At 63.2% G+C, this 57,671-nt stretch carries 46 protein-coding genes and 3 pseudogenes (1 of these 49 running past the window's edge); 16 read left to right on the top strand and 33 right to left on the bottom strand.

Annotation, left to right across the window (positions count from 1 at the left end; all coding sequences use genetic code 11):
* Positions 1–655, bottom strand: the 5' portion of a protein-coding gene (locus tag ACX93L_RS13980; protein WP_459405433.1) for a glutathione S-transferase family protein. 29 nt of this gene lie to the left of the window's left edge; only the first 655 of its 684 coding nucleotides appear in the window; the start codon lies at positions 653–655; the stop codon falls past the left edge of the window.
* 164 nt (positions 656–819) lie between these two features.
* On the opposite strand from ACX93L_RS13980, the gene ACX93L_RS13975 reads away from it, so the two are divergent.
* Complete coding sequence (locus ACX93L_RS13975; protein WP_459405822.1) at positions 820–1,329, top strand: DinB family protein; 510 nt, start codon at positions 820–822, stop codon at positions 1,327–1,329.
* Positions 1,330–1,461: 132 nt separating this feature from the next.
* On the opposite strand, the gene ACX93L_RS13970 is transcribed toward ACX93L_RS13975, so the two are convergent.
* The 6 genes from ACX93L_RS13970 to ACX93L_RS13945 form a co-directional block, all read right to left on the bottom strand.
* Positions 1,462–2,718 (bottom strand): putative Na+/H+ antiporter, encoded by a 1,257-nt coding sequence (locus ACX93L_RS13970; protein WP_459405432.1) that lies wholly within the window; start codon positions 2,716–2,718, stop codon positions 1,462–1,464.
* A gap of 165 nt (positions 2,719–2,883) precedes the next feature.
* A complete protein-coding gene (gene dmpG, locus ACX93L_RS13965; RefSeq protein WP_459405431.1) occupies positions 2,884–3,909 on the bottom strand; it encodes a 4-hydroxy-2-oxovalerate aldolase in 1,026 nt (341 codons plus the stop codon).
* A gap of 10 nt (positions 3,910–3,919) precedes the next feature.
* Entirely contained in the window at positions 3,920–4,831 is a 912-nt protein-coding gene (locus ACX93L_RS13960) for an acetaldehyde dehydrogenase (acetylating) (RefSeq protein ID WP_459405430.1), read from the bottom strand.
* 17 nt (positions 4,832–4,848) lie between these two features.
* Positions 4,849–6,132 (bottom strand): TRAP transporter large permease, encoded by a 1,284-nt coding sequence (locus tag ACX93L_RS13955; RefSeq protein WP_459405429.1) that lies wholly within the window; start codon positions 6,130–6,132, stop codon positions 4,849–4,851.
* On the bottom strand, positions 6,129–6,611 hold the full coding sequence (locus tag ACX93L_RS13950) for a TRAP transporter small permease (protein WP_459405428.1): 483 nt from the start codon (positions 6,609–6,611) through the stop codon (positions 6,129–6,131). Before ACX93L_RS13950 ends, ACX93L_RS13955 begins: the two co-directional genes overlap by 4 nt.
* A gap of 126 nt (positions 6,612–6,737) precedes the next feature.
* Positions 6,738–7,745: a TRAP transporter substrate-binding protein gene (locus tag ACX93L_RS13945; protein WP_459405427.1), complete on the bottom strand. Its 1,008-nt coding sequence runs from the start codon at positions 7,743–7,745 to the stop codon at positions 6,738–6,740.
* 213 nt (positions 7,746–7,958) lie between these two features.
* Here ACX93L_RS13945 and ACX93L_RS13940 point away from each other — a divergent pair, with 213 nt between their 5' ends.
* Positions 7,959–9,362, top strand: coding sequence for an FAD-binding oxidoreductase (locus ACX93L_RS13940; RefSeq protein ID WP_459405426.1), 1,404 nt, complete (start codon positions 7,959–7,961; stop codon positions 9,360–9,362).
* Positions 9,363–9,465: 103 nt separating this feature from the next.
* Here ACX93L_RS13940 and ACX93L_RS13935 read toward each other — a convergent pair whose 3' ends face one another.
* A complete protein-coding gene (locus ACX93L_RS13935) occupies positions 9,466–10,254 on the bottom strand; it encodes an IclR family transcriptional regulator (protein ID WP_459405425.1) in 789 nt (262 codons plus the stop codon).
* A gap of 220 nt (positions 10,255–10,474) precedes the next feature.
* On the opposite strand from ACX93L_RS13935, the gene ACX93L_RS13930 reads away from it, so the two are divergent.
* Complete coding sequence (locus ACX93L_RS13930; RefSeq protein WP_459405424.1) at positions 10,475–10,960, top strand: hypothetical protein; 486 nt, start codon at positions 10,475–10,477, stop codon at positions 10,958–10,960.
* A gap of 28 nt (positions 10,961–10,988) precedes the next feature.
* Here the strand turns inward: ACX93L_RS13930 and ACX93L_RS13925 are convergent, their stop codons facing one another.
* From ACX93L_RS13925 to ACX93L_RS13900, 6 genes are read right to left on the bottom strand one after another with little or no spacing between them, the layout of a single operon-like run.
* Entirely contained in the window at positions 10,989–11,789 is an 801-nt protein-coding gene (locus ACX93L_RS13925) for a M55 family metallopeptidase (protein ID WP_459405423.1), read from the bottom strand.
* The gene (locus ACX93L_RS13920) at positions 11,786–12,823 is read right to left on the bottom strand and encodes a DmpA family aminopeptidase (RefSeq protein ID WP_459405422.1); all 1,038 of its coding nucleotides are present in this window, start codon (positions 12,821–12,823) and stop codon (positions 11,786–11,788) included. Before ACX93L_RS13920 ends, ACX93L_RS13925 begins: the two co-directional genes overlap by 4 nt.
* Positions 12,824–12,840: 17 nt before the next feature.
* Positions 12,841–13,584, bottom strand: coding sequence for an amino acid ABC transporter ATP-binding protein (locus ACX93L_RS13915; RefSeq protein ID WP_459405421.1), 744 nt, complete (start codon positions 13,582–13,584; stop codon positions 12,841–12,843).
* Between the two features lie 5 nt (positions 13,585–13,589).
* Positions 13,590–14,705, bottom strand: coding sequence for an amino acid ABC transporter permease (locus tag ACX93L_RS13910; RefSeq protein ID WP_459405420.1), 1,116 nt, complete (start codon positions 14,703–14,705; stop codon positions 13,590–13,592).
* 4 nt (positions 14,706–14,709) lie between these two features.
* The gene (locus tag ACX93L_RS13905) at positions 14,710–15,555 is read right to left on the bottom strand and encodes an ABC transporter substrate-binding protein (protein WP_459405419.1); all 846 of its coding nucleotides are present in this window, start codon (positions 15,553–15,555) and stop codon (positions 14,710–14,712) included.
* Between the two features lie 49 nt (positions 15,556–15,604).
* Positions 15,605–16,468 carry a D-amino-acid transaminase gene (locus ACX93L_RS13900; RefSeq protein ID WP_459405418.1) on the bottom strand — a complete coding sequence of 288 codons (864 nt, stop codon included), beginning with the start codon at positions 16,466–16,468 and terminating at the stop codon, positions 15,605–15,607.
* Between the two features lie 181 nt (positions 16,469–16,649).
* Here ACX93L_RS13900 and ACX93L_RS13895 point away from each other — a divergent pair, with 181 nt between their 5' ends.
* A complete protein-coding gene (locus ACX93L_RS13895) occupies positions 16,650–17,615 on the top strand; it encodes a LysR family transcriptional regulator (protein WP_459405417.1) in 966 nt (321 codons plus the stop codon).
* Between the two features lie 509 nt (positions 17,616–18,124).
* On the opposite strand, the gene ACX93L_RS13890 is transcribed toward ACX93L_RS13895, so the two are convergent.
* From ACX93L_RS13890 to capB, 3 genes are read right to left on the bottom strand one after another with little or no spacing between them, the layout of a single operon-like run.
* Complete coding sequence (locus ACX93L_RS13890) at positions 18,125–19,480, bottom strand: purine-cytosine permease family protein (protein WP_459405416.1); 1,356 nt, start codon at positions 19,478–19,480, stop codon at positions 18,125–18,127.
* A gap of 54 nt (positions 19,481–19,534) precedes the next feature.
* Entirely contained in the window at positions 19,535–21,616 is a 2,082-nt protein-coding gene (capA, locus tag ACX93L_RS13885; protein WP_459405415.1) for a caprolactamase subunit alpha, read from the bottom strand.
* Between the two features lie 12 nt (positions 21,617–21,628).
* Positions 21,629–23,389 carry a caprolactamase subunit beta gene (gene capB / locus ACX93L_RS13880; protein WP_459405414.1) on the bottom strand — a complete coding sequence of 587 codons (1,761 nt, stop codon included), beginning with the start codon at positions 23,387–23,389 and terminating at the stop codon, positions 21,629–21,631.
* Positions 23,390–23,631: 242 nt separating this feature from the next.
* Here capB and ACX93L_RS13875 point away from each other — a divergent pair, with 242 nt between their 5' ends.
* Complete coding sequence (locus ACX93L_RS13875) at positions 23,632–24,600, top strand: AraC family transcriptional regulator (RefSeq protein WP_459405413.1); 969 nt, start codon at positions 23,632–23,634, stop codon at positions 24,598–24,600.
* Positions 24,601–25,366: 766 nt separating this feature from the next.
* Here the strand turns inward: ACX93L_RS13875 and ACX93L_RS13870 are convergent.
* The 10 genes from ACX93L_RS13870 to ACX93L_RS13825 all read right to left on the bottom strand — a co-directional run bounded on the left by ACX93L_RS13870 (position 25,367) and on the right by ACX93L_RS13825 (position 37,768).
* The gene (locus tag ACX93L_RS13870; protein WP_459405412.1) at positions 25,367–26,056 is read right to left on the bottom strand and encodes a response regulator; all 690 of its coding nucleotides are present in this window, start codon (positions 26,054–26,056) and stop codon (positions 25,367–25,369) included.
* Entirely contained in the window at positions 26,053–28,743 is a 2,691-nt protein-coding gene (locus ACX93L_RS13865; RefSeq protein WP_459405411.1) for an ATP-binding protein, read from the bottom strand. Before ACX93L_RS13865 ends, ACX93L_RS13870 begins: the two co-directional genes overlap by 4 nt.
* Positions 28,744–28,751: 8 nt before the next feature.
* Positions 28,752–29,321 (bottom strand): potassium-transporting ATPase subunit KdpC, encoded by a 570-nt coding sequence (kdpC, locus tag ACX93L_RS13860; RefSeq protein WP_459405410.1) that lies wholly within the window; start codon positions 29,319–29,321, stop codon positions 28,752–28,754.
* A 3-nt stretch (positions 29,322–29,324) separates the two neighbouring features.
* Positions 29,325–31,361 carry a potassium-transporting ATPase subunit KdpB gene (gene kdpB, locus ACX93L_RS13855; RefSeq protein ID WP_459405409.1) on the bottom strand — a complete coding sequence of 679 codons (2,037 nt, stop codon included), beginning with the start codon at positions 31,359–31,361 and terminating at the stop codon, positions 29,325–29,327.
* An 11-nt stretch (positions 31,362–31,372) separates the two neighbouring features.
* Positions 31,373–33,082 (bottom strand): potassium-transporting ATPase subunit KdpA, encoded by a 1,710-nt coding sequence (kdpA, locus tag ACX93L_RS13850; protein WP_459405408.1) that lies wholly within the window; start codon positions 33,080–33,082, stop codon positions 31,373–31,375.
* A gap of 18 nt (positions 33,083–33,100) precedes the next feature.
* Positions 33,101–33,187, bottom strand: a complete 87-nt coding sequence (kdpF, locus tag ACX93L_RS13845) for a K(+)-transporting ATPase subunit F (protein WP_112240544.1) — start codon at positions 33,185–33,187, stop codon at positions 33,101–33,103.
* Positions 33,188–33,644: 457 nt separating this feature from the next.
* Positions 33,645–34,706, bottom strand: a complete 1,062-nt coding sequence (locus tag ACX93L_RS13840; protein WP_459405407.1) for an ABC transporter ATP-binding protein — start codon at positions 34,704–34,706, stop codon at positions 33,645–33,647.
* 2 nt (positions 34,707–34,708) lie between these two features.
* The gene (locus ACX93L_RS13835) at positions 34,709–35,557 is read right to left on the bottom strand and encodes a carbohydrate ABC transporter permease (RefSeq protein WP_459405406.1); all 849 of its coding nucleotides are present in this window, start codon (positions 35,555–35,557) and stop codon (positions 34,709–34,711) included.
* Entirely contained in the window at positions 35,550–36,431 is an 882-nt protein-coding gene (locus ACX93L_RS13830; protein ID WP_459405405.1) for a carbohydrate ABC transporter permease, read from the bottom strand. Before ACX93L_RS13830 ends, ACX93L_RS13835 begins: the two co-directional genes overlap by 8 nt.
* A 65-nt stretch (positions 36,432–36,496) precedes the next feature.
* Positions 36,497–37,768 carry an ABC transporter substrate-binding protein gene (locus tag ACX93L_RS13825; protein ID WP_459405404.1) on the bottom strand — a complete coding sequence of 424 codons (1,272 nt, stop codon included), beginning with the start codon at positions 37,766–37,768 and terminating at the stop codon, positions 36,497–36,499.
* Positions 37,769–37,983: 215 nt separating this feature from the next.
* Between ACX93L_RS13825 and ACX93L_RS13820 the strand changes: the two genes are divergently transcribed.
* Genes ACX93L_RS13820 through ACX93L_RS13800 form a run of 5 tightly spaced genes read left to right on the top strand, consistent with a single transcriptional unit; the run spans position 37,984 to position 44,882 of the window.
* Complete coding sequence (locus ACX93L_RS13820; RefSeq protein ID WP_459405403.1) at positions 37,984–38,742, top strand: IclR family transcriptional regulator; 759 nt, start codon at positions 37,984–37,986, stop codon at positions 38,740–38,742.
* Positions 38,723–39,808 (top strand): Gfo/Idh/MocA family protein, encoded by a 1,086-nt coding sequence (locus tag ACX93L_RS13815; RefSeq protein WP_459405402.1) that lies wholly within the window; start codon positions 38,723–38,725, stop codon positions 39,806–39,808. The genes ACX93L_RS13820 and ACX93L_RS13815 overlap by 20 nt, the downstream gene beginning before the upstream one ends.
* Positions 39,805–41,697: a thiamine pyrophosphate-dependent enzyme gene (locus ACX93L_RS13810; protein WP_459405401.1), complete on the top strand. Its 1,893-nt coding sequence runs from the start codon at positions 39,805–39,807 to the stop codon at positions 41,695–41,697. The genes ACX93L_RS13815 and ACX93L_RS13810 overlap by 4 nt, the downstream gene beginning before the upstream one ends.
* Before the next feature lie 10 nt (positions 41,698–41,707).
* Positions 41,708–43,147: an NAD-dependent succinate-semialdehyde dehydrogenase gene (locus ACX93L_RS13805; protein WP_459405400.1), complete on the top strand. Its 1,440-nt coding sequence runs from the start codon at positions 41,708–41,710 to the stop codon at positions 43,145–43,147.
* A 10-nt stretch (positions 43,148–43,157) separates the two neighbouring features.
* Positions 43,158–44,882, top strand: coding sequence for a dihydroxy-acid dehydratase (locus tag ACX93L_RS13800; protein ID WP_459405399.1), 1,725 nt, complete (start codon positions 43,158–43,160; stop codon positions 44,880–44,882).
* A 42-nt stretch (positions 44,883–44,924) separates the two neighbouring features.
* Here ACX93L_RS13800 and ACX93L_RS13795 read toward each other — a convergent pair.
* Positions 44,925–45,322, bottom strand: a pseudogene (locus ACX93L_RS13795) (HipA domain-containing protein); the annotation flags it as partial.
* Between the two features lie 461 nt (positions 45,323–45,783).
* On the opposite strand from ACX93L_RS13795, the gene ACX93L_RS13790 reads away from it, so the two are divergent.
* The 5 genes from ACX93L_RS13790 (at position 45,784) to ACX93L_RS13770 (ending at position 54,888) form a co-directional block, all read left to right on the top strand.
* On the top strand, positions 45,784–47,670 hold the full coding sequence (locus ACX93L_RS13790; protein WP_459405398.1) for a sigma-54-dependent Fis family transcriptional regulator: 1,887 nt from the start codon (positions 45,784–45,786) through the stop codon (positions 47,668–47,670).
* 163 nt (positions 47,671–47,833) lie between these two features.
* The gene (locus ACX93L_RS13785; protein WP_459405397.1) at positions 47,834–48,907 is read left to right on the top strand and encodes a 2,3-butanediol dehydrogenase; all 1,074 of its coding nucleotides are present in this window, start codon (positions 47,834–47,836) and stop codon (positions 48,905–48,907) included.
* Positions 48,908–49,026: 119 nt separating this feature from the next.
* The gene (locus ACX93L_RS13780; RefSeq protein ID WP_459405396.1) at positions 49,027–50,829 is read left to right on the top strand and encodes an NAD(P)/FAD-dependent oxidoreductase; all 1,803 of its coding nucleotides are present in this window, start codon (positions 49,027–49,029) and stop codon (positions 50,827–50,829) included.
* Positions 50,830–51,452: 623 nt separating this feature from the next.
* Entirely contained in the window at positions 51,453–54,578 is a 3,126-nt protein-coding gene (locus tag ACX93L_RS13775; protein ID WP_459405395.1) for an autotransporter outer membrane beta-barrel domain-containing protein, read from the top strand.
* Positions 54,579–54,678: 100 nt separating this feature from the next.
* Entirely contained in the window at positions 54,679–54,888 is a 210-nt protein-coding gene (locus ACX93L_RS13770) for an Rrf2 family transcriptional regulator (protein ID WP_459405394.1), read from the top strand.
* A 219-nt stretch (positions 54,889–55,107) separates the two neighbouring features.
* Here the strand turns inward: ACX93L_RS13770 and ACX93L_RS13765 are convergent, their stop codons facing one another.
* The 4 genes from ACX93L_RS13765 to ACX93L_RS13750 form a co-directional block, all read right to left on the bottom strand.
* Positions 55,108–55,383, bottom strand: a complete 276-nt coding sequence (locus tag ACX93L_RS13765) for a hypothetical protein (RefSeq protein ID WP_459405393.1) — start codon at positions 55,381–55,383, stop codon at positions 55,108–55,110.
* A 167-nt stretch (positions 55,384–55,550) separates the two neighbouring features.
* The gene (locus ACX93L_RS13760) at positions 55,551–55,931 is read right to left on the bottom strand and encodes a DUF6481 family protein (protein WP_459405392.1); all 381 of its coding nucleotides are present in this window, start codon (positions 55,929–55,931) and stop codon (positions 55,551–55,553) included.
* Position 55,932: 1 nt separating this feature from the next.
* Complete coding sequence (locus ACX93L_RS13755) at positions 55,933–56,187, bottom strand: hypothetical protein (protein ID WP_459405391.1); 255 nt, start codon at positions 56,185–56,187, stop codon at positions 55,933–55,935.
* A 130-nt stretch (positions 56,188–56,317) separates the two neighbouring features.
* On the bottom strand, positions 56,318–56,527 hold the full coding sequence (locus ACX93L_RS13750) for a cold-shock protein (protein WP_109459583.1): 210 nt from the start codon (positions 56,525–56,527) through the stop codon (positions 56,318–56,320).
* 698 nt (positions 56,528–57,225) lie between these two features.
* On the opposite strand from ACX93L_RS13750, the pseudogene ACX93L_RS13745 reads away from it, so the two are divergent.
* Positions 57,226–57,455, top strand: a pseudogene (locus tag ACX93L_RS13745) (transposase domain-containing protein); the annotation flags it as partial.
* 36 nt (positions 57,456–57,491) lie between these two features.
* On the opposite strand, the pseudogene ACX93L_RS13740 reads toward ACX93L_RS13745, so the two are convergent.
* A pseudogene (locus ACX93L_RS13740) lies at positions 57,492–57,671 on the bottom strand (IS3 family transposase); the annotation flags it as partial.

Genomic DNA, 57,671 nt, shown 5'->3' with positions numbered 1-57,671 from the left:
AGAGGTCGAGGCAGCGTTCGAACCAGAGGCGCGCCGGATCGTCCTCGGCCAGATGGATCGATCCCGTGGTGATGCGCAGCCATTGCAGGGCACCAAACGGGATGTAGTCGGCAAAAAGCGGGCTGTCGCCACCGATGAAGGGCTGGAATTTCAGCATGTGCCGCAAGGGCTCGAGCTTGGCGGGAAAGGCGGCGATCTCGGCCGCACGATCCGGTGCCACTTCCTCGAGCGGCTTGCCGAACCGTTCTTCGCGGTTCGCACGGAAATAGTCCTGGTCGACCGGCGCCAGCATGCCGTGGATGTCGAGAAGCGCAATGCGGGTGATCGCCGTGTGCAGGACCATCTGCGAGTACCCCTCAATGAAGCGCGACAGGGCCTTGCCGCCCTCGCCGCGGAACAGCGACGGGCGATCCGGGTAGATCTCTTCGAGGTAGAGGGCAATCGCGAAACTGTCGGCGACCCTATGCTCGCCGTCACGCAGCAGCGGCACGAGCCTGGTTGCACCATTTTCGACCTTCGGGATCTCGGTGAAGGGCAGCGGCACTTCGGAGAAATCGAGCCCCTTGTGGTGCAGCGACATGACGGTTTTCCAGCAATGGGGCGAAAACGGGCGTGCGCTGTCCGCACCGCAAAGGCTGTAAAGTGTCATGGCCATCGATCGTTCCTCGTGAAGCGGCGGCCGCCGACGGCGGCCTGAAGCGCGTGCATTCGAGGCGAGAATTTGGCAACAATCAAATCAGGAAATTTCATGGGTGATATCACCCCCACTTGCCATTTTTCCGGCTAGCATGCCGGCAGCCCCCTTTCGGAGACAACATGATGCGTCCGCATTTCCAGATGTTCGCCGCTTATAACCGTTGGGCCAACAGTCTGCTCTACGAAGCGGCCGGCCAACTCGACGAGGACGAACTGCACCGCGACACAGGCGGCTTCTTCGGTTCGCTGTTCGGGACGTTAAGCCACATCCTCGTCGCCGACCGGATCTGGATGCGGCGCTTTACCGGTGAGGGCCCGACCTACTCCGCACTCAACGTCCGGCCCTACGACACCCTGGCGGATCTTGCCACCGCCCGCGCCGCGGAAGACGAGCGGATCGCCGGCTGGATCGACACGCTGACCGACGAGAAGCTGAACGCGACGTTCTCCTATGTTCCGGTGAGTAATCCCGTTCCAATAAGCCACCGGCTTTCGCCGGCGCTCTCCCATTTCTTCAACCACCAGACCCACCATCGTGGTCAGGCGCATATGTGCCTAACGACTTTGGGCAAGCCAAGTATAAGCCTAGACATGATTTATTTCCTTCGCACCGCGGGCATAGCTTGGCTCTAGCACCTCGCCACTGGCGCACTCTTGTAACGCTGACCTTGCCCCCAACTCTTATCCAGTTATGAGTTTGCTCCGGCGGTTTGTTGACGGGCACCCCCGTCTTTCAATGCCAATGCAACGCAGACAGCATCCGTTTCAGAGAAACCAGAAGACGACAATGGCCACCAGCGTTGGCGGTGTTGCGGCTGCCAGCAGGCCGAACGGGTTGACCGTATCGTCCTGGAAGTGACTTTTCAGGATCGAAAGTCCGGCAGGGTTGGGTGCATTCGCGATAACGGTCAAACCTCCGCCAGTTACCGCACCGGCAACAAGCGCGTACTTGAACTCATCCGTCAGCCCCTCCACCAGCGAGCCGAGATAGGTAAGCGCCGCATTGTCGGTGACTGCAGTCAGCGCCGTCGCACCGAAATAGATCGCGTCGGAATTCATGCTCATCAACAGCGGCTGCAGCCACCATTGCTGCTGTCCACCAAGCACCACCAGCCCGGCGAGAAAAAACGCGACGAGCAGTCCCTCGCGCAGCATCAGACGGTCCTGATGGGCACGATAGGCCTGGGCGACACCGAGGAAGAACAGGAAGAGTGCGAGGAAGACCGCCGTATGGTGCGAGAACGCCACGACCAACGCGAGGAAGGCGAGATGGACCGCGATCAACGGCATCGGTACGCGATTGACCACCGTTTCCGACCCCGATGGCAGGGCGGAAAGCTCCTTGCGGAACAGAAAGGCGAGAAGTCCGGCATTGACCGCCGTCGCTAGCGCCGAACGCCAGCCGAAGGTCTCCAGCATGAACGGCATGTCCCAGTTCCATTTGCCGGCGACCATCAGGATCGGCGGAGCGGCAAAGGGCGTCAGCGTGCCGCCGATCGAAACGTTGACGAAAAGGACGGCAAGGGCCGCATATTTCAGCCGAGGCGAGATGCCGCGCGAAAACGTGCCGGCGGAAAGGATCATCGCGCCGACGGTCATCGCGGCCGGTTCGGTGATGAAGGAGCCGAGAAGCGGCACGACGAACAGCACGGTGAAGAAGGAGGCGATCTGCGGACGCACCGGCAGGATAGAGGCGATGGCCTTGACCACCGCCTGGCTGAACTGCAGCACCGGCCGCGTCGCAGCAATCACCATGATTGCGAAGACGAACATGGGTTCGGCGAAGTTTCGCCCGTCGAGATAGTGGGTGGCGGTTTCAGAACCCTCGATGGCGAACATGAAGAGCATCATCACCATCGCCCAGAAGCCAAAGACAACCTCGACCTCTGCCAGGAGGTGCCAGACACCGCCATGGCGGGGATCGCTATGGGCGAGCCGTTCGAACAGTTTGACCGAGAAGGTATGCAGAATGGCGACTGCAAACAACGCTGCGGCGATCAACTGGATCGTGGTTGGGGACAATATCCTGCTCCGTTTCCCTGAGGCCGAAAGCCTCGCGGTGTTCCAAAACCTTCGTGCGCTGCCGGCGATTGCGGCTGGTGGAAGTCATAGTTTTCTGATGCGCACTCCGCAACGGCATCACCGTCACGAAGTGCGATATCCGGTCCTACTCAGGCTGATCGACAATTAGGCCTGGGTGGCGCGTGACATGGTCAGCGCCAGGTCCTCGATCATGTCTTCCTGACCGCCGACCATGCCGCGGCGGCCGAGTTCCAGGAGCAGATCGCGGGCAGGAACACCGTAACGCTTCTCGGCGCGCTCTGCGAACAGCAGGAACGACGAGTAGACGCCGGCATAGCCGAGAACCAGAGAGCCGCGGTCGACACGGATCGGACGGTCCATCATCGGCACGACCAGATCCTCGGCGGCGTCCATGATCTTGAAGAGGTCGACGCCGGTGATGGCGCCCATACGCTCGAACACCGCGACCAGCAGTTCGGTCGCGGCATTGCCGGCACCGGCGCCAAGGCCTGCGATCGCGCCGTCGATACGGTTTGCGCCCGCGGCAACGGCAGCCACGGAGTTGGCAATGCCCATCCCGAGGTTGTGGTGACCGTGAAAGCCGAGTTCCGTCTCCGGCTTGAGCGCTGCGCGGATTGCGGTAATGCGAGCGGTTACGTCATCGGGCAGCATGTGGCCGGCCGAGTCGGTGCAATAGACACAGTTCGCGCCATAGCTCTCCATCAGAAGTGCCTGCTCGACCAGCTTTTCGGGACCGGCGCGGTGCGACATCATCAGGAAGCCGACGGTATCGAGGCCGGTCTTGGCGGCGTAGGTGATGTGCTGTTCGGCGCAATCGGCCTCGGTGCAGTGGGTCGCGACGCGCACGCCGGAGATGCCGCAATCCATGGCGCGCTTCAGGGTGTCCACGGTGCCGATGCCGGGCAGGAGAAGCGCCGAAACCTTGGCCTTCTTCATGTGCGGGATGACGGCCGAGAGGTATTCCTCGTCGGTTGCCGCCGAGAAGCCGTAGTTCACGGAAGCACCGCCCAGCCCGTCGCCATGGGTCACCTCGATCCAGGGCATGCCGGCTTCGTCGGCTGCCTTGGCGATCTCGACCATCTGCTCGATGGAAATCTGGTGGCGCTTGGCATGCATGCCGTCGCGCAGGCTCATCTCGTGAAGGGTGATCTTGCGTCCTTCAATGCTCATTTCAATCTCCTCAGCCGCGTGCCGGCAGGGTGAAGACGCCGTTGACGGCTTCTTCCGCGAAAAGTTCGGCGGTGCGCAGGGCTGCCGCCGTCATGATGTCGAGATTGCCGGCATATTTCGGCAGGAAGTCGCCAAGACCTTCAACCTCGAGGTAGATCGATACGCGGTTTCCGTCGAAGACCGGGCCGTTCACCACCTTGTAGCCGGGCACGTATTTCTGCACCTCGGCGGCCATGGCCTTCACGCTCTCGGTGATTGCGGCCTGATCCGGTTCGCCTTCCGTCAGCACATGCACGGTGTCGCGCATCAAGAGCGGCGGTTCTGCCGGATTGACGATGATGATCGCCTTGCCGCGCTTTGCGCCGCCGACCTTCTCGATGGCATGCGCCGTGGTGCGGGTGAACTCGTCGATGTTCTTGCGGGTGCCCGGGCCGACCGAACGGGAGGAAACGGCGGCGATGATCTCGCCATATTCCACCGGCTGCACGCGGGAGACCGCAGCCACCATCGGAATGGTGGCCTGTCCGCCGCAGGTGACCATGTTGACGTTCATCTCGAGACGCTTGGCATGATCGGCAAGGTTGACCGGCGGGATGCAGAACGGGCCGATGGCGGCAGGTGTCAGATCCACCATGATGACGCCGAGCTCGTTGAGCTTGCGGGAGTTTTCCGCATGGGCATAGGCGGAGGTGGCATCGAAGGCGACGCGGATGTCGTCGGCGATGACGTGATCCAGTACCCCGTCAACGCCGGTCGCGCAGGTTTTGATGCCCATTTCGGCCGCCCGCTTCAGACCTTCCGAAGCAGGGTCGATACCGACCATCCAGGCCGGCTCCACCCATTGCGAGCGCTGCATCTTCATCAGCAGGTCGGTGCCGATATTGCCCGGACCGATGATGACCGCCCTGAGTTTCTTGCTCATATTGCGTATCCTTTACATTACATTCCGAAGAGGGCCGGCAGCGCCAGCGAAAGCGCGGGCACATAGGTGATGACCATCAGCACGGCGATCATCACGACCATCGGGGTGATTGCGCCCTTCACCACCGTCTCGAGCGAGAGGCCGGAGACGCGCGAGGCGACGAACAGGTTCACGCCGACGGGTGGCGTCACCATGCCGATCGCCAGATTGACGATCATGACGATGCCGAAGTGTTCTGCGCTCACCCCGAGAGCCGTCACCAGCGGAAGCAGGATCGGGGTCAGGATGATGATCGCGGCAATGGTCTCCATGAAGGTGCCGACGACCAGCAGGATCACGTTGATAGCGAGCAGCAGCAACCATGCCTGATCCACCGCCGAAGTGATGGCGTTTGCCAGCATTACCGGCACGCCTTCGATGGCGAGCGCGCGGCCGAAGATGGTGGCCGTGCCGACGATCAGCATGATGGTGGCCGAGGTCAGGCCGGAGCCGGCGAAGATCTTGTAGAGATCCTTGAGGCTCAGTTCCTTGTAGACGAAGGTGCCGACCACGAAGCCGTAGATCACGCCGACGGCGGCAGCTTCCGTGGGGGTGAAGATACCACCATAGATGCCGCCGAGAATGATGACCGGCACCATGAGCGCCCACTTGGCATCATTGAGGACGTCCAACATCTCGCGGCCGGAGGGGCGGTAGTCGCCCGGCTTCTGACCATCGCGCCTCGACTGCCACCAGGCATAGGCGATGAGCGCGAAGCCGATCAGCAGGCCCGGCACCACGCCGCCCATGAACATCTTGGAAACCGAGACATTGGCGGAAGTGGCGTAGATGACCATCGGGATCGACGGCGGGATGATGACGCCGAGCGAACCCGAGCAGGAAATGAGGCCGGAGGAGAAACCCGGCTTGTAGCCGTCCTTGGCCATGGCTGGCAGCAGGATGGTGCCCACGGCCGCAACCGTCGCTGGGCCGGAGCCGGAAATTGCGGCGAAGAAGATGCACGTGACGACCGCGATGATCGCCATGCCGCCCGTATAGCGGCCGAAGAACATGCGCCCGACATTGATGAGACGCTGCGACAGGCCGCCCTGCCCCATGAGATCGCCGGCGAGAATGAAGAACGGGACGGCCATCAACGGGAAGCTGTCGATCGAGGTCACGAGGCCCTGAGGAACATAAGAGCCGGAAACCTTGCCCGACACGATAAGCGCCAGCGTCGAGGCGATACCCAGCGAGATGGCAATCGGAACGGAAAACAGCAGCAGGACAGCGAGGAGACCGAAGAGAATGAGCGAGATCATTGGGCTACTCCTTCCCGGTCGCCGCGCAGGTCGAGCACAATGGCCTGCAGCAGGCGAAGGACCACCAGCAGGAAGCCGGTGAAGGGCGCCAGATAGATGATGCCCATCGGAATGCCGAGGGAGGCGGACTTCTGGCCGAAGCGGAAGGTCTTCTCGACCATGAACCAGCCCTGATACATGACGAACAGCGCGAAGGCGCCGAAGACCACATGCGTCAGTACCCGGACGTAGATCTGGCCGGTGCGCGACAGGAGATCGGTGCCCATGGTGACGCGGATATGGGCGTCCTTGCGAACTGCATAGGCGACGCCGACATAGGTCGCCCAGATGAAGAAGTAGCGTGACAGCTCTTCCGACCAGGAAAGCGAAGCGCCCATCACGTAACGCATGAAGATCTGCACTCCGATCAGGATCGACATCAGAGCCATCAGGGCTACGACGATCGCTTCCTCGAAGTGCTCATCGATGAGTTTGAGCATGTGTCTCTCCCGCGCCACGCGGGGACCGGCCCCGGGCGCTGCCTGACGCATTAACGGTCAGTTGGTTTGTTCGAATTGGATTGCCCGGCGATCATTGCTCGCCGGGCGTCTCGATTTCCGGGTGCTTTACTGCGCTGCCGCAGCCAGCAGGCGGTCTACCAGATCGGTGCCGGCCTTCTGCTTCACCAGCTCGACGATCGGGGCGGCCTTATCCGAGAAGGCCTTCAGTTCTTCCGGGGTCAGAGTCGTGAACTTGACCTCGGTCATGGCTGCTTCAGCCTTGTCGTCGGCTTCTTTAGCGAGGCCGCGCTGGTAGGCGGTGGCATCCTTGACGGCCTGGTCGAAGATCGCGCGATCCTCGGCGCTCAGGCTCGCGAGCTTGTCCGGATTGGCGAGCAGCGGCCACGGCGAGTAGATATGGTTGGTCTTCGAGATGTATTTCTGCACCTCGTTGAACTTCATGTCGTAGAACAGATTGATCGGACCTTCCTGCGCATCGAAGGTGCCCTGCTGGAGCGCGGTGAACAACTCGTTGAAGGCGAGCGGAGCCGGGTTTGCGCCTTCGGCGCGCCATGCCGCGATGTGCACCTCGTTTTCCATGGTGCGCATCTTCAGGCCAGCGAGGTCATCCGGGGACCGGATTTCCTTCTTGTTGTTGGTCAGCTGGCGGAAGCCATTCTCCCAATAGGCGAGGCCAACCATGCCCTTGTCGTCGAGCGACTTCAGGATCTCTTGGCCGACTTCGCCGTCCAACACCTTGTAAGCCTGCTCGCGGTCCTTGAACAGGAAGGGAACGTCGAAGGCGAAGAACTGCGGGGCGAACGAGGCGACCGGAGCCGAGGAGACGAAGGTCAGATCGACATTTCCGAACTGGATGTTTTCAGTCAGTTCCCGTTCGCCGCCAAGCTGCGAGTTCGGGAAGATCTCGAGGCCGATGCGGCCGCCGGACTTTTCGCGCAGTTCCTTGTCGAGGAATTCAAAGGCCTTGTGGCCGGTCGAGCTCGGCGCCGAGGCGTGGGCGGCGCGGAAGACGATTTCAGGCTCGGCCTGTGCGGCGGAGCCATACGAAGCGGCCACGGCAAAGGCGGCAACAAAACCTGCGCGCAGAACCTGCACGGAATTCATAAGTGACATGTCTGTCCTCCCAATGGTGCGGAAAACCCGATCGGTTTCCGGTTTTTCAGCCGGGCACTTCAAAAGTGAAGCTGGACGCAAGGCTGATGCCCGCGCTCCTCCCCAGCACCGCGAAATAAACAGACGCAGATTTTTTTGTCAAATAGTAAAATCAGTTTGCAATATGTGCAAATTTTCGTCAGTAGATCGCGAAAAGCAGACTGGGAGGACACGATGCAATCCGAAAACCCGAAAGCAGCACTCATTGCGGCCCTTCAGAAGGCCCTTGGCGCAAGCAACCTGAAAGTCGGCGGAGACGTACCGGAAGCGGCTCTTCGCGACTGGAGCGACGAGCAGGGCGGCGTGCCCTTGGCGCTGGCGACGCCGCGCGATACTGCGGCAGTTGCCGCCGTGCTGAAGCTCTGCCACGAGTTCTCGACGCCTGTCGTACCGCAGGGCGGCCGGTCGGGTCTTGCCGGTGGTGCCGTGCCGAGCGAGGGCGCGGTTCTGCTGTCGCTGGCCGGTCTCGACAGCATCGAGGAAATCGACACGGGCTCCGGCCTGATGGTGGTCGGCGCCGGCTGTGTTCTCCAGCGAATCCAGGAAGCTGCACTTGAGGCAGGCTTCTCCTTTCCTCTCGATCTCGGCGCGCGCGGTTCCTGCCAGATCGGCGGCAACATCGCCACCAATGCCGGTGGCAACCGCGTCATCCGCTACGGCATGACGCGCGATCTCGTCCTCGGCCTCGAGGTCGTGCTGGCGGACGGCACGATCCTTTCCATGATGAACCGCATGCCGAAGAACAATGCGGCGCTTGACCTGAAGCATCTCTTCATCGGTTCGGAAGGCACGCTCGGCGTCATCACCAGGGCGGTACTGAAACTGCATCCGGGCGTGGGCGGGGCGAATGCGGCGCTGGTGGCCGTGCCCGATTTCCAGGCGGCGGCAGGCCTTCTCCGTCATGCCCAGCGCACGCTTTCGGGCCGCACCACGGCATTCGAATTGATGTGGAACGACTACTATCAGGCGGTTCTGGCCGAGACAGGACAACGGGCGCCGGTTGCGCCGGATCATCCCATCTATGCGCTGGTCGAGATGCAGGGTGCCGATCCGGACGGCGAACGCCCGGCCTTCGAAGGCATGCTCGAATCCGCATTCGAGGCCGGGCTGATATCAGATGCTGCGGTTGCCCAGTCGCAGCGCGAGGTGGAGACCTTCTGGTCTTTGCGGGACGGCATCGCCGAGATCCTGTCTCGCCGCGCGCCCACCATCAATTTCGATGTTTCGGTGCCGCTCTCGCGCATAGGAGACTGCGTGGAAGAAATCCGCGCCGCGCTGGCGGCGGCCTTCCCTGCCCTGCAGGTGATCTTCTTCGGCCATGCCGGCGACAGCAATATCCACCTCGTCGCCGGTCCGATTTCGGAGATCGACCCGACCGGCCACCGTATCGAGAAAACCGTCTACGAGATCATCCGTACCTATGGCGGCTCCGTCTCGGCCGAGCACGGTATCGGCCTGCACAAGAAGCCGTGGCTCGCCTACAGTCGCTCGGAAAACGAACTCGCCATGCTGCGACAGCTAAAGGCAAGCCTCGATCCGAAGAACATTCTCAATCCCGGCAAGGTGCTTGAGGGATGACGACCGGCGTTCTGCCGCACCGCCAGCGCGATTAGGGGGCTTGCTCCGTTCGGTGAGCCACGGCCCCGACGAAATGCCGGCCGCCGCGACAGCCGGAACGGCTCTAGCTGGAACGCGCGCCAAGCTCCGACGAAATGGCGCGCGCCACACGCTGCACTTCCGGCACGAGGTCCCGCATGCGGGACGGCGGCATGAATTCGAGTGTGGACGATACGGAAATCGCCGCGACCACTCGCCCGGTCGCGTCATGCAACGGCGCAGCCACGCAGCGTATCGATGGTTGGTCCTCGCCGAGATCGTAGGCATAGCCACCAGCCCGGTAGTTTGACATCTGCACAAGCCAGTCGGCCTCGGTCATGTTGCCCGGCAAGAGCTGATGATCACGCTTGTAAAGCTCGACCAGGACAGCCTCGGGCTGATCCAGCATCAGTGCCTTGCCGACACCGGTCGAGATGACCGGCTTTCGACCGCCAATGCGCGAACTGATCTCGACGGGGCGCGAGCCGCGCAACTTGTCGAGATAGGCCACTTCCCAGCCCTCGCGCTGTGCAAGGTGGACGGTATCGCGCGTGAGCCGCGACAACTCCTCCAGGAACGGTCGCGCCACCTGAACCAGATCGATCCGGGAATAGGCGGAAAAGCCGAGCTCGATAAGGCGCGGCCCGAGCGCGAATTCACGCGCATTATCTGCCTTGAGGAAGCGTCGTTCCAGAAGCACCGAAACGATGCGGTGTACGGTGCTGTAGGTCAGCCCAGTATTGGCAGCAATTTCCTGGATCGTGCGGGGCTTGTCGGCCACCGCATCGAGAATATCGAGCCCGCGCAGCAGAGTTTGGCTACGGGGAGCCTTGTGCTCCTTCTCCTCGTCAAACACATCGATCTTGTCTGCCATTTCAAGCCCCTCGAATCCTTACCCTTCTACCCGGCGGCGAGGAAAGGTTCCAGAGGAACTCGTAAGGTTGGCGATCGCCGGTCAAATCGGACAGGGTCCGCAAAGTCGGTTGGTGCCGAAGACACGTTCGCAAATGACCTCTATGCGATCTGCTGGGCTAGCGTAGAACTCAGGCCGCTCATCCCGAAAGGCCTGGGGATATTGCGAGGCAAGCGGGATCGTGGCCGAGACCATGACCCTGAAGGTCAAATTTGCGGGCGTCAACCAGATCAGCCGCGGCAGAGCCGCTTCAGTGCCTTTCCCTGTGATGACCGGCGCCCGGCAAACGCCGGACCTTCTGCTTGCGCCGCCCTTGCCGTGCCACAGAGGCATCCGCCTGTTCGGCGCCGCGCTTTCGTGGCTTGAACGTTGCCGACACGGAGCAGAACCGCAATCGCGATTGGCGTTCTGGACCGCAAAGCGATCTGTCTTCGTCGCTTTATCATTGAAACAACCCTGCAAAGAGTTGAACGCACGAATGATAGCGGCCAAGCCTATCCTGTGCGCAAGTCAGCGGAGATCGCCCGGCCAAGATCCCGCCTTTCGCCAGATCCTGTTCCGCAAAAGCCGTCCGGGTCGGCCCCCTTTGGGGATTGACGCCGATGCCGGAGGGTCCGACCGGCTGACCAAAAACGCCAACCAGCTGTTTAGCCTTCCCAGGTCATGAGCTCCGCACCAAAGGCGTCTGTCCTTGCTCAGGCGGTGAGAAACCGCAACGCCCGCTGGATCTCGAAAAAATCCGCCGAACGGTAGGCGACGGTTCTCGGGCCGGAAATCTCGGCGCCCGGATACCACGACGCGCGCCAGGCATCGGTCGGATTGGTGAACTCGATCATCACCTCGAAGGGCCCCTGGGGCGGAGCAACGGCCCCCGAGGGCAGTGACGACAATGCGGCAGCGACCCCTTCGCGGATCGCCTCGCAGGCGCGGCTGGGCGCGATCGACAGCGCCGCCCGGCCGAAGCCCTCCAAGGTCTCCACCGTGGCGATGCCCGGGACGAGACGGCGGGCGTCGGCGCAGATCTCCGCGTCACCCGACAGGAATACCGAAGGCACACCATGGCGCCGCGCGCAAAGCGCATTCACGGTGAATTCCGAGGCAACCTCACCATTCAGCAGAAGCCGCGAAATGCGCAGCGTCGTCGTATGCGCCAGGGGATTGGCCTCCGATCCGGCCTTGGCGTGGTAACCGGTATAGAGCGCGGCCGCGAATTCCGGACCGAGGCCGAACATCATCCCGTCCGGGTGACCGGACCAGCCGCGCATGATGCGCACATAGTCGGGCAGGCGTTCGACGATGATGTTGCGGCCGCTGTCATGCGCGTCCTTGATCACGACCTCGGACGCCCCAGCCGACCGTGCGCCCTCGCAGGCGGCCAGAACCTCATTGGTCATCAGGCGGCGGAACTCGGCATAATCGGCGTGGGTGCGCTCGGCCTCGTCCCAATGGGCGATACCAGCCGTTCCCTCGATGTCGGCGGACAGAAATACCTTCACGATGCGTTCTCCTTCGCCCAATCCGCCAGCGACGGATAGCGTTTTCCCGTGCGTCCGGTCTCCGCTGGCGCGGCGCAAAGCGCGTTCAGCACCGCCTCCTGCGTCGCCTCTGCCGCAGCCCTAAAGGGCAGGTCGATCAGATTGTCGTCGATCGCCGTGATCGAGCGCAAGGCCGGCCCATCGTGAGCCACCGGATCGGCGGTGGTGAAGGCGAGAACGATGTCGCCCGACCCGTGCCCCCAGAAGGCGCCAAGCCGGGCCAGACCGGCACCGGCGCGCCGGGCCACGCGCTGCAATTGCCGATCGGACAACGGCAGATCGGTCGCCAGAACGACGATAACCGATCCCTTCTCCGCGCGGCTGACCTCACGCGGATCGGGACGTCGCCCGTCCGGCAGGACCAGATCGCCTGCCCGACCGAAGTTGGCGAGCACCAGCGCCCCGAGGGTGAAGTCCCGCGCGGCCAGATGCATGAGCCGGGACGCGCTGCCAATACCGGCCTTGAACCCGAACGCGGTCATGCCTCGCCCGGCCCCGATAGCGCCCTGCTCGACCGGGCCGTCATGCGCCGCGGAAAGCGCAGCGAGCGCGTCGTCGGGCTGCACCGACAGCGCCTGGATATCGTTGATCTGGCCGTCATTGCACTCGCAGACGACCGGATTGACCGTCGAGGTTTCACGACCGATGGCCGGATTGTCGGCGATCGCCCGGCGGATCAGAGCCTCGCTGCAGGCAGCCACGCCAAAGGTGTTGGTCAGAAGGATCGGCGTTTCGATGGTGCCGAGTTCGGCGACCTGCACCAGGCCTGCCGACTTGCCGAAACCGTTGATCACTTCGGCAGCCGCCCGCACCTTCTCGCGGAAGAGATCGCCGCCATGCGGGATCACTGCCGTCACCCCGGTCGCCAGCCCGTCGCCCGAGAGCGTGCGATGTCCGACGCGCACGCCCGGCACGTCGGTGATCGCATTGTGTTTGCCGGGCTTGAGGCTGTTCTTGCCATCCGCCCATAGTCCCAGCGCGCGCGCTGTCGTCATCCGCCGTACTCCTTCACTTACAACCGCCCGGCCTTTTTGAGGCTGCGCAGGAAAGCCTGCGTGCGCTCGCCTTGCGGATCGCCGAAGATCTGGGCCGGCGGCCCCTGCTCATAGACCTTGCCGGCCTGCAGGAAGCAGACGCGATTGGCCACCTCGCGGGCAAAGCCCATCTCGTGTGTCGCAAGCAGCATGGTCATGCCACCTTGCGCAAGGTCTCTTACGATATCGAGCACCTCCGACACCAGTTCCGGATCGAGCGCCGAGGTGATTTCATCGAGGAGAAGCACCATCGGGTTCATCATCAGCGCCCGCACGATCGCCACCCGCTGCTGCTGCCCGCCGGACAACCGATCCGGATAATCGCCAGCCTTGTGCGCTAGGCCGATCCGCTCGAGGAAAGCCATCGCTTTCTCCTCTGCCTCGCGCCTGGGCATGCCCAGGACCTTGGTCGGTGCCAGCATGGTATTTTCCAGCACCGTCATATGCGGGAAGAGATTATAGCCCTGAAACACGATGCCGATGTCGCGCCGCAGCCGGTCGAGATCGACACCAGGCCCGGTGATGCGGTCGCCGTGAATGCGGATCTCGCCCGATGCGATCTCCTCGAGCCGGTTGATGCAGCGCAGCAGCGTGGACTTGCCGCAACCGGAGGGGCCAATCAGGCAGATTACTTCGTGCTCTTCCACACTCAGCGAAAGGTCCGAGATAACCTCAAGCGTCCCGTAGCGCTTGATGATGTGATCGATTTCCAGAATTGCCATGGATTTCAGCCCCCTGCCCGCATACGGCGGCGGTCGCGGTCGATCAGCTTGTCGACCAGGCGGGCCTGCGGAATGGTGATAACGATGAAGAGGATCGCAACGGTGGTCACGGCCGACAGGTTGAAGTTGTTCGCGGCGATGATCTTCGACTGGTTGAAGGCATCGATCGTGCCGATGATGGCCACCAGCGCCGTGTCCTTCTGCAGGCTGATGCAGTTGTTCATCAGCGGCGGCACGATGTTTCGCACGGCCAGCGGCACGACGACGTAACGCATGGTCTTGGCGTGGCTGAGGCCGAGCGAGCGGGCGGCGGCAATCTGGCTGTGGTGCACGCCTTCAATGCCGGCGCGATAGACCTCGGACGTATAGGCGCCGTAGGTGAGCGTCAGCGCGATGATCGCGTAGGACGTCGAGGACAGATCGGAGATGTAAGGCAGATCGGTCAGCGGCAGGCCGAAGCCGATCAGATAGATGGTGATGATCGCCGGAAGCCCACGGAACAGGTCGCCGTAGGCAATGGCAAGAAAGCGCAAGGGGCGGCCGGCCGGACCCGGCAGGGTCCGCGCGATGGCAACCAGCAGAGACCAGATCAGGATCAGCACCGCCGAGCCGGCAAAGATGGTGACATTGGTGCCGAAGGCTTGAATCACCTTCCAGGCGGAGCTCTGGATAAGCGCCAGATCGAAGAAGGTCCGGCTGACCGCAGCGTTGTTGACGGCCATGAACCAGGCAAGCGCCGTGAGGATCAGCAGCGCGCCTGTCCAGGACAGGGCCCGCCACGAGCCGAGCGAGGCTTCGTCGCCGAGCGTACGTGCGACGTGGAGATCCACACTTTTCGAGGCCCTGAGCGATCGTGAAAAGGCGCGCCCTGCAGTCAGAAGCACGAAAGCGGCAGCGGCCGAGGCGAGCAAACCGGGCATGGCGGCAGCGATCGTCGAGACGCCCTGCGATACCGCGAAGCTTCCCAGGTGCTGTGCCGAAACCGCAACGAGGACGAGGGTCGTAAGGGCGGCCGCGACGGCGAGGCCGGACCGGGTACGATGGGTCCGCGCAGCGCTCCGGGCACGCCGCGTGGCGTGCCCGGTCTCGCTGCCGGTTTCAGACAGGAGAGACTTCGTCATCGGCTCAGTTTTTCCAGACCGGAACGTCGGCCGGGGTTACGCCGCCCCAGGCCGGTGCGAGATACTCGCTCTCCAACGACTTCAACGTGCCGTCGGCGGCCATGTCGGCGATGATCTTGTCAATGACCGGCTTCTGGGCATAGCCCTTGGGATAGATGCCGGCGGTGTCACGCCCGCTCGGATACTGGCCGACCACTTTCAATTTGCCACCGGAGTTGGCCACCTGGCCGAGAATGACGGAGATGTCGGTCATGACGACGTCGACATTGCCGGCTGCTAGCGCGGTAAACATGGCCCCGGTATCGTCAAAGACGGACAGCGAGGTCTCGGGCAGGCTTTCCTGCGCCCACTGGACCATGATCGTGCCGGCCTGGGTACCGAGCTTGGACGTCTTGATGCCAGCTTCGTCGAGGGCGGAATCCGCGCGCGTGGCAAGGCCGAAGGCACCGCTCGCATAGGGCGTGGAGAAATCGACGACCTTCTTGCGCGGCTCGGTGACGGAAATCAGCGCAAGCGCGATATCGAAGTCCTTGTTCTGGCCGGCGACGATGGAATCGAACGAGGCATTCTTCAGGACGACCTTGTCGATGCCGAGCCGGTAGGCGATGTTGACCGCCATGCAGAATTCGCGGCCGGTGGTGATCGTCTCCGGCGTGTCGCCGTTGAACTCGCCGACGGCCGGCAGGTTGACGATGACGGTGAACTGGCCAGGAACGGCCGTCTCGGCCTTCTCGGTGCCCTGCTTGCCGAAGAGCTTGCAATCGCCATAGCCTTCGCTGGCAAGCGCCGGAGCGGAGAATGCCATGACGGTTCCGAGCGCCAGGCCGAGAAGTTTGGATTGATGGATCATTTCGTTCATTCCTCTGTTGATTTTGCTTCTGCTTTTTGTCGTTTGGCTTCTAGTGGGACGTGGCTTCGATCACTCCTGCGGCTTCGAGGTAATAGGACTGCAACGCGCGGGTGAGAAGTCCCGGCTTGCCGTTGCCGATGACGGTATCGCCGATACGAACGACCGGCGTGACAAGACTGGATGCCGATGTCTGGAAGGCTTCGGCGGCAGCTTCGGCCTCCGCGGGGCTGAACGAGCGTTCCTCGATCATGAGTCCATGGCGCTCGCACAGCTTCAGGAGCGCTTGGCGCGTGCAGCCCGGCAGAATCACCGGAGAATTGCCGCGCGTCAGGATCTTGCCGTCGGAGGTGACAATATAGGCGGTGGAGGATGCGCCTTCGGTGATCTGGCCTTCCTGGGTAAGCCAGACATCGGCAAAGCCTGAAGCCTTGGCCTCGCGCTTGGCCAGGACCTGACCAAGAAGCATCACCGTCTTGATGTCGCGGCGCGCCCAGCGCGGGTCGGGAGCGAGGGCAACCGCGATCCCCTCCTTTTGCGCCTTGGTGGCGACGAGCTGGCGCGCCTGGGTAAAGGCGACGAATGTCGGAACCAGCCCTTCCGGATAAAGAAAATCGCGGTCCGCCTCTCCCCGCGTCGCCTGCAGGTAGACCGTGCCCTCGACAAGACCGTTGCGCGCAATCAGCGCCTGCTGCACCTCCTCGATCGCCTCAAGCGAGGCCGGCAGCGGGATCGCCAGTTCCGCCAGCGATCGCTTGAAGCGGGCAAGGTGGAGGTCGTTGTCGATCAGCCGGCCGCCGATCACCGCGGTCACTTCGTAGACGCCGTCACCGAAGAGGAAACCACGATCGAACAGGCTGACATGCGCCTCTTCCTCCGGGACGAACTGGCCCGCGCAATATACAATCCTGCCCATTTCCTTCACTCCGGTCCGGCAAATCTGTTGTTGGCGGCGACTGTGAGGGGCGCGGGCGGACTTGACCAATTCGGTTTAAACAGAAGATCATGCAAAAAATGCATAATTGCGAAAAATCAAAACCTTAGTTGCTAAATCCGGGGCCAAAAATCTCCCGGACAAAACCCGGAGTGTTGAAAAGATGGAATTGAAATGGCTTGAGGATTTCGTGACGCTCGCCGAAACCTCCAGCTTCTCGCGTTCGGCGGAACTCAGGAACGTCACGCAACCGGCCTTCAGCCGGCGAATCAAGCAACTGGAAGTCTGGCTCGGCGCAGCGCTCATCAACCGGGGAACGATGCCGGCGGAGTTGACGCCGGCCGGACGCAGTTTCCTGCCGCTGGCGCAGGACACGATACGCGCCCTTTATGCGGCGCAGGAAGCGCTGCGGCCGACCTCGGAGTCAGGCATGGCGCGTTTTGCCGCCCTTCACACCCTCACCGTCACTTTCGTGCCGGCATGGCTCCAGCGACTGGAACAGCAGATGCCGGATATCCGCATCAGCCTCATTCCCGACCGCGGCGGTATCGAGGCCAATCTGGCGTCGCTGGTCGATGGCGAGGCAGACTTCTTCCTCACCTATGCCCATCCGCGCGTGCCCTTCCATCTCGACCGGGAGCGCTTCGACCACCTTTCGATTGGTCGTGATCGCCTGGTTCCGGTGGCCGCTCCCCAGGTTAAGCTGCAACGCGAGCGCTGGATGCCGGGCAAAGACCTTCTCGACACCGCAGTGCGCGACGGCATCACGCTTCCCTATCTGAGTTACGGGTTCAGCTCATTCTTCGGCGTGGCGCTCGGCCGTCTCTTTGCCGAGCGGCCGCCGTTTCTCCGCCGCCAGGTGCACGAGAACGCCATCAGCGCCGGCTTGAAGACGGTGGCGCTCACCGGCGCGGGCCTCTGCTGGCTGCCGCTCAGCCTGATCCAGGGCGAACTTCAGTCCGGTCTGCTCGTCGAAGCCTCGACCAATCCCGAATGGGCACTCGACCTCGAAATCCGCCTCTACCGGCACCTTGGCAGCCAGAGCAAGCTGGTGGAGAACGTCTGGAAGTGTACCGAGGCCCTGCTTCGGACGGAGACGACCGCGCCCACCGCGATCAGCACCGGATGAGGTGCAATCGCAAGTGCGATCTGGCGCGAGGCTCGTTGCAGTCCATTCCAAAACTGCCCGGCGACCGTCCGCCGTGCAGCCTCAAAAAATCGGAAGACGCAGATGCGCTAAAATGACGACGAGAAGCCGTTTGATCGCCGCGCGAACAGTCTTGCGGGAGGCCAATCAATCTCAATAGACGGGATGGTTCGCATAACAGGGGCAGCACCCCGCGTTACTCTCGATCGTCAGCTTCCAGTTCCCCCTCTTCGATCTCATCGACCTGATGGGCAATCTTGGCATTGGGAATGTCTTGGGGCGCCATACGGAGCGCCATCGCCTGCTCGAGACCGACAATGTCGGCAGGCGGATTGTCGCAAAAACGGACATAGATCAGCCCTCCGATCGACTTGAGCTGACCAACGTCAAGCTCTTGCAGCTGCGGTCAGGCCCTGGCCCATATAGGGCGCGTAGCTGAGGACGAGTCGTGAGATTGGACCGTGCCCCGTCGCGGGGCACGGTCCGCGTGATCAGCCGGCCGCCAGGAACCAGGAGCGACGCGCCTGCGTCAGGCCCACAGCATAGATGCAGAAGGCGATGACAGCGGTTGCCGGGGCCGAGAACTCCGCATAGGCACCACCCCAGACATGGAGCCAGATGCCGATGGCGGCAGCGACGAACCAGGCGGCGATACCGAGGGGGTTGAAGGCCGGCACATGGCTGGAACGGTATTCGATCGTACCGCCGACCAGCGCGCCGTACCGGTCGATCAGGATGTGCGCCATCGCGACCGCCACCCAGGCGACGACGAAGATGCCCTGATAGGCGAGCGCCGACAGCAGATAGGCGAAGACATCCGCGAGCATCAGCACATAAACGATCGCGCCGACCGCGACTGCCCAGCCGATCCGCCCGAAGGGCAGTTTGCCGAAGAGTTGCACGAGCGCTTCCAGATTGACGGCTGCCAGATAGTAGTTGGCCGTGTTGATGCGGGTCTGCGTGACCCAGACGAACAACAGCCCCCAGATCCCCATGAGCTTCAGCAGGGCCAGCAGTACGCTGACCTCCGAAAGGGCACCGAGATCCGGGACAGTGCCGATCATGAACATGCCGAAGAGGCCGCTCACCAGGAAAGCCATGGCATAGAAGGGCATGCCGAAGTTGAACCAGGCGTGATAGCCCGCATCCTCCTGCCGGCCGAAGCGGGCATAGTCGAAGGTGAACATCATCAGCACCCAGACGCCCATGTAATAGACGAAGCACGACCACCAGCCACCGGCAGGAGCGCCGGCCTCCGGCCCGAGGTTCAGCCACTTGCCGCTGTAGCCGTATTCGCCGACAGCGAGGACGACCGCGACGACGAGGCCGAGGATGTAGAACGGCAACAGCACGCCGTTGAATTTGTCGAGCCAGGTCTGAATGCTGCCGAAGATCAGCGGCACGCTGTAGAGGACAACGATCAGCGCCGCGATGGGATAGGAGATCGACGGCAGAATGGTGGTGATACCCACAGCGATCACCGAACCCTCGAAAACGGCATAGTAGATTGCCGTGGCGCAGAAGATGAGGGTCGCCAGTCCGGCGCCGACATTGCCGAACAGCACGCGCGAGAACAGGGCGACGGAAAGCCCGGTGCGAATGGCAAAGCGGCTGAGCACCGCGTTGACGAGGCCGTAGACGACCACCGAGAGCACCATGCCGATGATGGCATTGCGCGTTCCGAAATTGAGCGCCATGGCCGCCCCGACGACGATGTAGAAGACGGCGCTGCACACCGCCCACCACGCCATGGTCAACGCCCCCCGGGGCATGCGGGCCTGTGGCGGTACCGCCACGTTGGAGAAGTCAGAAGTTTCGGCCTCCACGGCCGATAGGTTGCCTGCCATTGTTTTCCCCTCTTCGTTGCAGGTGGCTGCCCCGCCCGTTCGCGGGGCCAGCCGTCAGTCTTCCCGTGTCAGCAGATAGCTGCCGCTTTCATGCAGGATGCTCGTCCAGCCGGGCTCGATGACGATGGTGGTGGTCACCTCCTCGATAATGGCAGGCCCCGTGATTCGGGCGCCCGCGCCGAGCTTCGCGCCCTCGTAGATCGGCGTTGAGACCGGCTTGCCCGACTGATCGAAGATCGCGTCGCGATGGCCCTTCAGCGCCTCGCCAGCATCACCGCCTGTCAGGAGCTTCGGCGGACGGACCTTCTCGATACGGCCGTAGATGGTAGACTCCAGGTTCACCACCTCCACCGCGCTGTGGCGCTCGGAGTAGGTGTAGAGCTCCTCGTGGCGGGCATGGAAGGCATCCTTGACCGCTTCGATCGTGGTTTCGTTAATGGGGAAGGTACCGATGTCCACCGTGCACTCGTGCACCTGGCCGACATAGCGCATATCGATCGAGCGCTTGATGTCGATGGCATCAGGGGCAAAGCCGTCCGCCTCGAGATGCGCAACGCCCTTCGCTTCGATCTCCTTGAACAGGCTATCGATGCGCTCATAGGCCGCCGCATTGTCGAGGCGCACGGGCGCGGGCGCCATATAGTTGTACTTCACGTCGGAGATGATCTGGCCGAAGGCGCAAAGACCCGAAGCGAGCTTGGGCAGGATAATGGTGTCGATGCCCATCTCCCGCGCCAGCGCCGTGATGTGTGCCGCTGTTGCGCCCCCTGCCCCCACCAGCACGAAATCGCGCGGATCGTAGCCGCGCTCGACCGAAACGCGGCGGATGCCGTTGACCATCGAGTTGTTGACGATGGCGAACATGCCGTAGGCCGCCTGCTCCACGGAGATGCCGAGCGGTCCTGCGACCCTCGCCACCGCCGCGCGCGCCTTCTCGATGTCGAGCGGCAGCTTGCCGCCGAGGAGACCCTCGGGGTTGAGGTAACCGAGAACGAGGTTCGCATCCGACGTCGTCGGCTCGGTACCTCCGCGTCCGTAGCAGGCGGGACCCGGCTCGGAACCGGCGGACTGCGGACCGACCTGCAGGAGGCCGAGCGGATCGATCCAGCCGATCGAGCCGCCGCCTGCACCCAGCGTCTCGACCTGGATCATCGGCACACCGATGCGGTAGCGCAGGAAGTCGATGTTCTTGTTGAGGTTGGTCTGTCCGCTTCGGGTGAGCGTGATGTCGAAGGACGTGCCGCCCATGTCGACAGTGATGACGTTCTTGTGGTCAAAGGGCGCGCCGGCATAAAGGCCAGCCTGCGGCGCCGACGCCGGCCCGGAATTAATGGCGTAGACCGAACGGTCGGTCATGACCTGGCCCACGGCAAGCCCGCCGTTCGACTGGAAGTAGCGCACCGGCTGCTTTGCGCCGAGCTTGCGGAAATAGGCGTCGACCGCCATGACGTAGCGGCGCATGACGGGGGCGAGATAGGCATTCGTCACCGCGGTGGAGGTACGGGTATATTCGCGCACCTGCGGGTAGAGCTCGGCGCCGACGGTCAGGATCGCCTCCGGCATCATCTCGCGCACGATCTCGGCCGCGCGCCGCTCGTGGCTCTGATCGAGCACCGACCAGACGAAGGAGATGGCGACGGTCTCAACGCCCTCCTTCAGGAAGAGCCTGCAGGCCTCGCGCACATCCTCCTCATGGAGCGGCGTGCGCACCGAGCCGTCCGACAGAACGCGCTCGCGCACGCCGCGTCTGAGGTAGCGCGGCACCAGCATGGTCGCCGCCGGATATTCTGGATCGTAGCGAAAGCCGTCCTCCTTGTGACCGTTGCGGATCTCGATAGAATCCTCGTGGCCAGCCGTGCAGATCAGGCCCGTCTTGCCGCCCCGATGCGTGATGAGGGCGTTGAGGCCGACCGTGGTGCCGTTGATGCAGAGGTCGCAGTTCGCGATGATGTCCTCGATCGGCTTGCCGAGGTCGGCGGCGATCAGCCCGAGGCCATTCTCGATGGCCCTCGTGGGATCAGAGGGCGTGGAGAGCGCCTTGAAGAGCTTGACTTCCCCGGTCGCGCGGTCGGCGATGACGAAGTCGGTGAAGGTGCCGCCGGCATCGATGCCGAGGCGGTAGGAATGCATGGTCATGTCTGGTTTTCCTTACGCGGTGGCTCTGAGCCGTTCGGTTGCGGCCGTGTCGACCTCGAGGGTCTGCGGGTTCGCGATCACGACGCCATAGTCGAGACGGGCACCTTCGATGGAGACGAGGCCGTTGCGCACGTCCCAGAGCACCTTGTCGACCGGCCGTTCGAACGGATTGCCGTAGCCGCCGCCGCCCGGATTGAGGTTGGTGATCGTCTGGCCCGGCCTGATGGTCTCTATGATGTTCTTGCGCTCGACCTCGACCTTGCCGTTGCGGCGCAGCTCCACCCGGCCGACCTTGGTGTCAACCATCGCAGACTTGGCTCCCGCCGCGCCCATGGCCGGGATGCGTCGGCCCTCGCCGAAACCGATGCACAGGATGTCACCGTTGAGCGGCTCGACCTCCCAGGCCGTGCCCGAGCCACCGCGGAACTTGCCGGCGCCGCCCGAGTCGGTCATTAGCGCATAACGGTGGATGACGATGGGATAGGAATATTCGAGCAGTTCGACATCGCCCGAAGTGAGCGCCCCGAAGCAGCATTCCGGGCCAACCGCGTGCCAACCATCCTGCTTGGGCGTCGCCCCGCCACCGGAGATGATGGTGGCGAGCACCATGGTTACGAACTCCTCGTTGTTGCGGGCGTCACGGCCGGCGATATTGAGTCCGTTGGCATGGCCCCAGGAGGCCGAGACCTTGGAGGGCATCGCCTTCTCGAAGGCCAGGCGCACGGCGTCCGTCAGGGTTTCCATCGGCGTCGTCGTGCAGTTCATGTGCGGGGCCGGCTCCTGCGCGTTGCAGAGCGTGCCCTTCGGCCCGAAGTCGAGGCTGACGCAGCGATAGAGCCCTTCGTTATAGGGTGGCGGCAGGGCCGCGAACATCATCAGGCCGAGATAGACGCCGGAATGGGAATTGCCCTCGTAGGAGTTGATGAAATAGGGCACCTGCGGCGGGCTATCGATCGCGATATGGCAGCTGTCGCCGGTGATCGTCACCGTCGCCTTGATCTCGAAGTCGCCGAAGCCGTGCCCGGCATCCTCCAGGATGGCGGAGCCTTCATAGGTGCCGTCCGGCACCGTGGCGATCAGCGCGCGCATGTGGCGGTCGGCCATGTCGAGCAGCGTGTCGACGCAGGCATCCACCTCGGCCTTGCCGTACTTGTCGAGCATGGCGATGAGGTTGCGCTCGCCCACCTGGCAGGCGCCGATGAGCGCACGAAAGTCGCCCTCCTGGTCGCGCCTGGCACGCATGTTGGTGAGGATCATGTTGAGTACGTCATGGCGCGGCTTGCCGCGGTCCCAGATCTTGACCGGCGGGATGCGCAGGCACTCGGCATAGATTTCCGTGGCGTTCGGGTTGTACCCGGCCGGCACCGGCCCGCCGATATCGGTCAGATGTCCCTTGCAGACGGTCCAGTAGACCAGTTCGCCCTTGTAGAAGACCGGCTTGTACATGCAGGTGTCGATGGCATGGCTGCCGCCGAAGGCGGGGTCGTTGTGAAGGAAGAGGTCGCCTTCGTGAATGTCGTCGCCGAAGAAGGCTGCGACCGCTTTCATGGCGGGGATGAGCGAGCCGAGATGGATCGGGATGTCCTGGCCCTGCAGGATCATCTCGGGCCGGGCGTTGAAGAGCGCCGTCGAATAGTCGTGTGCCAGGTTGAAGACCGACGAGCGCGCCGTCTTTTCAAGCGCAAGCGTCATTTCGCGCTGGGTCGTCTCGAGCATGCCCCGCACGACCGAGAGCGTGATCGGGTCTACTTTTGAAGTCTGTGTATGAAGCATCGTGTTCACGCTGGTTGAGGGCGAGAACCGACGGCCTGGAAACCGGTCGTCTAGCTGAAATGTCTGTTCCCTGGCAGCCGGTATCTGTCGCACCGTTGAAGCCGGCTTCAATCTAGGCAGAGTTTTCCGCCTCCGTCTTTGCAGGCAGGGAACAACGATTTGCGCGCCGACGCATAAGCTGCCATTTTCATTGCTTGGCAGAAATCCTGTGCGTACCTTCGATCCCAAGAGGACGAGCCCGCATGAAGACGAGCATCACCACGAGCGCGACGCGCCCGCCCGACCGCAGCCGCCACTGGCACGAGGCCATTGCCTCGGCCTATTTTCCGCTCGACCTTCGCTTCCGCGAGGCCGACCGGTTTTCCGGCGACCTGACCACCTGGCGGTTCGGCGACGTATCGATCTCCCGCCTCACCTGCGATGCACTCCAATATCTGCGCCTGCCGCACCATTTCCGCGGGGCGCGGGAGGAGGAGTTTCTCGTGACGGTGCCGGCAAGGGCGGAGGTGTTCTTTTCCCAGTGCGGTCGGGAGGTCAAATGCAGACCCGGCGGCTTCATTCTGGAGCGCAGCAGCGAGCCTTACCAGTTCAGCCACGCCGAACCGGCCGACATGTGGGTGCTGAAGGTCGACGCGGACGCGTTGACCGGCCGGTTGCGGGCGCCGGACCGCTTCTGCACGTTGCAGTTCGAGGCAAACAATGGTGCAGGCGGCCTCTTCAACGACATGCTGCAACTTCTGCCCGCCCGTTTCGACGGGATGACGCAGGAGGCAAGGTCGACGGTCGGCCGCCAATTGGTCGATCTGCTCGTGCTGGCGGTCAAAGCCGACGAGCGCGTGCTCACTTCAGGCAACTCGACCGTTCGCGCCGCCCATCTCGCTCGTATTGAGGCTTATATCCGCACCAACCTTCACGAGTTCGGTCTTCGGCCGGAGCGCATCGCACAAGCCTGCGGCATCTCCACCCGTTATCTGCATGAGTTGTTCAGAGACACCGATCAGACGGTAAGAGACTGGATTCGCGACCAGCGGCTGACCGCCTGCCGCGAAGCGCTCGCCGACCCGAACAACAACCAAACCGCAGCGGAGATCGCCTACCGCTGGGGTTTCGGCGACCAGACACAGTTCTCCCGGGTTTTCAAAGCCCATTTCGGCGTTCCGCCAGGGGAGTTCCGGGAGAAGGCTCGCGGATCTGCAGGCGGGACGAGATGAACAGCTCCAAACGCGCTGAGGTGCTTCAACCATCAGCGGCAGGCCAAACGGCCCAGCGATAAGGTGCGATATGAAGAGCTTCGGCGGAAACCCGCTTTGGCCACTTCCCTCCCCCCAAAGAATAAGCCCGCTTGATTTGGCCGCTATTGGTCGATGCCACCGTGGTGATGCTTCATCTGACGTCAAGAACGTGATGGGGCCAAGTGGTTTCACTGGCCTGGATCTGCGCGTATCGTCTCGCCTTGAAGGGAATTGAACCGGCGATCGTCTCGATTCTTCGCGTAACCGCGAGCAAACGAGTTTCTTGGAGCAACCAGTTAGCCCAGCGCGAATGGCCGGCATGGGGCCGACAGGGGACAGCCCGCTCGTACCGAGTGGACGTTCGAAGCGGAGATTTCTATGCAAGTAGCAATAACAGTGCCCGACACCGCCGGCCATACTGCGTTAAATCTCAGTGCGCGCCGCAAGCTCTGACGCGTCTTCCATGTCGAAACCAAGGTATCCTACCGGTGTTTTCGATCTTGGTATGCCAAGCAGAAACTGGATCGCACGTCAGTCGTGATCTCGAACTGAAGACCTCCGTGGGTCACCATTGGCCAATGGAGGAAGGCATACTGCGGACGTAACCGGTGCCTCGCTCACCGGCTTCGACAAATCGAAAACGGGTCTTTTGCTTTGAGACCAAGGATGAAGAGAGTCATCGCCAATCGGGGATATCGGTATTGTCTTCGGAGTGCCAACCGACACAGGCCGTTGAAATTCGGTCTTACTCCTGATCTGCCATCCGATATCCGACTCCCGGTTCCGTTCGCACAATGCGCGGCTGCGTTGGATCACGTTCGATCTTCTGGCGGAGCTGGCCGATGAAGACACGAAGGTAGTGCAGGTCGTCGCCGTGGGCCGGTCCCCAGACGGATCCCAGCAAGGCCCGATGGGTCACGACCCGGCCGGCATGGCGGGCGAGATGCAGCAGCAGGTCGTATTCCTTCGGTGTCAGGTGCACCGTCTCGTCGCCGCGCGTCACCAGCCGCCTGATCGGGTCGATGGTAAGGCCGTCGACCTCGATGACGGAGGGAATGGCCTCGCTCCGCCCGCGATGGCGAAGTGCCGTGCGGATGCGGGCCGTCAGTTCGCCGATGCCGAAGGGCTTTTCGACATAGTCGTCGGCGCCGAGGTCGAGCGCAGCGATCTTTTCGCTTTCACGGTCGCGGGCGGACAGGATGACGATCGGGACCTCGCTCCAGCCGCGCAGGCCGGCGATGACCTCCTTGCCGTCCATGTCGGGCAGACCGAGATCGAGGATGACGAGATCCGGTGCCCGGGTCGCAACAGACTTCAGCGCCTCAGCTCCGGTCAGGGCCTCGATCACCTCGTATCCGGCTGCTGTCAGCGACGGCTTCAGGAAGCGCTGGATCTGGGGTTCGTCATCCACGACGAGGATGCGGGGCAAAGTCATCTGGGTTCCGTCCTCGATCTGTCGGCTGCCGGGAAGCGCATCACGATGCGGGTGCCTCTCTTTTTCACAGCCGGGCTTTCGGCATGGATCCTGCCGCCCATCGCCTCGACGAAACCCCGGGCGATAGAGAGGCCGAGACCCGTCCCGGGCGAGCGCCCGTCGGGCTTGCCCCTGCGATAGAATTTTTCGAAGACGCGGTCCAGATCCTCCGTCGGAATGCCCTTGCCGAGGTCGGTGACCGAAATCAGCACATCCTGTCCGTCACGGCGGGCGTAGACGCTGATCGCATCCTCGCCGCCATATTTCACCGCATTGTCGAGCAGGTTGAACAGCACCTGGCCCAGCAGCACGCCGTCCCCCTCGATCAGCGGCAGATCGGTGGCGATGCCGGTTTCGATGATGCGACCGGGCGCATATTTGCGGGTCCGGTCGACGGCGGACTGTACGACGTCGGTCACGTCGATCCAGTCGCGCTTCGGCTTCAGGGTGCCGGCCTCGATGCGGGTCATGTCGAGCAGATTGGCGACAAAGCGGCTCATCCGACCGCTTTCCTCCTCGATCGACTGCAGGAGGTCGTCGCGGTTTTCTGGAGTCATGCGGGGGCCGAGCTGGCGAAGGCTGGTCACGGCGCCGGTTATGGTGGCGAGCGGCGTGCGAAGATCGTGGGAGATCGACGAGAGCAATGCCTCGCGGTAGCGCTCGCCCTCGAGCCGGGCGGCCTGGGCCACCGTCTCCTCTGCAAGGCGGGCGCGGTCCAGCGCGATCGCGGTCTGGTCGAGGACTGCCGCGAGCGAGCGCTCTTCATTGAGGTCCAGTCTCTCCGTCGAATGCTCGATGCCGCAGACGCCGACAATGCCGTGCGGCCCGAGCAGGGGGCGAAACTCGAAGCGACTGTTGGGGAGCGTCCCGGTGCCGCGGCCAGCCGCTTCGCGTTTCTCGTGGGTCCAGCGCGCGGCCGCAAGGTCGGTGACGTCGAGATCGGTATCCGGCGGCCAGGCTGCGGCCACTCCCAGTTCGCCATTGCGGGCAAGGAGCAAGACGATCTTGCGCCTGAGGCTCGTCTGCAACTGCGAGACGGCAAGCCAGATGGCATCTTCGGTTCGCGCGGTGCCTGCGAGCTTGCGGGAGAAATCGTAGAGCGACTGCAGCGCGGTCGCACGGACCCGTGCGACGCCTGCTTGCTCGCGGATCCGCGAGGCGAAACCGCCGGCGACGACGGCGACGGCGAGAAAGACGAACAGCGCAAAGACCTCATGCGGGGCGGCGATGGTGAAGGTGTGCAGCGGTTCGATGAAGAAGAAGTTGTAGGCGAGCGTGGACAGGGCAGCGGCCAGAAAAGCCGACAGGTAACCGCCGGCGACCGATGCGCCGAGCACGGCGAGCAGGAAGAGGATCGAGATGTTCGGCAGATCGATGAACATGTCGATCGCCTTGCCGACCGCGGTGATGACGGCCACGAAGCCGATGGCGATGATCGCCGACCGCTGCACCATCGCCAGGCTCAAGGTGGGCGCTTTCGGGGCCGTCACCGCGACTGCACCCTTTTCCGGGGTCACCAGGTGGACACCGATGCCGGCGGCCTTGCGCGACAGCACCTGCGGTAGCGAGCGGGTCGAAAAGCGTTCGATGCCACGGCGCCGAGGTGCGCCGATGACGATCTGCGTCGCGTGTTCGCGGCGGGCGAGCTTCAGGATCTCGTCGACGAAGTCGTTGCCGATGACATGACGCGTCTCCGCGCCGAGCTGTTCGGCGAGGCGGAACAGGCCCTCCACCTTGCGCAGGTGCTCGGTCGAGGCGACCTCCCGGTCAGAGCGCTCGACGGAAACGACGATCCAGGGCGCGTTCAGCCCGGAAGCAAGGCGGCTTGCGACGCGCAGGACCTTCTCGGACAAGGCATCGGAGCCGATGCAGACGATCAGCCGTTCGCCGGTCGCCCACGGCCCGTCGATGGCGTTCTGCTTCAGGTAGTCGACCATCTGGTCGTCGACTCGGTCGGCAGTGCGGCGCAAAGCAAGTTCACGAAGAGCGGTCAGGTTGCCGACGCGGAAGAAGCGGTCGACCGCGCGGCTGGCGCTTTCGGGAAGATAGACCTTGCCCTCCTTCAGCCGCTCGATCAGTTCCGATGGCGGCAGGTCGACCAGCAGCACTTCGTCGGCGCGTTTCAGGACGAGATCCGGAACACGTTCGCGAACCGTCACGCCGGTGATCTGCGCCACGAGATCGGCCAGGCTTTCCAGGTGCTGAATATTGAGCGCCGTCCAGACGTCGATGCCGGCGGCGATCAGTTCTTCGATGTCCTGGTATCGCTTGGGGTGGCGGCTTCCGTCGGGATTGGAATGGGCAAGTTCGTCAACGATGACAATCTTCGGCTTGCGGGCGAGCGCTGCGTCGATGTCGAACTCCTCCAGCATGCGCCCACGATGGGCGACACGCAGACGGGGGAGCACTTCGAGGCCGCTGAGCAGTGAGGCGGTCTCGCCGCGCCCGTGCGTTTCCACCAGCCCGACGACGACATCCAGGCCATCGGCCTTGAGGCGCTGGGCACGGGACAGCATGGAATAGGTTTTCCCGACGCCGGGGGCGGCGCCGAGAAAAACGGTCAACTTGCCCCGACGGTCCTTGTCCGCCAGGGCAAGCAGTGCATCCGGATCCGGCCGGCGGCTGTGATCGCGGTTGTCGTCCGACATTCAGTCTCTCATGTCTTCAGGGCATCGAGTGCCCGGTTGAGCAGCAATACGTTGACGCGCGGTTCGCCGATGATGCCGAGAAATCGCGTCTCGACATGTTGGGTGACCAGGTCCGCCAGCGTCTGCTCCGCAATGGAACGCGCTTTTGCCACGCGGGCAAGCTGTGTGAGCGCAAATTCCGGAGAGATATGCGGATCGATGCCCGACCCGGAGGTTGTCGCCGCATCGCCGGGAAGCGGCGCAGCGATCCCCGTGGCGGCAAGGCGTTCGACATCCCCGGCCACGCGGTCGCGCAGCTTGACGGACGTCGTGCCGAGGTTCGAGCCGGACGAGGCGGCGGCGTTGTAGGGATCGGGACCCGTCGCGGACGGCCGCGGCCAGAAATAGCGGTCGGAGGCGAAGTTCTGGCCGATCAGGGCGGATCCGACGACGATGCCGTCGTTCTCTATCAGGCTGCCATTGGCCTCCGTCGGCAGGACTGATTGGGCGATGCCGGTCACTGCGAACGGATAGGCAAGGCCCGTGAGCGCAGTCATCGCGACGACCAGGGTGATTGCGGGGCGAAGATGGTTGAGCATGGATCACACCAGATGAAGGGCGCTGACGGCAAGGTCGATGACCTTGATGCCGGCGAAGGGGAGAAGAATGCCGCCGAGGCCGTAGACCAGGAGATTGCGGCGCAGGAGCGAGGCCGCGCCGGCCGGACGGTAGGCGACGCCTCTGAGCGCGAGCGGGATCAGCGCGACGATGATCAGCGCGTTGAAGATGACCGCCGAGAGGATGGCGGATTGCGGCGAGGAAAGCCCCATCACGTTCAATGCACCGAGCGCCGGATAGGTGGCGACGAACAAGGCCGGGATGATGGCGAAGTATTTCGCTACGTCGTTGGCAATCGAGAAGGTGGTCAGCGATCCGCGGGTCATCAGGAGCTGCTTGCCGATCTCGACGATCTCGATCAGCTTGGTCGGGCTCGAATCGAGGTCGACCATGTTGGCGGCCTCGCGGGCGGCCTGAGTTCCGGTCTGCATGGCGACGCCGACATCGGCCTGGGCAAGCGCCGGTGCGTCATTGGTGCCGTCGCCGCACATGGCGATCAGACGGCCGCCCTGCTGTTCGCGGCGGATATAGGCGAGTTTGTCTTCCGGAGTCGCCTGGGCGAGATAGTCGTCCACGCCAGCTTCCGAGGCGATGGCCGCCGCCGTGACCGGGTTGTCGCCCGTCACCATGACGGTGCGGATGCCCATGGCACGGAGTGCCGCGAACCGTTCCTTGATGCCGGGTTTCACCACGTCCTTCAGATGGATCACGCCGAGCAGCCGGTCGCCGTCGGTAACGGCAAGCGGGGTGCCGCCGCTACGGGCCACCATGTCGACGGCACGGCGGAATTCAGCCGGGGCGTCCTCGTCGGTGAGGCCGGCGAACTTCAGCACGGCGTCGACTGCGCCCTTGCGAAGACGGCGGGTGCCGAGATCGACCCCGGAGAGACGGGTTTCGGCGGTGAATGCGACGAAAGCGTCGGCGCGGGCTTCAGGCGTGGCAACACCGTGTTCACCGGTGGCAAGGGCCACGATCGAGCGGCCTTCCGGGGTCTCGTCGGAAAGGCTGGCGAGAAGGGCAGCCTCCGCCAGTTCTGCGGCACTGACACCGGGGACGGGCAGGAAATCGCTTGCCATGCGGTTGCCGTAGGTGATCGTGCCGGTCTTGTCGAGCAGCAGCGTGTCGACGTCGCCGGCGGCTTCGACGGCACGGCCCGACGTCGCGATCACATTGAAGCGAACCAGGCGGTCCATGCCGGCAATGCCGATCGCCGAGAGAAGGCCGCCGATCGTCGTCGGAATGAGGGTGACGAGCAGCGCGGCAAGGACGGTGACCGAGATGACGGTGCCGGAATAGCCCGCAAGCCCCCAGATCGCCACGCAGACGAAGAGGAAGATCAGCGTCAGGCCGGAAAGCAGGATAGACAACGCGATCTCGTTCGGCGTCTTCTGACGCTGGGCGCCTTCGATGAGCGCGATCATGCGATCGACGAAGGAGGAGCCCGGGGCCACCGTGATCTTGATCTTGATCTCGTCGGAGAGAACCTGGGTGCCGCCGGTGACAGCCGAGCGGTCGCCGCCGGACTCGCGGATCACGGGGGCGGACTCGCCGGTGATCGCGCTCTCGTTGACCGAGGCGACGCCTTCGATCACCTCGCCGTCACCGGGAATGAGCTCGCCGGCGGCGACAAGCACGACGTCGCCGACCTTGAGCCGGGAGGCGGGCATGGTCTCGGTCGAACCGCCGGCCGTCAGGCGACGGGCGACGAGTTCGGACTTGGTCTTCTTCAGGCTGTCGGCCTGGGCGCGACCACGGCCCTCCGCCACGGCTTCGGCGAAGGTGGCAAAGAGCACCGTGAACCAGAGCCAGGCGGCGATCTGGCCGGAGAAGCCGGCGCCGGCTCCTCCGCTCGTCAGGTCGCGCAGGAAGATCAGCGTCACGACGGCAGCGACGACTTCCGTCACGAAGATCACCGGATTGCGCAGCAATTGCCGGGGATCGAGCTTCAGCACGGCATCACGCATCGCCGGGAAGAGGATGCCGGGATCGAGAAGACCAGGGGTCTTGCGGTCTTTTGACATGGAGGTTTCCTTCAGAAGGTCTGGCCGGCGAGCATCGCGAAATGTTCGACGATGGGGCCGAGGGCGAGCGCCGGGAAGAATTGCAGCCCGCCGAGAATGAGGATGATGCCGATCAGCAGCCCGACGAACAGCGGCCCGTCGGTCGGGAAGGTACCGGCGGAGGCCGGTGCCTTGACCTTGGCGGCGAGCGATCCGGCAATCGCCATGACCGGCACGACATAGGCGAAGCGGCCGAGCAACATCGCGAGGCCGAGCGTCGTGTTGTACCAAGGCGTGTTGCCGGTCAGCCCGCCGAAGGCGGAGCCGTTGTTGCCGGCGGACGAGGTGTAGGCATAGAGGATTTCCGACAGGCCATGCGGACCGGCGGTGCCGACGCTTGCCACGGCGAAGGGCAGGATTGCCGAGACGGCGGTGAAGCCGAGGATGACCAGCGGCAGGATGAGGACCGCCAGCATGGCGAACTTCATCTCGCGCCCCTCGATCTTCTTGCCGAGGAATTCCGGCGTGCGGCCGACCATCAGGCCGGCGACGAAGACGGAGAGCAGGGCGAAGACGAGCATGCCGTAAAGACCGGAGCCGACCCCGCCCGGCAACACTTCGCCGAGCTGCATCAGGAACATCGGCACCAGGCCGCCGAGCCCGGTGAACGAGCCATGCATGCCGTTGACGCCGCCATCCGACAGGCCGGTGGTCACGGCCGCATAGAGGGCGGTCATGGCCTGGCCGAAGCGGACTTCCTTGCCTTCCATGTTGCCGAGCGCCGGATCGACGCCGAGCGCGGTCAGGATCGGATTGCCCTGGGCTTCCGCCCAGTAGGTGACCGCGACGCCGGCGATCAGCAGGAAGGCCATCGCGGAGATCAGTGCCCAGCCCTGGCGGCGGTTGCCGACCATCTGGCCGAAGGAATAGACCAGCGCTGCAGAGATCGACAGCATGGCGAAGATGTTGAGATAGTTGGACCAGGCCGTCGGATTTTCGAAGGGATGGGCGGCGTTGACGTTGAAGAAACCACCACCGTTGGTGCCGAGCTGCTTGATCGCTTCCTGGGAGGCGACTGGCCCGAACGAAATCACCTGGTTGCCGCCCTCGAGCGTCGTTGCCGTCACCGATGCGTCGAGCGTCTGGGGAAGCCCCATGGCGACGAAGGCAAGGGCCACGATAAAGGCGATCGGCAGGAGCACGTAGAGCGTGGCGCGGCTCATGTCGACCCAGAAGTTGCCGAGCGTCGAGACCCTGGAGCGGGCGAGCGCCCGGGTAAAGGCGATGGCGAGCGCCATGCCGGTTGCCGCGGAGAGGAAGTTCTGCACCGTGAGCCCCGCCATCTGGGCGAAATGGCCAAGCGTGGTTTCGCCGCCGTAGTTCTGCCAGTTGGTATTGGTGACGAAGGAGACCGCCGTGTTGAAGGCGAGATCCGGCGCCATGCCTGCAAAGCCCTGCGGGTTGAGCGGCAGGTAGGCCTGAAGCCTCAGGATCGCGTAAAGGGCAAGGAAGCCGGCGATTGAAAAGGCGAGCATGGCGAGCGTGTAGGCGAGCCAGCCCTGCTCCTTGTCCTCGCGGATGCCGGAGAGGCGATAGAGCCCCTTCTCGACGGGTAAGAGGATGGGCGAAAGAAATGTGCGCTCACCAGAAAAGACCCGTGCCATGTAAAGCCCGAGGGGCTTGATGGCGACGAGCACGGCGAGGAAGAGGAGGCTGATCTGCAGCCACCCGACAATGGTCATGGGAATACTCCTCGAAAATCAGAAGCGTTCGGGCCGCAGAAGCGTGACCACGAGATAAACGCCGAGCGCGATCGCGACGACGAGGCCGAAAAGAGGTTCAAGCATCCTTGCCTCCGTCACAGCCGGTCGAGCGCGCGGGCATAGAGCGCGAGCACGAAAAGCGTGCCGGCGCCGAGCGCGAGGAAGATGAGGTCGGACATGTCCGTTTCTCCTGTTGATACACACACAGGATAAAGACGCTTCGGGTCAGGCTTCGATGGGGAAGAGCGAAGGCGGACATAAGGAAAAGATAAGGACCACGGCCCAGCGGGCGGCTCTCAGCTCCAGGATGAAAGCTGGTTGCCGGTCACCGTCGGCCATTTCAACAACCATCTGTGCGTTGGAGCCAAGTGTCCGCTATTTGGGACTTGGCCTAGTGGCTGAAACGGCTGAAATGAGGGCGCAAGGCAGTCGTTCGAGACGTCGCTCGCGATTTCGAACGGGGATTGGCGGGAAGTGAGCAACAGGTCTTGACAGGAATAGGACCTCTAGACCCGTCCCCTATGAAGAGCGAGTTGGGTTTTTACGCTGGAATGGCTACCCCTTCCTTGTCGAAAACGTGCACCTTCTCATGCATTGGCTGCATCCCGATGATATCGCCGGCCGCAAGACGGCTTTCGTTGGGGACCGCGACGGTGATCGGATCATTCAAACCCGCCGTTTCCACATAGGCGTAGGTCTGAGCGCCAAGTCGCTCGATGAGTTCAACCCGGCCATGGATACCTCCGTTCTCGGGCGAATGGATCGTCAGATGTTCCGGCCGGACGCCTGCGGTGACGGCGCCTGCGGCATTCCAGGTGCGCGAGCTCCCGATGGACAGGCCGTTGATGGTGAGCGCGCCACCTTCCACCGATGCCGGCAGAAAGTTCATCGACGGGGCGCCGATGAAACCGGCGACAAACATGTTCGCCGGACGCTCGTAGAGTTCCATCGGCGCACCGACCTGCTCGATCCGGCCCTTGTTGAAGACAACGATGCGGTCGGCGAGCGTCATGGCCTCCGTCTGGTCATGCGTCACGTAGATCATCGTAGCGCCGAGGCGAACGTGAAGGCGGGCGATCTCAAGCCGCATCTGCACCCTGAGGGCCGCATCGAGATTGGACAGCGGCTCGTCGAACAGGAAGATCTTCGGCTGGCGGATGATGGCCCGGCCGATCGCGACGCGCTGGCGCTGCCCGCCGGACAGTTCGCGCGGAACCCGCTCCAGCAGATGGCCGATCTGCAGTGTCTTCGCGATGTCATCCACCCGACGGGAGATCTCCTCCTTTGGCAGTCCTGCGAGCTTGAGGCCGAAACCGATGTTTTCCGCGACCGTCATGTGCGGGAAGAGCGCATAGGACTGGAAGACCATGGCGATCTCGCGCTTGGCCGGCGCCGTCGTGGTCACGTCCCGCCCGGCAATCTCGATTGCGCCGTCGGTGACGTCCTCAAGGCCCGCGATCATGCGCAGCATCGTCGACTTGCCGCAGCCGGACGGGCCGACGAAGACGACGAACTCCCCCGCCTGGACATCGAGATCAACCCCGCGGATGACCTCCAGCGCGCCAAAGGTTTTGCGGATCTCGCGAAGTGAAAGCTGTATCATGATCAACCCTTTACCGCGCCCATGGTCATACCCTTGATGAAGTAGCGCTGGAAAAACAGAAAGACGAGAAGCGTGGGCAGGCTGGCCACGAGCGAGAGCGCGCCCTGGACGCCCCAGGCGACGGAATACTGGCCCTTGAGATTGACGATGCCGATCATGATCGTCCGCTTTTCGTCGGACTGGGTGAAGATCAGCGGCCAGAGGAAATCGTTCCAGATCCAGGTGAACTGCAGGGTCGCCAGCACCGCGAGCGCCGGCAGGCTCAGCGGCAGCACGACCCGGGTCAGCACCTGCCATTCGCTGGCGCCCTCCAGGATCGCCGCCTCGCGCAGCGCCGTCGGAACGGTCGCGAAGAAGTTGCGCATAAGAAGCGTGCAGATCGGGATGCCGAGAGCTGTATGGACGATGAAGACCGGCCAGAGCGTATCGATCAGGCCCATGCCGTTGAACAGCCGGAAGAGCGGCACGAGAATGACCTGCGGCGGAAAGAACATGCCGGCCACGAGCGCGAGGAACAGCATGTTGGAGCCGCGAAAGGGCAGTTTGGCGAATACATAGCCGGCCAGGACGCCGAGCGCGGTCGATGCCAGCGTGCCCGGCACCGTGACCAGCAGCGTATTCAGGAAATAGCGATGCACGGCCGGATTGGACAGCACCTCGACGAAGTTGCCGAGATAGAAGGCCGTCGGCAAAGACCACAGGCTGCCGAGCGCGATCTCGCGCGTCGTCTTGATCGAGGCGAGCAGCACGCCGAGCGTCGGCAGGAGGAAGAGGATCGCCAATGCCAGGAGCATCGCGAAGATCGCCCCGCGCCAGGGATTGAAACGGTGGACGGCGGAGAGATTAGCCATAGATCCGGTCCACCTTCTTCAACTGGCGGAAATAGATGCCGATGATGGTGAGCGCGATCAGGAACAGCACGACGGAAATGGCGCTTCCGTAGCCCATCAGGTATTTGCGGAAGGACTCGTTGTACATGTGCATGGCAAGCGTATCGGAACTGTTGAACGGCCCGCCGCCGGTCATGATGTAGAGAATGTCGAACCCTTTGAGCGAGTTGATCACCGAAAGCGCGATGACGACGACGGTGGACGGGGTGAGCAATGGCAGGACGACGAAGATGATGCGCTGCCACTGTTTTGCGCCCTCGATCTCGCAGACCTCCAGGAGGTCGTCGGGGATCGCCGTCAGGCCGGCAAGGTAGATTACCATGGAAAGGCCGGTCTGCTGCCAGGACCAGGCGAGGATGACCGATCCGAGCGCCGTGTCGGGCTTGGCGAGCCAGGCATAGCGTATCTTTTCACCGCTGATATTGGAGACGACGGTGTTGAGCAGGCCCCAATCGGGCTGGTAGATCCAGATCCAGATCTGTCCGACGATCACGGCCGAGAGGCAGATCGGCAGGTAGAAGACCGTCTTGAAGGCACGCCCGCCAGGCACTTTGCCGTCGAGCAGAAGCGCCAGCGCAAGCCCGCACAGCGTCGGCACGACGATCGCCGCGATCATCCAGATCGTCGTGTTGATCGCCGCATTCATGAACAGCTTGTCGGTGAAGATCCTGGCAAAGTTGTCGAGGCCGACGAAGTCGTAGTCGGAGCCGAAGCCATTCCAGTTGGTCACGCTGTAGAAGAACGAACTCAACAGCGGCCAGATGACGAAGACGGCGAAGACCGTCAATGGCGGTGCCAGCAGCGCCACGCGCCAGAAGGTATTATGCCGCTCCATCGGTATTCCTTTCCAAAGGATCGCGGCCCGGTTGGGGCCGCGATCCTCGTTCTGTTTGCCCGGGTCTATTGCTTGAATGCAGCCTTGGCATCCGTTGCCACGGCCTTCAAGACCTCGTCCAGCTTGGACGGATCGTCGATGAAGCGCGTGAACATGGAGAGGCCGACTTCGGCAACCGGTGGCGTGGTGGCCAGGTCATAGTTGAAGGCGAAGGCCTCGGCGTCCGCGACCGTCTTGGCAGCGCTCTGCATCACGCTGTTGTAGGTCTTCGGATCGACATTGACGTTAGCCGACAACGCGCCCTGCGCTTCCGCCCATTTCGCCTGGACATCCGTGTTGGACATCATGAAGGCAAGAAACTTCTCCGCGCCCTCGGGATTGGCGGCATTGGCGGAGATCACCAGACCGTCGACCGGTCCGACCGCGGCATTCGGAATGCCGTCCTTGATCTTCGGGAACTGGAAGAAGTCGTAATCTTCGCCGGGCTTGAGGCCAACGCCGTTCCAGTAACCGGTGATCCAGGTGCCCATCAGCGTCATGGCCGCATCGCCGCGGGCCACCTTGTCGGCGGCGTCCGTCCAGTCGTCGGCATTGGCGTTTTCGACGAAGAAGCCCTGATCGAGCAGCTCCTTCCACATGGTCATGGCTGCAACGACCTCCGGATCGTCATAGGAGGCTTCGCCCGCCATCAGCTTGGCGCGGTAGGCGGGACCGGCGGTGCGCAGCAGCAGGTAGTCGAACCAGAACTGCGCCGGCCAACGATTCTTCGAGCCAAGCGCGAGCGGAGCCACGCCCTTTTCCTTCAGCGTCTTGCAGAGCGCAATGAATTCGTCCCAAGTCGCCGGTGGCGCGGTCATACCGGCGTCGGCAAGTACCTTCTTGTTATAGAACACGCCGGCATAGTGATAATTGAAGGGCACAAGAAAGCGCTTTCCGTCATAAAGCGTAGCGCTGTCGGCGATCGGCTTGGCGACTACGCTGTCGAGCTTTTCACTCCCCCACATACCGTCGATCGCGCGCAGGCTGTTGGACTTGACGATGAAGTCGACACGCGCACCGGCCCAGTAGCTGAAGACGTCCGGAAGGCTGTTGCCCGCCGCACGTACCAGGATGTCCGTCTTGAAGTCCTCGTGACCGACTGGGCTTTCCTTGACCTTGATGCCGGACGCCTGTTCGAACTTCGCGACCTGCTCGTTGAAGGCCTTCAGACCGAGCTCGCCCGTGAAATAGTGGCTGATGGTAATCTCGTTGGACTGCGCGAAGGCGGGACCGGCCAGCCCTGCCGCAGACGTCATGAGCGCTGCAAGCATGAGCGAGCGCCGCGTAGTGGAAAACATGAAAACCTCCCGTAGAGTTTGCGATTGTTAAACTTATCTCCTCGCAAATCCAGAATTTGGCAAATTTGTTGCCGCTGTCAACACAAAAGTATTGCATTTCGCAACAAAACCGGCAATTCATCCAAATACAGGCGAAATTCACGCAATTTGTTGTCATATGCTGTACTTTTGTTTAGCATGACGCAAATAAAGGATATCCCTGAAGGAGTTTACCGATGCGCCTCTTGCAATCACTCACGCGCGGCCTCGAAGCGCTCGACTTTCTCGCGGCAAGCCGCGAGCCCGTCCGGCTGACCGACGTTGCCGAGGCGCTGGAGGTCGACAAGTCCAACGCCTCGCATCTGATGAAGACCCTCGTGGCTGCCGGCTATGCGAGCCAGGATGGGGCCCGGCGTTACCAGCCGACGGACAAGATCGCCCGCCCCGCGGCAAGCAGCCATTCACTGATCGACATCATCTCCGTGAAGGAGGCCTGGCGCCCGGCGCTTGAGCAACTCGTCGCCGAGACCGGCGAATGCGCTCACATGGCCGTGCTGGTCGGCAACCGCGTCTGGTACATCGACAAGATCGATTCCTCCCTGCCGCTGAAGGTGGATCATCCGATCGGCGCGCTCGCACCGCTTTATTGCACAGCACTTGGCAAGGCCTTTCTTGCTTTCGGCCAGGCCCAGGCCGAAGGTCCCTTCCCGTCATTCACGCCCCGCACCCTGACCACGCGCCGCGCGCTCGATGACGAAATCGCGAGGACCCGCGCGCGCGGCTATTCCATCGACAACGAGGAATTCGCGCCCGGCATCCGCTGCGTCGCCCGCCCCATCTATGACCAGCACGGCCGGATGATCGCCGCCATCGGCGTTTCCGGTCCCTCGGTCCGCGTTACCGACGAGCGGCTCGTGGAGCTCGGCCATATCGTCACTTCCATATCCATACCTGCATCACAGAAAGGCCCATTGCATGAGCACCAACCCGATTAGGGTCGCCGTCATCGGCACCGGTCGCATCTCCGATCTTCATGCGATCGAGTATCTCCAGAACCCGTCGAGCCGGATCGTCGCGCTGTGCGATCGGGATGCGGCCCTGGCCGGGGAGAAGGCACGGCAGTGGGGGCTAAAGGACGTGGCGATCGAGACCGATCTCGATGCCGTGCTGGCAAGACCCGACGTCGACCTGGTGGAAATCCTCCTGCCGCATCATCTGCATCTTGGCGCCGCGCTGAAGGCGATGGACGCCGGAAAGATCATTTCCCTGCAGAAACCAATGTGCGTATCGCTGGAAGAGGCGGACCAGCTCGTCGCCGCCGCCGAGGCCTATGACCGGCCGGTCAAGATCTTCGAGAACTTCATCTTCTATCCGCCCGTGCTCAAGGCGCGTGACCTGATCGACCAGGGCGCCATCGGCACGCCGCTGTCCATCCGCATCAAGTCCAATCCGGCGCGCAGCGCCACGGCCTGGGACGTGCCGGCCGCGGCGAACGCCTGGCGCCAGAAACAGGATCAGGCCGGCGGCGGCCCTCTGGTGTTTGACGATGGCCACCACAAGTTCGCACTCGCCTGGCATTTCATGGGTGAGCCGGACGAGGTACACGCCTTCATCGGCGACACCGAAGGTCCAGGCGGCATCCGTTTCGATGCCCAGTCGCAAATCTCCTTCCGCTTCCCCGGCAACCGCATCGGCAATCTCGAGATCGTCTATTCGCCCGAAATGGAGCTGGCGACCCGGCACTATGCGCAGGATGACCGCGTCGAGATCACCGGCACAAAGGGCGTCATCTGGATCAATGGCGGCCACGGCCGGCTCGCCGACAGCCCGCCGGTCGTGCTCTACAGCGACGGCAGGCTCACGGAATTCCGCGACATTCCGACCGGATGGGAACAGAGCTTCGTCCTGTCGACGCGGCACTATCTCGACGCGATCCGGACGGGCGGCGCGCCCGTGCTAACACCGCGCCAGGCCCGGCAAGTCCTCCGCTTTGCGCTCGCCGCCGAGGAATCGGCTCGCATCGGCCGTCCGGTGGATCTCCGGATCGGGAGGTCCGAATGACCCTTCCGTCCTTTCCCGACGGGCCGGCGCATACGGCCGCCGATCGCGCCGCATGGCTGAATGCTGCCGGTGGCCTCAAAACCGCGATCGATGCCGGCCGCCTTGCCATGCCCGTCACCATGCCGCTTGTCGAAGCGCTGGTCATCGGCCTGATGCGCCAGGGCGTCACCAAATATCTGGCAATCTTTGGCCATGGCAGCACGGCGCTCGCCGATGTCCTTGATGCCTATGAGGCCGAAGGCCTGGTGCGCTGCTGGCAGTTCCGCAACGAGGTGGAAATGGCACATGCCGGCACGGCCCTCTCCTGGGTCTACGGCGAGGTCGGCGCGGTCGTCACCTCGATCGGACCTGGCGCCTTCCAGGCCATGGCCGCCTCGCTTGCCGCCGCCTCCAACGGGGTCGGTCTCTATCATCTTTACGGTGACGAGACGACGCAGGGCGAAGGCTACAACATGCAGCAGGTGCCGAAGCCGGCACAGGGCATCTTTGCCCAGATCACCTCCCTCATGGGAAGCGCCTACACGCTGCATACGCCGGGCGCGCTGCGGGATGGATTGCGCAAGGGCGCGACATGCGTCTTCCACCCGTGGCGGCCCGGTCCCTTCTACATGAACCTGCCGCTCAACACCCAGCCGGCTCCGGTCACCCTGCGCCTCGACGCTTTGCCCGAGCGCCCGGTATTCCCGGCGCTCGCGCCCGCTCATGACCACCCGCTACGCACAGCCGCGAACAGAATCGAAAACTGCGCTAAGGTGGCGATCAAGCTCGGGGGCGGCAGCCGCATGGCCGCGCAATCCGTGCGGCAACTGGCCGAGGCGTCCGGTGCGCTCGTCGTCACCAGCCCTGGCGCCAGCGGGGTCATGCCGGCCGACCATCCGCAAGCCATGTGTGTCGGAGGCTCCAAGGGCTCGATCAGCGGCAACTGGGTGATGGACGAAGCCGAACTCCTTATCGTCATCGGCAGCCGCGCCGTCTGCCAGGCCGATTGCTCCGGCATCGGCTGGCCCAAGGTCCGCCAGGTCATCAACATCAACGCCGATCCGATCGATGTGCAGCACTACAACAATACGATTGCGCTGACGGGCGACGCATCGATCGTTGCGGGACGGCTGGCCGCCATGCTCTGCGGAGGCGGGATCGACCCCGGCAAGGCAGAATGGCTGGAAGCCGGCCGTGCCAAGCGTGCGGAATGGGACGCGTTTCTCGCTCGGCAGACCTCCTCGCCGCCGCTCTACGACACCGTCTGGCAAAGGCCGGTGATGACCCAGCCGCGGGTCATCCACCATGCCGCCGAATTCTGCCGCCGGCACGGCGCGCTGAAGTTCTTCGATGCCGGCGACGTGCAGGCCAACGGCTTCCAGATCGTCGAGGACCAAGCACCGTTCGAGACGTTCACCGAGACCGGCGCGTCTTACATGGGTTTTGCCGTCAGTGCGCTTCTGGCTGCCGGGATTGCCGACAAGGGACGCTACGGCGTCGCCTTCACCGGCGACGGCTCCTTCATGATGAACCCGCAAGTGCTGATCGACGGTGTCGAGCACGGCGTCCATGGCACGATCCTGCTCCTCGACAATCGGCGCATGGCCGCCATCAGCCACCTGCAGCACGCGCAATACGGCCGCGACTTCCGCACCAATGACGGTGTCGCGGTCGACTATGTGCGGCTTGCAAGTGCGGTAAGCGGCGTACGCGCCCTGTCCGGCGGCGATGACGGGTCGAGCCTGATGGCTGCACTCGAGGAAGCGCATTCCTGGCCGGGCCTGAGCCTCGTCCACGTGCCAGTCTATTTCGGCGCTGACCCGGCCGTGGGCCTCGGGGCCTATGGCCAGTGGAATGTCGGCAACTGGGTCGATGACGTCCAGCGGCAGTATGCCCGCACCCTGATCTGAGAGAACGACCATGTATGAAGAATTCGGACTGCTGATCGACGGTCACTGGCGTGCATCGCACAGCGGACGGACCCGGCCCGTGATCGACCCCGTCGATGAGGAAATCATTGGCCACCTGCCTTCGGCCGATGCTGCGGACCTCGACGAGGTGCTCGCGGTGTTGGCCCGCGAAGCCCCGCGCTGGGGCAAGGTTCCCGGCTGGGAACGCAGCGCCCTCCTCCGCCGCATCGCCACCGAGATGCGCGCCGTCTCCGACCGTGCCGCGCGCGACATGAGCTCGGAAACCGGAAAGCCGATTGCGGAGGCAGCCGGCGAATGGAATGCCGCCATCGATCAGTTCGACTGGTATGCCGACGAGGCGCGCCGCATCTTCGGCCATGTGCTGGATGGCCGGGACCCCGGCGTGCGCCTCAATGTCCGCTTCGATCCGGTCGGCCCGGTGGCGGCGTTTACCGCCTGGAACTTTCCGGCCCTGTTGCCTGCCCGCAAGATCGCGGCCTCGCTGGCGGCCGGCTGCCCCGTCGTGGTCAAGCCATCGGAGGAAGCGCCCTCCAGTACCCTCCACATCGCAGCAGCCGCCATCAGGGCCGGTCTTCCGGCCGGCGTGCTCAATGTCGTCAGCGGCAAGTCCTCCGATATTTCCGCCCACCTGATCGCCTCCCCCGTCATTCGCAAGGTGTCGCTGACCGGCTCCGTGCCGGTCGGCAAACTCATCCTCAGGCAATGCGCCGACACGGTGAAGAAGGTATCGATGGAGCTTGGCGGCCACGCGCCTGTACTGGTTCTGGAAGATGCCGACCCGGTTGCGGCCGCAACCGCCTGCGCCCGCGCCAAATTCCGCAATGCCGGCCAGGTCTGTATTTCACCGAGCCGTTTCTACGTCCACCAGTCTATCTACGAACCCTTTGCCCGCACGATGGCCGATTTCGCAAGCGCCCTGAAAATTGGCCGCGGCAGCGACGACAGCGTCGAGATGGGGCCGATGGCCAATGCCCGTGGCCGCGAGCGCATCGTTGAAATGGTATCCGACGCCATCGGCAAAGGCGCGACGCTGCTGGCCGGCGGAGAGATCCCGGCCGATCGCAATCGCGGTTTCTTCTATCGGCCGACCGTCCTTGGCGACGTGCCGGACGATGCCACCGTGATGAGCGAGGAGCCGTTCGGGCCGATCGCCCCGATCGCCCGCTTCTCCGATCTCGACGATGCGGTAAGGCGTGCCAATGCCGTGCCCTTCGGGCTTGCCGGCTATGTGTTCTCGCGTTCGCTCGAGGGTGCGAACAAGGCGGCGGAGGCGCTCGAAGTCGGCATGGTGGGGGTCAACGACATGCTGCTGGCCGCCGCCGAAATTCCCTTCGGCGGCATCAAGGAGAGCGGCATGGGGCGCGAGGGCGGCCAACTCGGCATCTTCGACTATCTCGAAGCCAAGTACATCAAAATGCGGTTCGCGTGAGGAGCAGGCCATGAGCGAGGACGACAAGACCACCAACAAGGCAAAGGGCTTTGCGCGCGGCCTGACGAACTACGGCGACCGCGACTTCAGCATCTATCTGCGCCGCTCCTTTGCCAGTTCGATGGGCTACAGCCGGCAGATGCTCGATCGGCCGATCGTCGGCATCGCCCATTCCGCAAGCGGCTTCAACAACTGCCACCGCCACTTTCCCGAGATGATCGAGGCGGTGAAGCGGGGCGTGCTGGCCGCAGGCGCCCTGCCGGTCGAGTTTCCGACGATCTCGCTCGGCGAGGTGTTCCTCAGCCCGACCAGCCTCAAGTTCCGCAATCTGATGTCCATGGATGTCGAGGAAATGATCCGCGCCCAGCCGATGGATTCGGTGGTCCTGCTCGGCGGTTGCGACAAGACGGTTCCCGCCCAACTGATGGGAGCGGTCTCAGCGGGCCTGCCGTCGATCCAGCTCGTCGCCGGGCCCATGTCGACCAGCCGCCATCGCGGCGAACGCCTCGGCGCCTGCACGGACTGCCGCCGCTTCTGGCAGCGCTACCGCGCCGGAGACGTGGACGACCAGGGGATCGACGCAGTAGAGAAGCGTCTCGCCTCGACCAGCGGCACCTGTGCGGTGATGGGAACCGCCAGCACCATGGCTTCGCTCGCCGAGGCGATCGGCATGATGCCGGCAGGTTCGGCCGCCATCCCAGCGGTCGATGCCGATCGCCTGCGTATGGCCGAGGAAACCGGCCGCATCGCCGTCTCACTGATCGGCACGAACAAGACTCCGAAGACAATCATCACGGAAAAGGCGCTGGAAAACGGCCTGCGCATCCTGATGGCGATCGGCGGCTCGACCAATGCCATCATCCACCTGGCAGCCATTGCCGGCCGCCTCGGACTGACGATCGATCTCAGGCGCATGAACGAGATCAGCGACACGACGCCCGTGCTTGTCGATCTCAAGCCGACGGGCAGTGCCTATATGGAAGACCTGCATGCCGCCGGCGGCATTCCCGCTGTCATGCGCGAGTTGCGGCATCTGCTGCATCTCGACTGCAGGACGATCACCGGCGAGACGATCGGAGACCGGATCGAAGCCGCAGATCCCTGGGTGGATCGAAACGTCATCAGGCCGATCGACGCACCCGTGCGCGACAATGGCGGACTGCTCGCCGTATTCGGCAACATGGCTCCGCGCGGCGCCATCATCAAGCGCTCGGCTGCAGATCCGGACCTCTTCGAAAAGACCGGCCGCGCCGTGGTCTTCACCTCGCTCGAGGATCTGGCCGCACGCATCGATGATCCCGATCTCGACGTGACGGCGGACGACTTTCTTGTCCTCCAGAATGCCGGCCCGCTCAGCGATGCCGCCATGCCGGAGGCCGGCTATATTCCGATCCCGGCCAAGCTTGCCCGCACGGGCGTCAAGGACATGGTGCGCATCTCCGATGCGCGCATGAGCGGCACCGCCTATGGCACGATCGTGCTTCACGTCGCGCCGGACGCCGCCTCGGGCGGGCCGATCGGCCTTATCCGCAGCGGCGACAGGATCGCGCTCAGCGTCAAACGACATTCGATCCGCCTTCTCGTCTCCGATGAGGAACTGGAAGCGCGGCGCGCAGAGCAGAAGACTAAGAAGCGCCCTGCGCCGCGCGGTTATGACATGCTGTATCGCGATCATGTCTTGCAAGCGGACGAAGGCTGCGATTTCGACTTCCTGCAAAGCGTGCCGGAACCGTGAGCCGAGCGGCGCGCCGCTGTGCAGGAGAGACACGCCAAGCCAATTTGCGCAGGTGCAAAGGATGGGCGTCATTAGCCGAACATGGGTACCGATCCTGTCGAGAACCTTTGCCGGAACGGCTTCTCGCTCCGGCAGTGACCACCAGAGCTCGTTGACGCGCTCGAACGTCTCGACAACCGCCTTAAGCACGGTCGCCTCCGGCAGGCGGGCGCGATTGGCAAAGGCTATCCATCGCTGCGCGCCATGGCCTTGAATGGTCGTTCGCCGGCAAGCGAGTGTGCCATGGCATCCGCAGGTATTTAGGGGACCGTCGAGAGCACATCGTAGACAGACGCGAGTTGCGGTTTGTCGCCAGCACCTCGACAGATCAATGACCAGTTCTTCAGATGCATGTCACCGTTGCCGGTGATGGTAGCCAGAGCCAAGCGGCGGACCCAAAATTGCGCGCAACCTCGGGAGACCGCACCCTTCACCGCGCGAGGGGCGACGGCCCCTAGCATCTGACCGGATCAAAACCGCACCAGTGCGAGATCCGGGGTAGGCAATCAAGAGCATCGGAGCTTTCAGCATAGCGCCGACCGCCGGGCGGGAAAGCGGCAATTCTCGACACGCCAAGGACCGGTAAAAGGTAGCCGCAGGAGCCGCAGCAAAGCGACCTATAGGGAGAGGCTGGACCGACTGCCTCCGGCCGGGCGTTCCAAGTGACCGGCCGGCGGAATTTGGAGGCATCTCTCGGGATAAGCAATTGAATTGCCCCCACGGTGTTCGCTCCCCCGGCTTTGCGCTCGGCTCGTGTTCCCGGATGAAGGTCGAATTACCCCGAAGGATTAGGCAGCCCGCGCGATTGCGGCTATGATCTCCTGCAATATCACGGGAGGCGGCCACTAGAGCCGGTGATTTGATGGGTTTTGCGGATCACGTAAAAGAGATCGAGCGGGTCGGCCAAGGAAGCAACACCGGTCGCGACGCCATCGTCGTGGAATCCTGGCGGCGTTGCCTCGACACCTACCAGCTCGATCCGGCAAAGGCGCGCGAGGCGGTCATCGTCTCGCAGGCGCGGCTGCGCGAACATCGCCAGCAGGCGGAAGACCTCGTGCACATCGCCCGCTCCGGTCTGGAGCGTCTCTATCGTCAGGTAGCCGAGCAGAACTATGTGCTGCTGCTCTCCGACCGTCAGGGCGTCACCGTCGAATTCCTCGGCGATCCCTCCTTCAACAACAATCTGCGCAAGGCAGGCCTCTATCTCGGCTCCGATTGGGCCGAGCCACTCGCCGGCACCTGCGCCGTCGGCGCCTGCATCGCCACCGGCGAGGCGCTGACCATCCACCAGACCGACCATTTCGACATCACCCATACGCCGCTTTCCTGCACTGCCGCGCCGATCTACGACACGCAAGGCGCCCTGGCGGCCGTGCTGGACATTTCGCTCCTCAGCTCGCCGATCCTGAAGGCGAGCCAGAACATGGCGCGCCATCTCGTCTCTTCGACAGTGCGACGCATCGAGCTCGCCAACCTTATGGCCAGCAGCCGCCACGATCTGGTGCTACGCTTTGCCGGCGCCCCCGAGTTCCTCGACGTCGATCCGGAAGCGGCGATTTCCGTCGATGGCACGGGCCGCATCACCGGTATGACCCATGGCGGCGCGCGGCTTCTTGCGGCCTCTCGCGGGCTCGACTGGCGCAGGTCCGAGCTTCTGATCGCACAACCGGTCACCGACTTCTTCGAAGCGGGGCTGGACGAACTCGCATCGCTTACCCGCGCCAGCCTGCCGCAGGACCGGCGGATCGCCGTGCGCGACGGTTCCACGCTCTTTGCCCATGCCATCGAGCCGCAGCAGCGCACGGTGAGCGTGCCCGTTGCGCGTCCATCCCGCCAACCGCCGGCGATGAGCAGCCTGGGCGGCAACGTTCCGGCCGTCGACGAACTGAGGCGCAAGGTAACGAAACTCGCACCGAGCCGGCTGCCGATCCTCATCCAGGGCGAGACCGGAACCGGCAAGGAATATCTGGCCCGCATAGTCCACACGGTGAGCGGGCTCTCCGGCCGCTTCGTTGCGGTCAATTGCGCGGCCATCCCCGAACAGCTGATCGAGAGCGAATTGTTCGGCCATGCGCCGGGGGCCTTTACCGGCGCGCTCGCCAAGGGGCGCAAGGGGCTGGTCGAGGAGGCGCAGGGCGGAACCCTGTTCCTCGACGAGATCGGCGACATGCCCTATGCCGCGCAAAGCCGGCTGCTCCGGGTTCTGGCCGAAGGCGAAGTCCTGCCCGTGGGCGGTTCAGTTCCGCGCGGGGTCGATTTCCGCGTACTTTCGGCGTCGCATCGGTCGCTGGCCGACATGGTCGCGGCCGGCACGTTCCGCGAAGACCTGTATTATCGGCTGAACGCCGCGGTGCTTTCCCTGCCGCCGCTTTGCGAGCGCGAGGACCTGCCCTGGCTGCTCGAACGGCTGCTCGAAAAGCACGGCACGGACGGCCGGCCGCTCAGGCTTTCCAGCGCCGCCAGACTGCTGGTCCTCAATTATCCCTGGCCGGGCAATATCCGCGAGCTGGACAATGCGATCGCCTTTGCCGCAGCACTGTGTGACGACGGTCTGGTCGATGTGGCGGACCTGCCGGACCAATTGTCCGGCATGACGTCGATCCTTGGCGACGACAGCCATCAGGCCGACCTCAGGGCGGTGCTTCTCGCCTGCAAGGGCAACGTATCCGAAGCCGCCCGCCGGCTCGGCATCGATCGAACGACCTTGCATCGCCGCATGAGACGGCTCGGCATAGACCGTCCGCATTAAGCACCACACTGTGGCACCCGCCACAGCTGACGCGCCACAGCTGTGGCATGTAACGCCGCCGCCGGCGCGAAAAGCCGAAGCATTTCAGTCCTCAGCCCCGGCGCGCGCCGCTGGCACGGGCATTGCTCCTCTCCTGTTGTCAAAAGCAGCCAATGGAGGAAACATGCGCGCACTCAGATTTCACGCAGCCAAGGACTTGCGGCTCGACGATATCCCCGAGCCGAAGCAGCCGGGGCCCGGACAGGTTCTCGTGCGCAACCGCTTCGTCGGCATCTGCGGAACGGATCTTCACGAATACAGCTACGGTCCGATCTTCATTCCCAAGGAGCCGCATCCCTTCACCGGAGCCTGTGGTCCGCAGGTCCTCGGCCATGAATTCGGCGGCGTCGTCGAGGCCGTTGGCGAAGGCGTGACGTCCGTCGCCGTCGGCGACCGCGTCTCGATCCAGCCGCTCGTCATGCCGCGCTCCGGCGACTACTTCGCCGATCGCGGTCTTTTCCATCTGAGCACGCAGCTGGCGCTGGTGGGACTGAGCTGGGATGGCGGCGGCATGGCGGAAGCCGCCATGGTCAACGAGTACAATGTACAGAAGATCCCGGACGAAATGACCGACGAGGAGGCCGCACTCGTCGAACCGACGGCGGTTGCCGTCTATGCCTGCGACCGCGGCGGCGTCACCGCCGGCAACAGCGTTCTCGTCACCGGCGCCGGGCCGATCGGCATGCTGACCTTGCTTGCCGCCCGCGCGGCCGGTGCCGCCCAGCTCTTCGTCTCCGATCTCAATGATGCCCGGCTGGAACTGGCCAAGAGCGTGCTGCCCGACGTCATCACGATCAACCCGAAGCGCGACAATGTCGGCGATGTCGTCCGCGCGCAGACGGAGGGACAGGTCGGTTGCGACGTGGCGATCGAATGCGTGGGCAACGAACATGCGCTCAAGGCCTGCGTCGATGCGGTACGCAAACAGGGCGTGGTCGTCCAGACCGGATTGCACCCGCACGAAAACCCGATCGACTGGTTCCAGGTCACGTTCCGCGACCTAGAGGTCAAGGGCTCCTGGGCCTATCCGACGCATTACTGGCCGCGCGTGATCCGCCTGATCGCCTCGGGCCTGCTGCCGGCGACCAAAATCGTCACCAAGCGCATCACGCTCGATACGGCGGTGAAGGAGGGCTTCGACGTCCTGCTCGATCCGGCCGGCACCCATCTGAAGATCCTGATCGATCTTTCGAAATAAGCATCTCTGCCGACGCCTGTCCCGGGAGAGGAGCCCGGCCGGCGGAGGCTTTGACGCTTTCCGGAACGCCCCATGCGGGCGTTCCATGACCACCCCCAAGCATCCATGGAGGAGAAAAAATGCTTGATATCAGCCCCGGAACCAAGATCGACACGATGCTTTCAAAGCTCGGGCAGGCGCTGGAAAGCGGCGACATCGACGCCGCCGTCAACCTGTTCCAGGCCGATTGCTACTGGCGCGACCTGGTGACATTCACCTGGAACCTGAAGACGCTGGAAGGCCATGAGCAGATCCGCGACATGCTCACCAGCCAGCTATCCGCCGCAAAACCCTCGAACTTCGTGCAGGACACCAAGGAGGCCGCCTCGGAGGCCGGCGGCGTCACCGACGGCTGGTTCGAATTCGAAACCGGCGTCGCCCGCGGCTATGGCCATATCCGCCTGAAGGACGGCCTGATCTGGACGCTGCTCACCACCATGACGGAGCTGAAGGGCCATGAGGAACCCAAGGGCTTTCGCCGTCCGATGGGGGCCGAACACGGCCATGACCGGGATCGCAAGACGTGGAAGGAAAAGCGCGAGAATGAGGCCGCCGAACTCGGCTATTCGGTCCAGCCCGAGGTCGTCATCATCGGCGGCGGTCAGGGCGGCATCGCACTCGGCGCGCGGCTGCGCCAGCTCGGCGTGCCGACGATCATCATCGAGAAGAACGAGCGCCCCGGCGACAGCTGGCGCAAGCGCTACAAGTCGCTCTGCCTGCACGATCCCGTCTGGTACGATCACCTGCCCTACATCCCCTTCCCGGAAAACTGGCCGGTCTTCACGCCCAAGGACAAGGTCGGCGACTGGCTGGAAATGTACACCAAGGTCATGGAGCTGAACTACTGGGGCTCCACCACGGCGAAGTCCGCACAATATGACGAGACGACCGGCGAATGGACCGTCGTCGTCGAGCGCGACGGCAAGGAAGTGGTGCTGCGGCCGAAGCAACTGGTGCTTGCAACCGGCATGTCCGGCAAGGCCAATGTGCCGAAATTCGACGGCCAGGAGATCTTCAAGGGCGAGCAGCAGCATTCCTCGCAGCATCCCGGCCCGGACGCCTATGCCGGCAAAAAAGTCGTCGTCATCGGCTCCAACAACTCCGCCCACGATATCTGCGCGGCGCTCTGGGAGGCGGGTGCGGATGTCACCATGCTGCAGCGCTCGTCCACCCATATCGTCAAGTCGGACTCGCTGATGGAGATCGGCCTCGGCGATCTCTATTCCGAGCGGGCGGTCCAGGGCGGCATGACGACGCGCAAGGCCGATCTGATCTTCGCCTCCCTGCCCTACCGGATCATGCATGAGTTCCAGATCCCGATCTACAACAAGATCCGCGAACAGGATGCCGAGTTCTACAAGGCCCTCGAAAAGGCCGGATTCATGCTGGACTTCGGCGACGACGATTCCGGTCTCTTCATGAAATATCTGCGCCGTGGATCGGGCTACTACATCGATGTCGGGGCCTGCGATCTGGTCATCGACGGCTCGATCAAGCTGAAGTCAGGTGTCGACGTGTCCCACTTGACGGAAAACGCCGTGGTGCTCAAGGACGGCACGGAACTGCCCGCCGATCTCGTGGTCTACGCCACCGGCTACGGCTCGATGAACGGCTGGGCGGCCGATCTCATCTCACGCGAGGTGGCCGACAAGGTCGGCAAGTGCTGGGGCCTCGGCTCCAACACGACCAAGGACCCAGGTCCCTGGGAAGGCGAGCAGCGCAACATGTGGAAACCGACGCAGCAGGAAGCGCTGTGGTTCCACGGCGGAAACCTGCACCAGTCGCGCCACTATTCGCAATATCTGTCGCTTCAGTTGAAGGCCCGCCAGGTCGGCATCGACACGCCGGTTTACGGCCTGACCAAGTCGCACCACCTGTCTTAACGCTCATCAAGGGCGCCGGCCAAGACGGCGCCCTTTTGCTTGATCGGTGGCCTATTGTGAAGCGATCTTCAACGGCATCGCCGTGCCAAAACCGCTTGGGATACCAGCCATTTACTGTTTGAAATGGGCACAACGGAGCCGCGAACTATCCTGTTCACCTTGATACCATTACACAAAATGCACAACCAAATTCCGAAAGATGCGCTGTTTTGCGCCTTCGTGTCCGGCGCTACGCGCGCACGCGACGGGCAGGAAGTGTCGGACCTTCAAGATCAGATGATTGAACGGAATGCCGTCCCCTCGTTCCAGATCCGGTCGATTCTCAGGAGGAGCTGCCGCCTCCAAACAAGCGAAGGCAACATAGCGCGCACTCCGGACCCGTCCCCGAACACCTGACGCCCCGCCAGCTCCCGTCCTGCTCGAACCGCCAGCCTTGTCGTGTTCCACAGGGCTATCTGCGTCGAGCGAAGCCCGTGTACGGACGACGATTCCGCGACCTGAGGCGAAAGGCCCAAAATTGGTCCCACACAGGCGCTCGTCGACGCCTTCGACATGCTACAGGGCTGTTTTGATTAAAAAAGTCTTTATCCGCCGATTCGCCGGCGAAATATGGAATTGCAGACATGCCCCTTAAAAACGTCTTCCTGGCCTCAACCGCCCTTTGCATTCCTTTTGTCGCCACAAGCCCGGCTTTCGCGGCCGATACGGTCTACAACACCGGTTCCTCGGTCATCGACAACGCAGACACAGCGGACACGGGCGAAAATTACATCATCGGCGACACCGGCACCGCGACCCTCACCGTCACGGACAGCGGCTCGCTGACCACCAATGTCGATATCACCGTCGGAAACCAGCTCGGCAGCGACGGCACGCTGATCGTCAACGGCGGCAGTCTCACGGCCAACCGCTATTACATCGGCCTTGGGGGCACCGGCGCGGTCTCGCTGACCGATGGGGCATCGCTGACCGCCACCGGCGTCAGCAGAAAGGTCTATGTCGGCTATTTCGGCAATTCCACCGGTACGCTCGACCTCTCGGATGCCGGCACGAGGCTGACGGCTTACGACCTCAATATCGGCTGGACCGGCAATGGTACGGCGACCTTTTCCAACGGTGCCACCGCGACCATCGAGCAGGACGTCACGCTCGGAAAGAACGGCTACACGACGGGCACCCTGACGATCACGGGGGCAGGCTCCTCGGTCAGGTCCGATCGTCTCTATATGGGCGAAAACGGCACCGGCATCCTGAACATCCTAGACGGCGGGTCCTATACCGTGACCGGCACCAGCAAGGCCTATCTGGGCTGGACCGCCGGCAGCGCCGGTACGCTCAACATCAGCGGGACCGGATCCTCTCTCACCGCGGATTTTCTGGTCAACGGCTGGAACGGCAATGGAACCATGACCATTGCCGATGGCGGCACGGCCACCATCGCAACGGATGTCTTCATCGCCAATGGCGGTCCCAGCACGAGCACGCTGACCGTAACCGGGGACGGCTCGCGCCTGACCTCGGACCGGCTGTATGTCGGTCTGAGCGGTGACGCATCCCTCTATGTGCGCGACGGCGGTTCGGTTTCCACGACCGGCACCAACAAGACCTATCTCGGCAATTTCAGCGGCAGTACGGGTTATGCCGAAATCCGTGGCGATGGTTCATCGCTGTCGACCGGCGAGCTGAACATCGGCTGGAATGGCGACGGCACCATGCTGGTGACGGACGACGGATCTGTTTCCTCTGCTGGAACCGTTTCCGTCGGTTACGCGAGCGGCAGCACCGGCACGCTGACCGTTGCCGACGGCGGCACCATGAGGGTGGGCAACGGGTCCGGAATCCTGCAGATCGGGCAATTGTCGGGATCGACGGGCACGGTCAACATCGGCGCCGCAGCGGGACAAACCGCCGTTGCCGCCGGCACGCTCGACGTCGGGTCCGTCTCCTTCGGCGCCGGCGACGGTGCTCTCGTCTTCAACCATACCGACACGGACTATGATTTTGACGCCGCCCTGTCCGGCGCCGGCGACGTCGATTTCTATTCCGGTACCACGACGCTTTCGGCCGACAGCTCCGGCTTCGGCGGAGCGACCACCATCCGCGGCGGCACCGTGCTGGTCACCGGCGCGCTCGGCGGCACGCTTGCCGTCAATGATGACAGCACGCTCGGCGGCACCGGCACTGTCGGGACGACGACAGTCGCCTCCGGCGGCACCATCACGCCCGGCCTTTCGGGGCAGCTCGGCGCGCTCAGCGTCGATGGCGACCTGACGCTTTCCGCAGGATCGACCTATGCCGTCAATCTCGCCGGCGGATCGTCCGATCTGATCGACGTGACAGGGACCGCGACCCTCAACGGCGCCACCCTCTCCGTGTCGTCTCTCGATTCGGCCACGAGCTACAGGATGGGTCAGACCTATACGATCCTGTCGGCCGCCACGGATCTGACGGGGACCTTCGCCAACGCGATCAGCGGCAGTCTGGCCAGCTCCGCTTTCCTTGAACTGTCGACGACCTATCATGACGACAATGCCTATCTGACCGTGGCGGCGAACTCGTCGGGTGGCGGTGTATTCACGAGCGCCGCCAGCAGCGCGAACCAGCATGCGGTCGCCGGCGCACTCGACACGCTCGATCAGACGGGGGATTCGCTTTCGCTCTACAACACCCTGCTGGTGATGACCGCCGAAGAGGCGCGTGAGGCCTATGACCAGATGTCCGGCGCCAGCTATGCAGGCCAGCAGGCAGCGATGTCTCAGGGATCGGCCGCGTTCAATACCGCCATCAACAACCGCATACGCTCGGCGTTCGAAAGCGCCGGCCCGGGCCGCGCCTCCGGAGTGACGGCCCTCGGCTATGCCGAGGAGAAACCAGCCGACCCGAACGGCCCCTTCGCCGCCTACGAAACGAAGAAGACCGCGCGCGTCGCCGATCCCGATCGCTTTGCCGTGTGGGGTTCGGGTTTCGGCTCCCGCGCGACCGAGGATGGTATCGACGGCGCCTCCGGCACCGACAGCTCGATCGGCGGTTTCCTTCTCGGTGCGGACGGCAAGGTTTCCGAACGCTGGCGGGTCGGCCTGTCCGCCGGGCACAGCGACAGCGACTTCAACACCGACGAGAGCAGCGGCGACAGCAGCAACTATCACCTGGGCGTCTATGCCGGCACCGAGATCGGCAAGCTCTCCTTCCGCTCGGGCCTGAGCTACACCTGGTATGATGTCGATACCAGCCGTTCCGTCGCCGCGCTCGGCGAGACGCTTCAGGGCGCTTACGATGCGACGGGCTTCAACGCCTTCGGTGAATTGGGCTACCGGGTGGATCTCGGTGAAAGCGCGCTCGAGCCCTTTGCGGCGCTCGCCTATAGCCACCTGAAGACCGACAGCTTTACCGAAACCGGAGGCCTTTCGGCGCTCACCGTCGACGGCTCGACGATGGACACGGCCTATACGACGCTCGGCATGCGCGCCTCGCACGATTTCGATCTGGGCGGCGTCATCGCGGTCGCCCGCGGCACGCTCGGCTGGCGCTATGCTTTCGGCGATGTCAGCCCGACTTCGACCGCAGGCTTTGCGACCGGCGATGCCTTTACGGTCTCCAGCACGCCGCTCGACCGCAACGCAGCCCTCGTCGAAGCCGGCCTCGACCTCAAGCTCGATGACAGCGCCACGATCGGCATCGGCTATGCCGGCCAGTTCGGCAAGAACGCCAGCGAAAATGGCCTCAATGCCCAGTTTCGCGTGAAGTTCTAAGGACAAGAAAAATCCCGGCCGGCAATCGCCTGCTGGCCGGGACCGAAAGCGAAGACGAACCGACACGGCGGATCGTGATCCGTCCGTCGAAGCCTCGCTTGTGTGCCTGACCACACGCACCAACATTGCCATTCGAACTTTGATGTTCTGCGCCGTCAATGACGATGTCGCGGTGTGCAAATCCGACATCGCGGCGGCCTGCAACGCGTCGGAAAGTCACCTGGGGCAGGTGATCCGCATCTTGGGCCAGCACAGGTTCATCGACGCGACCCGCGGTCGCAACGGCGGGCCTGCCAAACGAACTACATAGAGCAGCCAGTCTAGCACAGCGCGAATGAGCGGCCTGGGGCCGCTTCCTAGCCGTCTGATCCCGGAGTTTGGAAGAAAAAGTCGCCATAAGCGCGGGCGACCTTCATGATCGATTCCGACCTCATCGCCGGCGCCCAAGGTGCTTTGCTTACTGCGCGAAACGTGCCGCTCGTTCCGATCACTAAATGAGGCAGAGCCGATCGGCAGTCTCCCCCCTTAGTCAAGAGCGATCGTATGTAAACGACGTCAGCAATGACGTGACGAAATTGCTCGCCTTGTCCTTCACGAGCACCTCGGTCCATTCATTTGTGCCGCGTAGCCGCAGGTCGGAATAAATGCTGTCCACCGCAGCCTCTTCGATGCGCTTGATGTTCGCCCGGAAGGCTTCCTCTCCACCTGCGTGATACATGTCACGGATTACCATCCGCAGGATTTCCTGAATTGCGATCTGCCAGGCTGTGTTGATTGCCTGGAGTTCGCCGGGGTTTTCTGCCATCGATGGGGTTTCCTTCCGATGTAACGGATCTTTGACAGCGGTTTACACCGCGATTGTGGGCGGGGTTGCAACCGCACGAGAAGAGACGGCTGGAGGGATCCGTTTTCGCCTGGCGCCGCAGGGCCCCGCGGCCCCGCAGTTTCGATCGAATGTCCGAAACCCGAATGCTAGGCGCGTCGGGCCTTGCGGTTGGCATAGCGCCGATCACGCTCAGCCTTGCGAGCGGCCTCGTCCTCGAGCACCCGTGCAATGCGGTTTTTTTCCACGGTTTCTCGCGCTTCTGTTTCAGCGCGTGCCGCCGCATCTGCGGCAGCCTGCCGCTCAATTGCCTCGGCCATCCGGCGCTCGGCCTCGTCGCGTTTCATCCGTTCGCGTTCTAGACGCCGCTCTTCCTTGGCAGCCGCGACGGCCATGCGTTCCGCTTGTCTCGCCGATCTGGCGGGTTCATCGACAGCCCTTGCCGCATGATAGGCGTTCAGGAGAGCGACCTTCGCTTCCTCCGCCGCGGTACGACGGTCGGAAAGGTCATTGGTTCTGGCGTTCTTCAAATCATCGTCCTGTAAATGGCGTTGCAGTGAGGTGAGGTCGTTCTGCCCGTTTGGCGAGAAGAGAGGCGGTCGCCGTCTCGCGGTCCTTCAATTCTTTCGCAAGCCGGGCTTCACGAAGTCGCCGCGTCTTTTCTTCGCGGGCCAGAACGAGGGAATCGAGCTCCTCTACGGCACTGTTGCGGGCGAAGAATTGCGATTGGGCATCGGCAAACGCGATCTCCGCCTTCTGGCGGGATTTGCTGGGTGTTTGTGACATGGACTTTTCCGGATGGGGGGCCGCAGAGCGGCAACAAAAAAGGCCAGGCAAACTGCCTGACCTTGCTGGTATCATACTCTCGACAGTGCCAGTACATCCGTGGTCAAGGGAGAGCGGATACCGGGATGATTCAGGCGGCCTGCAGGTTGCAGGCCGACATCTTGCCCGACTTGTTGTCGCGCTCCAGCTCGTAACCGATCTTCTGGCCTTCCACGAGTTCGCGCATTCCGGCGCGCTCGACGGCAGAGATGTGGACGAACGCATCGGCGCCGCCATTGTCAGGCTGAATGAAGCCGAAGCCTTTGGTGGAATTGAACCATTTAACTGTGCCAGTGGTCATGATGAACCCTTTCATAGCAATAAGAGACCGCAACGCTCGCTGCGCTGCAGATGTGATAGCGATTTTTGAAAGAAAAGGTTCGTTCAGGGCGCGATGCTAAATGCGCAAAAACCAAAGCTAAGCAAGCAAATATCGATAATGAACATATACGTTCTTCCGGAGAGGTTGTCAACTTTTAGTTTTCGACTTCCGATATATTCGGCAACTGGTTGCAATCCCAGAGTTCTTTTCACCACCGCGACTGCCTGCCCCCCGGTGCGCTGGCTGAACCACACCGGCTCCCCTGCAGGCCTGCAGCGATGTTCTGCTCCGAGTTTGTCTTGCCTGCGGTGATCTGTGATCCACGTTCCATGTATGACCCAAAGGGAGTTGTTCCATGGGGACTGCATTGGAGGTTCTCACGACACGGCGGGACCGACGTCAGGCGCATCGCGACTGACCTGACGAGGTCAAGGCGCGGTTCGTGCCGGTGAATGAAGTGGCCGAGCGAGACGGCCTGAAGGCCAACGACCTTTCGTCCTCGCGAACACCGGTCCGGCAGGGCAAGCTCGTGTTGCCTGAGCCGGACGACGCAATCGAATTCGCGGCCATGGTTGTGGAGATGTCAGCGCCGGACACGCCGACCTGTCAAGGCAGTACGATGACTCGCACGGCAGATTCCAAAGGCAAAACGGGTCCGGATGCTGTAGTTTCTTGCCATGCTTGATACCGCCAATCTTCCCCATGATGTTGCTGCCCTGAAAGCGATGCCGATCGCGGCAACAGCGCGTGAGGCTCGTAGGAGCGAGCGGCTGGAGAGGCTGGTCGCAGCCTTCAAGCAGGTAGCCTTTGGGCGCAAGTCCGAGAAGACCGATCCCGACCAATTCGACTTGCACTGAAAGACCTGGAAACGGCCGTGGCCGTGATCCATGCCGACGACGAGACAGACGGTTGAATAGCCCCGAGTTTCGTAGACAGCCTCGGGTTAGGTTTTCTGCTGCTTCTCGAAGTCTAAGGGCGACAGCATCCCGTTCCTGACGTGCTTGCGTTTCGGGTTTTAGAACATTTCGATGTAGTCGAACACGTGCTTGCGAGCTTCATCGCGTGAGCGGTAGACCCTGCGGCGTATTCGCTCTCGCTTCAGAAGATTGAAGAAGCTCTCGGC

This window comes from Rhizobium sp. CAU 1783 (assembly GCF_054551725.1).
This window is presented reverse-complemented; position numbering and strand designations above follow the sequence as displayed.

Bases quoted from the DNA above. Each gene is read 5' to 3' on its own strand.
- ACX93L_RS13975 (WP_459405822.1), top strand. From the start codon at position 820: ATGCGTCCGCATTTCCAGATGTTCGCCGCTTATAACCGTTGGGCCAAC.
- dmpG (WP_459405431.1), bottom strand. From the start codon at position 3,909: ATGAGCATTGAAGGACGCAAGATCACCCTTCACGAGATGAGCCTGCGC.
- ACX93L_RS13960 (WP_459405430.1), bottom strand. From the start codon at position 4,831: ATGAGCAAGAAACTCAGGGCGGTCATCATCGGTCCGGGCAATATCGGC.
- ACX93L_RS13955 (WP_459405429.1), bottom strand. From the start codon at position 6,132: ATGATCTCGCTCATTCTCTTCGGTCTCCTCGCTGTCCTGCTGCTGTTT.
- ACX93L_RS13950 (WP_459405428.1), bottom strand. From the start codon at position 6,611: ATGCTCAAACTCATCGATGAGCACTTCGAGGAAGCGATCGTCGTAGCC.
- ACX93L_RS13945 (WP_459405427.1), bottom strand. From the start codon at position 7,745: ATGTCACTTATGAATTCCGTGCAGGTTCTGCGCGCAGGTTTTGTTGCC.
- ACX93L_RS13940 (WP_459405426.1), top strand. From the start codon at position 7,959: ATGCAATCCGAAAACCCGAAAGCAGCACTCATTGCGGCCCTTCAGAAG.
- ACX93L_RS13935 (WP_459405425.1), bottom strand. From the start codon at position 10,254: ATGGCAGACAAGATCGATGTGTTTGACGAGGAGAAGGAGCACAAGGCT.
- ACX93L_RS13920 (WP_459405422.1), bottom strand. From the start codon at position 12,823: ATGACGACAGCGCGCGCGCTGGGACTATGGGCGGATGGCAAGAACAGC.
- ACX93L_RS13915 (WP_459405421.1), bottom strand. From the start codon at position 13,584: ATGGCAATTCTGGAAATCGATCACATCATCAAGCGCTACGGGACGCTT.
- ACX93L_RS13910 (WP_459405420.1), bottom strand. From the start codon at position 14,705: ATGACGAAGTCTCTCCTGTCTGAAACCGGCAGCGAGACCGGGCACGCC.
- ACX93L_RS13905 (WP_459405419.1), bottom strand. From the start codon at position 15,555: ATGATCCATCAATCCAAACTTCTCGGCCTGGCGCTCGGAACCGTCATG.
- ACX93L_RS13900 (WP_459405418.1), bottom strand. From the start codon at position 16,468: ATGGGCAGGATTGTATATTGCGCGGGCCAGTTCGTCCCGGAGGAAGAG.
- ACX93L_RS13895 (WP_459405417.1), top strand. From the start codon at position 16,650: ATGGAATTGAAATGGCTTGAGGATTTCGTGACGCTCGCCGAAACCTCC.
- ACX93L_RS13890 (WP_459405416.1), bottom strand. From the start codon at position 19,480: ATGGCAGGCAACCTATCGGCCGTGGAGGCCGAAACTTCTGACTTCTCC.
- capA (WP_459405415.1), bottom strand. From the start codon at position 21,616: ATGACCATGCATTCCTACCGCCTCGGCATCGATGCCGGCGGCACCTTC.
- capB (WP_459405414.1), bottom strand. From the start codon at position 23,389: ATGCTTCATACACAGACTTCAAAAGTAGACCCGATCACGCTCTCGGTC.
- ACX93L_RS13875 (WP_459405413.1), top strand. From the start codon at position 23,632: ATGAAGACGAGCATCACCACGAGCGCGACGCGCCCGCCCGACCGCAGC.
- ACX93L_RS13870 (WP_459405412.1), bottom strand. From the start codon at position 26,056: ATGACTTTGCCCCGCATCCTCGTCGTGGATGACGAACCCCAGATCCAG.
- ACX93L_RS13865 (WP_459405411.1), bottom strand. From the start codon at position 28,743: ATGTCGGACGACAACCGCGATCACAGCCGCCGGCCGGATCCGGATGCA.
- kdpC (WP_459405410.1), bottom strand. From the start codon at position 29,321: ATGCTCAACCATCTTCGCCCCGCAATCACCCTGGTCGTCGCGATGACT.
- kdpB (WP_459405409.1), bottom strand. From the start codon at position 31,361: ATGTCAAAAGACCGCAAGACCCCTGGTCTTCTCGATCCCGGCATCCTC.
- kdpA (WP_459405408.1), bottom strand. From the start codon at position 33,082: ATGACCATTGTCGGGTGGCTGCAGATCAGCCTCCTCTTCCTCGCCGTG.
- kdpF (WP_112240544.1), bottom strand. From the start codon at position 33,187: ATGCTTGAACCTCTTTTCGGCCTCGTCGTCGCGATCGCGCTCGGCGTT.
- ACX93L_RS13840 (WP_459405407.1), bottom strand. From the start codon at position 34,706: ATGATACAGCTTTCACTTCGCGAGATCCGCAAAACCTTTGGCGCGCTG.
- ACX93L_RS13835 (WP_459405406.1), bottom strand. From the start codon at position 35,557: ATGGCTAATCTCTCCGCCGTCCACCGTTTCAATCCCTGGCGCGGGGCG.
- ACX93L_RS13830 (WP_459405405.1), bottom strand. From the start codon at position 36,431: ATGGAGCGGCATAATACCTTCTGGCGCGTGGCGCTGCTGGCACCGCCA.
- ACX93L_RS13825 (WP_459405404.1), bottom strand. From the start codon at position 37,768: ATGTTTTCCACTACGCGGCGCTCGCTCATGCTTGCAGCGCTCATGACG.
- ACX93L_RS13820 (WP_459405403.1), top strand. From the start codon at position 37,984: ATGCGCCTCTTGCAATCACTCACGCGCGGCCTCGAAGCGCTCGACTTT.
- ACX93L_RS13815 (WP_459405402.1), top strand. From the start codon at position 38,723: ATGAGCACCAACCCGATTAGGGTCGCCGTCATCGGCACCGGTCGCATC.
- ACX93L_RS13810 (WP_459405401.1), top strand. From the start codon at position 39,805: ATGACCCTTCCGTCCTTTCCCGACGGGCCGGCGCATACGGCCGCCGAT.
- ACX93L_RS13805 (WP_459405400.1), top strand. From the start codon at position 41,708: ATGTATGAAGAATTCGGACTGCTGATCGACGGTCACTGGCGTGCATCG.
- ACX93L_RS13800 (WP_459405399.1), top strand. From the start codon at position 43,158: ATGAGCGAGGACGACAAGACCACCAACAAGGCAAAGGGCTTTGCGCGC.
- ACX93L_RS13790 (WP_459405398.1), top strand. From the start codon at position 45,784: ATGGGTTTTGCGGATCACGTAAAAGAGATCGAGCGGGTCGGCCAAGGA.
- ACX93L_RS13785 (WP_459405397.1), top strand. From the start codon at position 47,834: ATGCGCGCACTCAGATTTCACGCAGCCAAGGACTTGCGGCTCGACGAT.
- ACX93L_RS13780 (WP_459405396.1), top strand. From the start codon at position 49,027: ATGCTTGATATCAGCCCCGGAACCAAGATCGACACGATGCTTTCAAAG.
- ACX93L_RS13775 (WP_459405395.1), top strand. From the start codon at position 51,453: ATGCCCCTTAAAAACGTCTTCCTGGCCTCAACCGCCCTTTGCATTCCT.
- ACX93L_RS13765 (WP_459405393.1), bottom strand. From the start codon at position 55,383: ATGGCAGAAAACCCCGGCGAACTCCAGGCAATCAACACAGCCTGGCAG.
- ACX93L_RS13755 (WP_459405391.1), bottom strand. From the start codon at position 56,187: ATGTCACAAACACCCAGCAAATCCCGCCAGAAGGCGGAGATCGCGTTT.
- ACX93L_RS13750 (WP_109459583.1), bottom strand. From the start codon at position 56,527: ATGACCACTGGCACAGTTAAATGGTTCAATTCCACCAAAGGCTTCGGC.